The organism is Arthrobacter rhamnosi, assembly GCF_054510975.1.
In genome coordinates, this window is record NZ_JBTNDN010000002.1 from 621350 (window position 1) to 677090 (window position 55741).

At 69.8% G+C, this 55741-nt stretch carries 52 protein-coding genes (1 of these 52 only partly in view); 25 read left to right on the top strand and 27 right to left on the bottom strand.

From position 1 onward, the window contains the following. Positions 1-499, top strand: partial view of an HAD family hydrolase gene (locus ACX80J_RS07265; RefSeq protein ID WP_459347304.1) — the 3' portion only. 140 nt of this gene lie to the left of the window's left edge; the window shows 499 of its 639 coding nt (coding positions 141-639); its start codon lies beyond the left edge, outside the window; the stop codon is at positions 497-499. A 78-nt stretch (positions 500-577) separates the two neighbouring features. Here the strand turns inward: ACX80J_RS07265 and ACX80J_RS07270 are convergent, their stop codons facing one another. Next, complete coding sequence (locus tag ACX80J_RS07270) at positions 578-1492, bottom strand: LysR family transcriptional regulator (protein WP_459346109.1); 915 nt, start codon at positions 1490-1492, stop codon at positions 578-580. 71 nt (positions 1493-1563) lie between these two features. On the opposite strand from ACX80J_RS07270, the gene hisD reads away from it, so the two are divergent. From hisD to ACX80J_RS07300, 6 genes are all read left to right on the top strand, one after another. Beyond that, on the top strand, positions 1564-2910 hold the full coding sequence (gene hisD / locus ACX80J_RS07275; RefSeq protein ID WP_459347305.1) for a histidinol dehydrogenase: 1347 nt from the start codon (positions 1564-1566) through the stop codon (positions 2908-2910). After that, positions 2907-3716, top strand: a complete 810-nt coding sequence (locus tag ACX80J_RS07280; RefSeq protein ID WP_459346111.1) for an ABC transporter substrate-binding protein — start codon at positions 2907-2909, stop codon at positions 3714-3716. The genes hisD and ACX80J_RS07280 overlap by 4 nt, the downstream gene beginning before the upstream one ends. A gap of 86 nt (positions 3717-3802) precedes the next feature. Continuing rightward, positions 3803-4414 (top strand): amino acid ABC transporter permease, encoded by a 612-nt coding sequence (locus ACX80J_RS07285; RefSeq protein ID WP_459346169.1) that lies wholly within the window; start codon positions 3803-3805, stop codon positions 4412-4414. Continuing rightward, a complete protein-coding gene (locus ACX80J_RS07290; protein WP_459346112.1) occupies positions 4407-5258 on the top strand; it encodes an amino acid ABC transporter ATP-binding protein in 852 nt (283 codons plus the stop codon). The genes ACX80J_RS07285 and ACX80J_RS07290 overlap by 8 nt, the downstream gene beginning before the upstream one ends. 119 nt (positions 5259-5377) lie before the next feature. Next, a complete protein-coding gene (locus ACX80J_RS07295) occupies positions 5378-5566 on the top strand; it encodes a hypothetical protein (protein ID WP_301224153.1) in 189 nt (62 codons plus the stop codon). A gap of 63 nt (positions 5567-5629) precedes the next feature. After that, positions 5630-6325, top strand: a complete 696-nt coding sequence (locus ACX80J_RS07300) for a DsbA family oxidoreductase (RefSeq protein WP_459347306.1) — start codon at positions 5630-5632, stop codon at positions 6323-6325. 86 nt (positions 6326-6411) lie between these two features. On the opposite strand, the gene ACX80J_RS07305 is transcribed toward ACX80J_RS07300, so the two are convergent. The 3 genes from ACX80J_RS07305 to ACX80J_RS07315 all read right to left on the bottom strand — a co-directional run bounded on the left by ACX80J_RS07305 (position 6412) and on the right by ACX80J_RS07315 (position 8023). Next, positions 6412-6594, bottom strand: a complete 183-nt coding sequence (locus ACX80J_RS07305; RefSeq protein ID WP_459346115.1) for a hypothetical protein — start codon at positions 6592-6594, stop codon at positions 6412-6414. A 95-nt stretch (positions 6595-6689) separates the two neighbouring features. Continuing rightward, a complete protein-coding gene (locus ACX80J_RS07310) occupies positions 6690-7544 on the bottom strand; it encodes a metal-dependent hydrolase (RefSeq protein WP_459346116.1) in 855 nt (284 codons plus the stop codon). A gap of 149 nt (positions 7545-7693) precedes the next feature. Continuing rightward, positions 7694-8023, bottom strand: a complete 330-nt coding sequence (locus tag ACX80J_RS07315) for a hypothetical protein (RefSeq protein ID WP_459346117.1) — start codon at positions 8021-8023, stop codon at positions 7694-7696. 123 nt (positions 8024-8146) lie between these two features. On the opposite strand from ACX80J_RS07315, the gene ACX80J_RS07320 reads away from it, so the two are divergent. The 4 genes from ACX80J_RS07320 to ACX80J_RS07335 all read left to right on the top strand — a co-directional run bounded on the left by ACX80J_RS07320 (position 8147) and on the right by ACX80J_RS07335 (position 13720). Beyond that, positions 8147-9124, top strand: coding sequence for an MsnO8 family LLM class oxidoreductase (locus ACX80J_RS07320; RefSeq protein ID WP_459346118.1), 978 nt, complete (start codon positions 8147-8149; stop codon positions 9122-9124). A 200-nt stretch (positions 9125-9324) separates the two neighbouring features. After that, positions 9325-10380, top strand: a complete 1056-nt coding sequence (locus ACX80J_RS07325; protein WP_459347307.1) for a PRC and DUF2382 domain-containing protein — start codon at positions 9325-9327, stop codon at positions 10378-10380. A 40-nt stretch (positions 10381-10420) separates the two neighbouring features. Then, complete coding sequence (locus tag ACX80J_RS07330; protein WP_459347308.1) at positions 10421-11554, top strand: aminotransferase class V-fold PLP-dependent enzyme; 1134 nt, start codon at positions 10421-10423, stop codon at positions 11552-11554. A 348-nt stretch (positions 11555-11902) separates the two neighbouring features. Continuing rightward, positions 11903-13720 carry an immune inhibitor A domain-containing protein gene (locus ACX80J_RS07335; protein ID WP_459347309.1) on the top strand — a complete coding sequence of 606 codons (1818 nt, stop codon included), beginning with the start codon at positions 11903-11905 and terminating at the stop codon, positions 13718-13720. 102 nt (positions 13721-13822) lie between these two features. Here ACX80J_RS07335 and ACX80J_RS07340 read toward each other — a convergent pair whose 3' ends face one another. From ACX80J_RS07340 to ACX80J_RS07390, 11 genes are all read right to left on the bottom strand, one after another. Further along, a complete protein-coding gene (locus tag ACX80J_RS07340) occupies positions 13823-14548 on the bottom strand; it encodes a hypothetical protein (protein WP_459347310.1) in 726 nt (241 codons plus the stop codon). A 183-nt stretch (positions 14549-14731) separates the two neighbouring features. Continuing rightward, the gene (locus ACX80J_RS07345) at positions 14732-15169 is read right to left on the bottom strand and encodes a GtrA family protein (protein WP_459346123.1); all 438 of its coding nucleotides are present in this window, start codon (positions 15167-15169) and stop codon (positions 14732-14734) included. A 106-nt stretch (positions 15170-15275) separates the two neighbouring features. Beyond that, on the bottom strand, positions 15276-16316 hold the full coding sequence (locus ACX80J_RS07350) for a LacI family DNA-binding transcriptional regulator (protein ID WP_459346124.1): 1041 nt from the start codon (positions 16314-16316) through the stop codon (positions 15276-15278). Between the two features lie 76 nt (positions 16317-16392). Then, positions 16393-18978 carry a family 78 glycoside hydrolase catalytic domain gene (locus ACX80J_RS07355; RefSeq protein ID WP_459347311.1) on the bottom strand — a complete coding sequence of 862 codons (2586 nt, stop codon included), beginning with the start codon at positions 18976-18978 and terminating at the stop codon, positions 16393-16395. A 66-nt stretch (positions 18979-19044) separates the two neighbouring features. Continuing rightward, on the bottom strand, positions 19045-19953 hold the full coding sequence (locus tag ACX80J_RS07360; protein WP_301224138.1) for a carbohydrate ABC transporter permease: 909 nt from the start codon (positions 19951-19953) through the stop codon (positions 19045-19047). A 3-nt stretch (positions 19954-19956) separates the two neighbouring features. Further along, positions 19957-20841, bottom strand: a complete 885-nt coding sequence (locus ACX80J_RS07365; protein WP_459346127.1) for a carbohydrate ABC transporter permease — start codon at positions 20839-20841, stop codon at positions 19957-19959. A gap of 99 nt (positions 20842-20940) precedes the next feature. After that, entirely contained in the window at positions 20941-22242 is a 1302-nt protein-coding gene (locus ACX80J_RS07370) for an ABC transporter substrate-binding protein (RefSeq protein ID WP_459346170.1), read from the bottom strand. A 223-nt stretch (positions 22243-22465) separates the two neighbouring features. Continuing rightward, positions 22466-24709 carry a beta-glucosidase gene (locus ACX80J_RS07375; RefSeq protein WP_459347312.1) on the bottom strand — a complete coding sequence of 748 codons (2244 nt, stop codon included), beginning with the start codon at positions 24707-24709 and terminating at the stop codon, positions 22466-22468. A gap of 261 nt (positions 24710-24970) precedes the next feature. Continuing rightward, entirely contained in the window at positions 24971-25492 is a 522-nt protein-coding gene (locus ACX80J_RS07380) for a flavin reductase family protein (protein WP_459347313.1), read from the bottom strand. A gap of 46 nt (positions 25493-25538) precedes the next feature. Continuing rightward, a complete protein-coding gene (gene soxR, locus ACX80J_RS07385) occupies positions 25539-25979 on the bottom strand; it encodes a redox-sensitive transcriptional activator SoxR (RefSeq protein ID WP_459347314.1) in 441 nt (146 codons plus the stop codon). Positions 25980-26165: 186 nt separating this feature from the next. Further along, on the bottom strand, positions 26166-27023 hold the full coding sequence (locus ACX80J_RS07390; protein WP_459347315.1) for an SDR family oxidoreductase: 858 nt from the start codon (positions 27021-27023) through the stop codon (positions 26166-26168). Positions 27024-27302: 279 nt separating this feature from the next. On the opposite strand from ACX80J_RS07390, the gene ACX80J_RS07395 reads away from it, so the two are divergent. After that, positions 27303-28352, top strand: coding sequence for a Gfo/Idh/MocA family protein (locus tag ACX80J_RS07395; protein ID WP_459347316.1), 1050 nt, complete (start codon positions 27303-27305; stop codon positions 28350-28352). After that, a complete protein-coding gene (locus tag ACX80J_RS07400) occupies positions 28352-29164 on the top strand; it encodes a ThuA domain-containing protein (RefSeq protein ID WP_459347317.1) in 813 nt (270 codons plus the stop codon). Before ACX80J_RS07395 ends, ACX80J_RS07400 begins: the two co-directional genes overlap by 1 nt. 19 nt (positions 29165-29183) lie before the next feature. On the opposite strand, the gene ACX80J_RS07405 is transcribed toward ACX80J_RS07400, so the two are convergent. Beyond that, positions 29184-29831: a nucleoside/nucleotide kinase family protein gene (locus ACX80J_RS07405; RefSeq protein ID WP_459347318.1), complete on the bottom strand. Its 648-nt coding sequence runs from the start codon at positions 29829-29831 to the stop codon at positions 29184-29186. A gap of 145 nt (positions 29832-29976) precedes the next feature. On the opposite strand from ACX80J_RS07405, the gene ACX80J_RS07410 reads away from it, so the two are divergent. Further along, positions 29977-30606: an SGNH/GDSL hydrolase family protein gene (locus ACX80J_RS07410; protein ID WP_459347319.1), complete on the top strand. Its 630-nt coding sequence runs from the start codon at positions 29977-29979 to the stop codon at positions 30604-30606. Between the two features lie 66 nt (positions 30607-30672). On the opposite strand, the gene ACX80J_RS07415 is transcribed toward ACX80J_RS07410, so the two are convergent. After that, positions 30673-31491 carry a hypothetical protein gene (locus tag ACX80J_RS07415; RefSeq protein WP_459347320.1) on the bottom strand — a complete coding sequence of 273 codons (819 nt, stop codon included), beginning with the start codon at positions 31489-31491 and terminating at the stop codon, positions 30673-30675. A gap of 674 nt (positions 31492-32165) precedes the next feature. On the opposite strand from ACX80J_RS07415, the gene ACX80J_RS07420 reads away from it, so the two are divergent. The 4 genes from ACX80J_RS07420 to ACX80J_RS07435 all read left to right on the top strand — a co-directional run bounded on the left by ACX80J_RS07420 (position 32166) and on the right by ACX80J_RS07435 (position 38071). Then, on the top strand, positions 32166-33623 hold the full coding sequence (locus ACX80J_RS07420; RefSeq protein WP_459347321.1) for a hypothetical protein: 1458 nt from the start codon (positions 32166-32168) through the stop codon (positions 33621-33623). 54 nt (positions 33624-33677) lie between these two features. After that, positions 33678-35372, top strand: a complete 1695-nt coding sequence (pelF, locus tag ACX80J_RS07425; RefSeq protein ID WP_459346138.1) for a GT4 family glycosyltransferase PelF — start codon at positions 33678-33680, stop codon at positions 35370-35372. Then, positions 35369-36484: a putative glycoside hydrolase gene (locus ACX80J_RS07430; RefSeq protein ID WP_459347322.1), complete on the top strand. Its 1116-nt coding sequence runs from the start codon at positions 35369-35371 to the stop codon at positions 36482-36484. Before pelF ends, ACX80J_RS07430 begins: the two co-directional genes overlap by 4 nt. A gap of 132 nt (positions 36485-36616) precedes the next feature. Then, positions 36617-38071, top strand: coding sequence for a hypothetical protein (locus tag ACX80J_RS07435; RefSeq protein ID WP_459347323.1), 1455 nt, complete (start codon positions 36617-36619; stop codon positions 38069-38071). On the opposite strand, the gene ACX80J_RS07440 is transcribed toward ACX80J_RS07435, so the two are convergent. The 6 genes from ACX80J_RS07440 to ACX80J_RS07465 form a co-directional block, all read right to left on the bottom strand. After that, positions 38037-39071 carry an acyl-CoA thioesterase gene (locus ACX80J_RS07440; protein WP_459347324.1) on the bottom strand — a complete coding sequence of 345 codons (1035 nt, stop codon included), beginning with the start codon at positions 39069-39071 and terminating at the stop codon, positions 38037-38039. The two genes, ACX80J_RS07435 and ACX80J_RS07440, sit on opposite strands and share 35 nt — an antisense overlap. Positions 39072-39126: 55 nt before the next feature. Further along, positions 39127-40170 carry an alcohol dehydrogenase catalytic domain-containing protein gene (locus ACX80J_RS07445; RefSeq protein ID WP_459347325.1) on the bottom strand — a complete coding sequence of 348 codons (1044 nt, stop codon included), beginning with the start codon at positions 40168-40170 and terminating at the stop codon, positions 39127-39129. Between the two features lie 46 nt (positions 40171-40216). Beyond that, positions 40217-41962, bottom strand: a complete 1746-nt coding sequence (locus tag ACX80J_RS07450; protein WP_459347326.1) for a BCCT family transporter — start codon at positions 41960-41962, stop codon at positions 40217-40219. A 332-nt stretch (positions 41963-42294) separates the two neighbouring features. Beyond that, positions 42295-43503 carry an MFS transporter gene (locus tag ACX80J_RS07455; RefSeq protein ID WP_459347327.1) on the bottom strand — a complete coding sequence of 403 codons (1209 nt, stop codon included), beginning with the start codon at positions 43501-43503 and terminating at the stop codon, positions 42295-42297. Positions 43504-43680: 177 nt separating this feature from the next. Further along, positions 43681-44013: a hypothetical protein gene (locus tag ACX80J_RS07460; RefSeq protein ID WP_459347328.1), complete on the bottom strand. Its 333-nt coding sequence runs from the start codon at positions 44011-44013 to the stop codon at positions 43681-43683. 121 nt (positions 44014-44134) lie between these two features. Further along, complete coding sequence (locus ACX80J_RS07465; RefSeq protein ID WP_459347329.1) at positions 44135-45055, bottom strand: AEC family transporter; 921 nt, start codon at positions 45053-45055, stop codon at positions 44135-44137. 327 nt (positions 45056-45382) lie between these two features. Here ACX80J_RS07465 and ACX80J_RS07470 point away from each other — a divergent pair, with 327 nt between their 5' ends. From ACX80J_RS07470 to ACX80J_RS07485, 4 genes are all read left to right on the top strand, one after another. Next, positions 45383-45724 (top strand): thiamine-binding protein, encoded by a 342-nt coding sequence (locus ACX80J_RS07470; RefSeq protein ID WP_459346147.1) that lies wholly within the window; start codon positions 45383-45385, stop codon positions 45722-45724. 49 nt (positions 45725-45773) lie between these two features. After that, a complete protein-coding gene (locus tag ACX80J_RS07475) occupies positions 45774-46325 on the top strand; it encodes a GNAT family N-acetyltransferase (RefSeq protein WP_459347330.1) in 552 nt (183 codons plus the stop codon). A gap of 63 nt (positions 46326-46388) precedes the next feature. Beyond that, a complete protein-coding gene (locus tag ACX80J_RS07480; protein ID WP_459347331.1) occupies positions 46389-47201 on the top strand; it encodes a spermidine synthase in 813 nt (270 codons plus the stop codon). A gap of 98 nt (positions 47202-47299) precedes the next feature. Further along, positions 47300-49030 (top strand): cation:proton antiporter, encoded by a 1731-nt coding sequence (locus tag ACX80J_RS07485; RefSeq protein ID WP_459347332.1) that lies wholly within the window; start codon positions 47300-47302, stop codon positions 49028-49030. A gap of 54 nt (positions 49031-49084) precedes the next feature. Here ACX80J_RS07485 and ACX80J_RS07490 read toward each other — a convergent pair whose 3' ends face one another. Further along, a complete protein-coding gene (locus ACX80J_RS07490; protein ID WP_459346151.1) occupies positions 49085-50002 on the bottom strand; it encodes a LysR family transcriptional regulator in 918 nt (305 codons plus the stop codon). Between the two features lie 117 nt (positions 50003-50119). On the opposite strand from ACX80J_RS07490, the gene ACX80J_RS07495 reads away from it, so the two are divergent. Further along, the gene (locus ACX80J_RS07495; protein ID WP_459346152.1) at positions 50120-50941 is read left to right on the top strand and encodes a 3-hydroxybutyrate dehydrogenase; all 822 of its coding nucleotides are present in this window, start codon (positions 50120-50122) and stop codon (positions 50939-50941) included. Positions 50942-51108: 167 nt separating this feature from the next. Here ACX80J_RS07495 and ACX80J_RS07500 read toward each other — a convergent pair whose 3' ends face one another. After that, on the bottom strand, positions 51109-52560 hold the full coding sequence (locus ACX80J_RS07500) for an NCS2 family permease (protein ID WP_459347333.1): 1452 nt from the start codon (positions 52558-52560) through the stop codon (positions 51109-51111). A gap of 160 nt (positions 52561-52720) precedes the next feature. Between ACX80J_RS07500 and ACX80J_RS07505 the strand changes: the two genes are divergently transcribed. Beyond that, complete coding sequence (locus ACX80J_RS07505) at positions 52721-53347, top strand: copper resistance CopC family protein (RefSeq protein WP_459347334.1); 627 nt, start codon at positions 52721-52723, stop codon at positions 53345-53347. Between the two features lie 16 nt (positions 53348-53363). On the opposite strand, the gene ACX80J_RS07510 is transcribed toward ACX80J_RS07505, so the two are convergent. Then, positions 53364-54008 (bottom strand): FAD-dependent monooxygenase, encoded by a 645-nt coding sequence (locus tag ACX80J_RS07510; protein WP_459347335.1) that lies wholly within the window; start codon positions 54006-54008, stop codon positions 53364-53366. 266 nt (positions 54009-54274) lie between these two features. On the opposite strand from ACX80J_RS07510, the gene ACX80J_RS07515 reads away from it, so the two are divergent. After that, positions 54275-55288: a universal stress protein gene (locus ACX80J_RS07515; protein ID WP_459347336.1), complete on the top strand. Its 1014-nt coding sequence runs from the start codon at positions 54275-54277 to the stop codon at positions 55286-55288. Positions 55289-55334: 46 nt separating this feature from the next. On the opposite strand, the gene ACX80J_RS07520 is transcribed toward ACX80J_RS07515, so the two are convergent. Continuing rightward, entirely contained in the window at positions 55335-55706 is a 372-nt protein-coding gene (locus ACX80J_RS07520; RefSeq protein ID WP_459346157.1) for a metallopeptidase family protein, read from the bottom strand. Between the last annotated feature and the right edge of the window lie 35 nt (positions 55707-55741).

A 55741-nucleotide genomic window follows, 5' to 3' on the forward strand; every position in this document is an offset into this window, starting at 1 on the left:
ACGCCGGAGCTACCGTTTCGGCCCTGGTTTCTTCGGCGACCTCGTGGGGCACACCGAGCAGTGGATCTGGGAGCGTGTGATCTCCGAAGGATTCCCTGCCGCGGAGGAGGACATCGCCGCGCTCCACAGGGAACGCGGCGAAGTCGTCGCCGTCTCGGCCCTGGAGGGCCTCGCGCCGTCCTGGCTCGCCGCCCGCCTCATGCCGGCGCTGGCGGAGGTCGCCGCCGAGCAGGTGGTGGTCTCCAACGGCGACCCGGACCTCATCGCGGCGCTGCTCGGGAAGTGGGGCCTCGACCCGTTCGTGCGCGTGGCACGCCGCGACGCCGGCCGCGACAAGGAAGCTCTGTTCCGTGAGCTGTGCGTGCCCCCGTGCGTGGTGCTGGAGGACAGCGACGCCTACCTCGCGCTGGGCAGGGAGCTCGGCGCCTTCACGGTGGGGGTCCGGCACTCGCACAACCCCCGCGCCGCACTGGATGGAGACCTCACCACCCACCTCTGAACCGTCCGCTGCCGAGAACTGGCTCCGCTCCTGACCGGCGCGGACATCGCGGCCTCGTAACCGGACAGGGCGGGCTGATCACACCAGGCTGGTCAGCCCGCCCTGCGCGGCCACGGCACGCTCCGCGAAGGCGGAGAACCGGCGCGTCGCGGGCGAGAGATAGCCGTGCTTCCGCTGCACGAGGGCGATGGTGTCGTAGAGGGGCTCGGCGAACGGGAAACTCCTGACGTCGTCGTCGCGCCGCAGGGACTCGAGGATGCCGCTGGCCATGAAGGAATCGCCGGCTCCCGCAGCTACGAGGCTGTAGGCCGTCTCGGCGTGTTCCACCTCCATGTCCGCCTCGATGGACAGGCCCGCGAGGTTCGCCCGGTCCAGCAGCTGGCGGCGCGTGGGATCCTTCCAGCCGGCATGGGCGTCGTAAAGGACGAGTTTCGCGGCGGCCAGTTCCTGGATGCTCACCGGTCCCGCGTCCGCGGGGCGGGTGGACGAGATGAAGCACACCTCGTCCCGCGCGAGCTGCCGGACCTCGAGGTTCTCGCTGTCCACCGGCAGTACGACCAGGCCGCACTCGATCTCCCCGCTCGCCACCGACGCGGCGACGACGTGGGAGTTCAGCCCGATCATGCGCACCCGTACCTCCGGGTGCTGCTGGTGGAACTGCACCACGAGGTCCGCGAGGTCGTAGTTGGCGGCGTACCGGAGCACGCCGAAGGTCGACACCCCGCCGCTGAGCGTCTGCAGGGCCCGCACGGCCTCGACGCCGCGCCGGGCCGAGTTGACGCAGTCGAGGGCGTGGGCATGGAGCTCCTCCGCCGCGGGGGCGGGGGACAGGCCCCTGGACGTGCGGGTGAACAGGGGGGAGCCCAGTTCCTGCTCCAGCCGCGAGATCAGCTCGGACGCGGACGCCTGGCTGATGCCGAGCTCCTTCGCGGCAGCGCTCAGCGATCGGCAGCTGTAGGCGGCGAGGAAGGCCCGGAGCTGGTTCAGCGTCATAGGGCAAACCTATATCTTCTGTCGGGAAAGGGTGGGTTCCCCTATGCTGCGTCCGGTCCTAGGCTTCCCCCATGGAACTGAATGCCCAGTACGCCTCCTTCATCGGGGGGTCCTACGAATGCCTGAAGAGTGCCGAGATCGGCGGCGTGCCGGCGCAGCGGCTGCCGAAGGTCGTCGAGACGGTGTCGGAGATGCTGTCGACCATCGAGAAGGGCGGGCGCGACGCCGTCGCCGAGTACTCCCGGGTCCTCGACGGCTGGGCGGGCGGCGACGTCGAGCTGGACTCCGACTCCCTCCGGAGGACCGGCGACGCGCTGACGCCGGAACTGCGCGCGGCTCTCGAGGCCGGGGCGGAACGGACCCGGAAATTCGCCGGACTCCAGCTCCGGCACCTGCAGGACTTCGAGGCCGAAGTGATGCCCGGGGTGGTGGTGGGCCACCGGTACATCCCGGTCCAGCGAGTCGGGGCCTACCTGCCGGCCGGACGGTTCCCCATCCTCGCGAGCGCGTTCATGACCGTCGGTGTCGCGAAGACGGCGGGCGTGCCCACGGTGATCGCCTGCTCGCCACCCACCTCGCCGACCGCGGGCAACCCGGCGGTGTTCTACTCCGCCTACCTCTCCGGCGTCGACCGGGCGTTCGTCGTCGGAGGCGTCCAGGCCCTGGCCGCCATGGCCTTCGGGCTGCTGGGGGAACAACCGATGGACATGCTCGTGGGCGCCGGCAACGCCTACGTCACGGAGGCGAAGCGGCAGCTCTTCGGCCGGGTCGGCATGGATCTGCTTGCCGGGCCGTCGGAGGTCGCCGTGATCGCCGACGACACGGCCGACCCCGTTCTCGTCGCCGCGGACCTGCTCGGGCAGGCCGAGCACGGCCCGCAGTCGCCCGCCGCGCTCGTCACGACGTCGCGGGACCTCGCCGTCGCGGTGATCGCCGAGGTGGACCGCCAGCTCGTGGACCTCAGCACCCGCGACATCGCCGGCGCGGCCTGGCGGGACTACGGGACCGTGTACCTCGCGGAGGACAACGCGACCGCCGTCGAACTGATGGACGTGCTCGCGCCCGAGCACCTGGAGGTCATCACCGCCGACGACGACTACTTCCAGAAGAACCTCACCAACTACGGGTCGCTCTTCCTGGGGCCCTGGTCCACGGTCGCGTACTCCGACAAGGGCATCACCGGGACCAACCACGTGCTGCCCACCGGCGGCGGGGCGCGCTCGTCGGCCGGCCTGTCCGTCGCCCGGTTCCTGAAACCCCTCACCTTCCAGCGCATCGACCGCTCGGCGACCATGCAGCTGGCCCCCCTCGTGTCCGAGATCTCCGCCTACGAGGCGATGGAGGCGCACCAGCGGACGGCCGACCTCCGCATCACCCGATTCGAGAACCATTCAGCATCGACCAAGGAGCAACCATGAACAGCAGGCGCGCATTCACGTCCTTCGCAGCCGGTGCACTGGGGATCGCACTGACACTGACCGCGTGCGGCGGAGGGGACTCCGGCGGCAGCGAGGGCGGAGGGGGCGACGGTGAGGCGATCGAGAAGATCACCATCGCCACCTCCAACGATGCTCCCTTCTCCTTCACCGACGACGCCGGCGACCTGCAGGGTATCGACGGCGAGATGATCAACTGGATCGCGGACAAGAAGGGCTGGGAGGTGGAGGTCTTCGTGTCCGAATTCGCCACCCTGATCCCCGCCATCAAGGCGGGCAAGGCCGACGCCGTCGTGGACGCCATGTACATCACGGACGTCCGCAAGGAGGAGGTCAACTTCACGGACACCTGGTACCAGCAGGGTGAGGGCATGGTGGTCCCGGGAGACTCGACCATGACCAGCCGCGACGACGCGAAGGGCACCGTGATCGGCGTCCAGACCGGCACCACCTTCATCGAGCTGGCGGAGTCCCTGGAGCCCAAGGAGATCAAGTACTTCGATTCGCAGGCGGCACTGCTGAAGGCCGTGGAGAACAAGCAGGTCGACGTCGTCTTCACCGACGCGGCCGTCGTCGCGTACAGCCTCGTGCAGAACCCGAACGACGCCATCAAGATCGTGGACCCGTACGAGCCCTACTTCCCCGGCCTGATCGGTGCGGCAGTGCCGAAGGAGAACACGCAACTGCTCGACGAACTGAACTCCGGCCTCGCGGAGCTGAAGGCCTCTCCCGACTACATGGAGATCCTCACCAAGTACGGGCTGACCGAGAGCAACGCCGTCGACTGACCGTTCCTTCCCCGTTGTTCCTGCGCTGAAAGGAAGGTCCGGCCATCGATTTCATCACAAGCACGCTCAGCTACTTCCCCCGGCTGCTGGCGGCAGCGCCGATCGTCATCCAGCTCGCCCTGGGAGCGATGGCACTGGCCCTCGTCCTCGGCATGCTGCTGGCCCTCGCGAGGATCTCCAAGTCGAGGGTCCTGCGCGGGATAGCCCTGGTCTACGTCGAGGTCATGAGGGGGACACCCCTCCTCGTGCAGCTGGTCTACATCTTCTTCGTCCTGCCAGCCATCGGGGTGAACATCGATCCGGTGCCCGCGGGCATCCTGGGTCTGGGCCTGAACTACGCGGCCTACCTGTCGGAAGTGTTCCGCTCGGCCATCCTCGCGGTCGAGGCGGGCCAGACGGAAGCGGCACTGTCGCTCGGCTATACGCCGGGCAGGGCCCTCTGGAAGGTCGTCCTGCCGCAGTCCTTCATCGTGTCGCTGGGGCCGATCGGCAACTACTTCATCGCGATGGTGAAGGACACGGCCCTGACCTCGGTCATCGCCGTGACCGAGATCCTGAAGACGGCGAACGTCATCAACGCGCAGACGTTCGAGACGACGCAGGTCTACACGGCGGCCGCACTGCTGTACCTGCTGATCAGCCTCCCGTTGTCCCGCATCGTGAGTGCCCTGGAGAAGAGAGCGAGGGTCCATGTCTGACGAAGTGATCGTGAGTGCCCGGGACGTCCATAAGACGTTCGTGGTGACCAAGACCCCGAGCCTGCTGCAGCGACTCCGCGGACAGCGGCGGGAGGTCAACCGGATCGAGGTCCTCAAGGGCGTCGACCTGGATGTCCACAAGGGGGAGACGGTCGTCATCCTCGGCTCCAGCGGATCCGGCAAGAGCACCCTGCTGCGCTGCATGAACAAGCTCGAGACGATCGACGACGGCCGGATCCTGGTCAACGGGCACCTCGTGGGCTACGAGGAGCGCGGCGGGAAGCTCGTGGACGAGAAGGCCTCCATCACGGCGAAGAAGCGGACCGACCTCGGCATGGTCTTCCAGCAGTTCAACCTCTTCCTGAACAAGACCGCCCTGGGCAACGTCATGGCGCCCCTGCAGGACGTCAAGAAGATGTCCCGGGAGGAGGCGCAGCAGCACGCCCTCGAGAACCTGAAGAGGGTCGGGCTGCTGGACCGGAAGGACAACTATCCGTCGAGGCTGTCCGGCGGGCAGAAGCAGCGTGTCGCGATTGCCCGGGCCCTCGCCATGGATCCGAGCGTCATGCTGTTCGACGAGCCCACGTCGGCGCTGGATCCGGAGCTGGTGGAGGAAGTCCTCGCGGTGATCAAGTCCATTGCCGCCCAGGGCACCACCATGGTGATCGTCACGCACGAGATGCAGTTCGCCCGCGACATCGCGGACATCATCGTGGTCATGGACCAGGGCGTCATCGTCGAGAAGGGGACGCCGGACGAGGTCTTCTTCCGGCCCAAGCACCCGAAGACGTACGCGCTGCTTCGGCGGTCGGGCCTGACCGTCGAGCCTCCGGGCACGGTGTAGCCCGACCCCGACCCCGCCCCCGGGCGCCTCGGCGCGCTCTGGTCGGCATAGGTCGGCCAGAGTAAAGTAATAAGCCACCTGATGTTTCGGGTGCAGAGGCGAGATCGAAGGAGATCATCATGGGCATCAGCAACATGGTCAAGAACGCGGCGGGCCGCTACCTCGGCAGGTCCGGGACCGGCACCACGTCGGCAACCGGACGCACCAGGGCCGGCGGCATGAACACACGGGGGCGGACCACCGGAACGCCGGCATCAGGCTCGGGCGGCGTCGGCAAGATGCTGCGCGGCCTCCTCAACCGGCGGTGACGGCGCGGCCCGGGTCCTGCCTTTCGGGGAATAGGACCCGGGCCCGACACGGTTGCATCAGGCATGCAGATTGAGATTTGGTCCGATGTGAAGTGCCCGTGGTGCTTCGTGGGCAAGCGCCGTTTCGAGAAGGCCCTCGCGGACTTCCCCCACCGGGACAGTGTCGAGGTGACCTGGAAGAGCTACCAGCTCGACCCGGGTCTGCCCGACCACTACGACGGCACCGAGCAGCAGTACCTCGCCGAGCGCAAGGGCATCGCCCCCGAGCAGGTCCGGGAGATGTGGCAGCACCTCGGCCAGCAGGCCGCAGGCGAGGGCCTGAACTTCGACTTCGACCGCATCGTCGTGGGCAACAGCTTCACGGCACACCGCTTCCTGCACCTCGCGAAATCCCACGGCCGGGGCTACGCCGCCAAGGAAGCCGTCATGTCCGCCCACTTCGAGCAGGGACTGGACACGTCCGACGTCGACGTCCTGGTCTCCCTCGGAGCGGGCATCGGTCTGGACGAGGACGAGGTCCGCGAGACCGTGGGCGGTGACCGCTTCGCCGACGACGTCCGGCGCGACATCGACGAGGCACGGACCCTCGGCGTGCAGGGCGTCCCGTTCTTCGTGGTCGACCGCAAGTACGGGATCTCCGGCGCCCAGCCGACCGAGCTGTTCCGGCAGGCCCTCGACCAGGCATGGCAGGAGTCCCACCCCTTGGTGTCGCTCACCCCCTCCGCCGACGGTCCGGCCTGCGGTCCCGAGGGCTGCTAGGCCTCGGCCCGTGAACGGCACCCCTGGGCAGTAGGCCCTGAGCGCTAGGTCCTGGACGACGACGGCGGGCTCGAGTCCCGCCGTCGTCAGCGGCGTCCGGACCCCCGGGCCATCCGCTTCAGTTCGTCCTGGACGCGCGCGAGCTCGCGTTGACGCTGGACCTGCAGTTCCTCGGCGCTCGGCCGGCGGTGCCGCGCAGGCTCGGGTGCTGCGGGCGGGACGTCCGCCTCGTCCTGCAGGGGATCGAAGAACAAACCGTCGCGATGCATAGAAACTCCTCCAGCTTCCGGGGTCAGCTCCGACACTAGCGCGGCTGTGTTTCCGGCTTCTTTCGTATCTCCCTCGGCTCGCCTCCCACTCTCCCTCACCCCAGTCCGGGCAGGTGTGCGACCGCCGCCCCGCCGTCGTCGATCCGGAGAACGGCCCAGCCGATGCCGCCGAGCGCGTAGAGCGAGACCGGCACGAGCAGGCACCACTCGCGGAGGGAACCGGCATTGCCGAGGACGGGCACCGCGATGTTGCCGTTCGGCCGCCACACCTGCGCGACCACCGGCAGTTTCGCCAGGCTGCGCGGACGCCGGAGCCGGAACGGGTAGACGGGGTTGCACCCGCCGGTCGTGAGCATGTCGCCGAGGATGTGGACCACGACGCCGACGCCGACGGCGAGGGGGAACCAGAACTGCTCCTCCGGCGCGAACGCGGTGACGAACGCCCCGGCGGTCAGACCGACCGCCCACGGGGACCTGCGCATGCTGTCCGGGATGATCTTCAGGGCTTTGGCGGCGAAGGAGACGAGGAGAACCGTCAGCAGGCCCGCACCCGGGTAGATGGTGCCGAAAGCGGCGGTCTCGACCGTCCAGAGCCCCGCGACGAACGCGACGGCGACGAACGCGGCGACGCCGAGCAGCGAATGGGTGCCGCGCCGGTGGCCGCCGGAGATGGCGCCCACGCCGGCGCATAACAGGTTGGACAGCGGCGGCAGCGAATGGGCGATGGTGGCGCTGTGATGGTCGGCGTCGGGCAGGAGCGCGGCGCCCGCCGTGACCAGGGCTCCCGTGACGACGCCCACGGGGCTGACATCGAGGAGACCGAATCCGAGGGTGACGGACTCCGGCAGGGCCGGCAGTACGGCGGCCAGGGGGCCGGTCCCCAGTTCGATCCGGGTGGTGGCAGCGACCCAGGCGGCAGCGCCGCAGGCAGCATGGTGGGCGCCCATCATGACGGGAAGTCCTTTCGGTGAGACCACGCCGGCTGCGGGTGTCCAACCGGCGGCAGAGCCTCATCCTGACGCGCGCCACTGTCATTATTCGAATGCCATCATCCGAAGTGCATTATTCGGAAGCCGGCAGCCCGCCCCTCGCAGGACTGCTAGTGCGAGTCCTTCTGCCGGGTGCCCAGGCCGGAAGGGTCGGTGACGGAGCGCAACCAGGCCTCGGCGTCGTCGCCCGTGCCGACGGGCAGCGCGACCTTCTCGAGGCGCTTCTGGAAACTGGCGGTCATCTGTCGCTGGATGCGCAGCCGGCTCTCGTCGCCGGGCTGGGCGCGGCCGTCGGCAACACGATCGGCGATCATGAGCAGGCGTGCCTGGGAATCGGCGATGCTGGCGGCGAGGGTGTCGAGCTCGCTCACGGGCACGCGGCCAGGAGCGGGTGCGGACGGTTGCTGCCTGCGACGGCGGATTCCGGTGAAGATCCTCATGATGCTCCGGTGGTGTTCTCGGCCCGCCGGACCCCGTTGTTCGGCAGACTCGGACGGCGACGCCGCCGTCCGTCCCGCAAGAGTACCCGGAATGTCGCCCGCCCCCTAGGAGTTCCACGGAGTATGTCCCTTCCTTTCGATGGCCTGTCCATCCTCGACCGCGCACAGTCCCGGCTCGGCTCCTCCGAGGCGGACACGCTGCAGCGCGTCGGGGAGCGCGCGCAGCGGGCCGAGCGGCTCGGGTACCGGAGGTTCTGGGTCGCCGAGCACCACGGCGTACCCGGCATCGCGGGGTCGGTACCCGCCGTGCTGGCGGCCGCGGTCGCCGCACGCACGAGCACGATCCGCGTCGGCACGGGCGGGATCATGCTGCCGAACCACCAGCCCCTGGTCGTCGCCGAGCAGGCCGCCACGCTCGGTGCCCTGTTCGATGGCCGCTTCGACCTGGGAATCGGCCGCTCGCTCGGTTTCACGCAGGCCGTGCGGTCCGCGCTGCGGACCGGGAAGGAGGACGCCGGCCGGTTCGAGCAGGACATCGCCGAGTTGCTCGCCTTCCTCGGTGGTACCGCTCCCGTGACAGCTCGTCCCCAGGACGGTGGGCGGACGCCCGTCTTCGTCCTCGCCACCGGCCAGGGTGTGGACATCGCGGCCCGCTCCGGTCTCGCCGTCGTGCTCGGCGGGCCCGTGCTGTTCCGGGACCGGATCCCCGTGCTCGAGCGCTACCGGGAGCAGTTCCGTCCGTCCCCGTGGTGGGACGGGCCGAAGGTGCTGGTGTCGGTGAACATCGCAGTCGCAGGGACGACGTCCGAGGCACGCCACCTGCTGCTGCCCGAAGCCCGCGCGCTCGCCGTCTCGCGGACCAGAGGACACTTCCCGCCGCTGGAGGCCGTGGGAGACGAACCCCTCTCGGCCCGGGAAGAGGGATTCGTCCAGGACTCGCTCGCCAGCGCCGTCCACGGGACTCCGGCGGACGTGGCGCGGCAGCTCACGGAGCTCCAGGCGCGCACGGGTGCCGACGAGCTGCTGGTCAGCGGCGGGGCATTCGATCTCGAGGGGCAGGCCGCGTCCGATGAGCTGCTCGCGGAACTCGCGGCCGCCTAGCTCTCCCCGGCCCCCAGAACGACGGCGCCGCCCGGAGTCGAGGTGTTGCGCTGCTCCGTTCCGGAGGCGCCGTGGCGCGTCCGCCCGCGGGAGGTGTCCACCGCCACGCCGATTAGTAAGCATGCTTGCTATACGGGTGCGCCGGTCCTACCCTGAGGTTCACCCGCTCCTCGCGGCCGATACCGACGACAGGACTCCGCATGCTCACGATGAACGACCTCGACCCGTTGCTCAGGCGCCGCAGCACGGTGGTCACCGGTGAGGGGGACAAGGTGGGCACGGTGGGCGTGGTGTACCTCGACGATGCCGATGACCGGCCGTCGTGGGTGACCGTCCACACGGGCCTCTTCGGGACCCGGGAGTCATTCGTGCCCCTCGAGGGGGCATCGGTGCAGGGGCACGACCTCGTGGTGGCCTATCCGCGTGACCTCATCAGGCACGCGCCGTCCGTCGACCGTGACGGCCACCTGAGCCCCGAGGACGAGGCTGCGCTGTACCGGCACTACGGGCTGCGCGGAGGGGCTCCGGTCCCTCGGCCCGCCACCGCCGAGCCGGCAACCGAACACGCCACCGCGCGCACGACGCCGCCTGCTCCGGAGGTCGCTCCGTCGCCTGCTCCGTCGGTTGCTCTGTCGGCTGCTCCGGAGGCGGCGACGGGGGAGGCCGCAGCACGCGGGATGCAGCCGGCAGGATCGTCCGACGCGACGCCGGTGCCCGCGACCGCCCCGACGCAGGGCGGAACGCACTCGCAGGACGAGGGCGGCACCCCCTGGGTGGTCCGCTCGGAGGAGCGACTGCGCGTCGGGACCGAGCAGTACGAGGCCGCACGCGTGCGTCTCCGGAAGTACGTCGTGACCGAGGAGGCCACGATGACCGTCCCGCTGAAGCGGGAGGAGCTCCGGATCGAGGTCGAGCCCATCTCGTCGCCCGTGCGCCTGGAGGCCGAAGACGTGCCGTTCCAGGAGCAGTCCGTGGAGCTCGTGGCACGCGAGGAACTCGCCGTCCTGAGCAAGGAGACGGTGCCCGTCGAGCGCGTGAGCATGAAGACGGTCGAGGTGACCGGCAGGACCACCGTGCGGGAGGAAGTGCGCAAGGAGCGCATCGCCAGCAGTGCCGACGGGGCCGCGTCGGTCGGTGGTCGGGGGCTCGGTTCCTCCAACCGTGGAACCACCGCCGGTACGGATGCCGACGCGTCGACGAGGATCGCGACGAACAGCACGAACGCGCTCCTCAAGGGCAGGAAGAAGCGACGCTGACGCGCGCCTTCCGGTCGTCGCGGACCGTAGGGTGAGCTGCATGGGAGCCACCGAGAATGACGCCGCACTCTTCACCGCCTACCAGTCGTCCTTCTCGGAGGCTCCCGGGTACCTGAACTTCGCGAGCTTCGGCCCGCCGTCGAGCGCGGTTCGTGACCATGTGACGCACCTCCTGGAGACGGCCGGCGAGGCGGCCGTCGGCGCGAGCAGCACGCTCGAGGGCGAGGACAACCGGGCGCGGGAGGCCTTCTCCCGGCTCAGCGGTTTTCCGCTCGAACAGGTGGGACTGACCGGTTGTACCTCTCTCGGCCTGTTCCAGGTGGCCTTCGGCCTGTCCGGTGGAACAGTGCTCGTCGGCGCCGGCGAGTTCCCGTCCAACACCTACCCCTGGCTGCGCACCGGGGCAGTGGGCCGTGCGCGCGTCGACCTGATCGGGGCGCCCGGCACCCCGGTGACGCCCGACCTCGTCGCCCGCCACCTGACGGACGACACGGTTGCCGTGAGCGTCAGCGCCGTCGACTTCCGTACCGGCTACCGGGCCGATCCTGCAGGAATCCGTGAGGTGATCGGCGCCGATCGCCTCCTCGTGGTCGACGGCATCCAGGGCTTCGGTGTCGCCGACCTGGAATGGACACTCGCCGACGTGCTCATCGCCGGCGCCCAGAAGTGGGTCCGCGGCGGCTGGGGCGTGGCCGGGATCGCCATGTCGCCGCAGGGAATCGAGCGCATCGAGCCCCTGCTCACCGGCTGGACGGGGGTCACCGATGCGCGCCGGTACGACGGCGAGGAGCACCCGCCGCTGCCGGGGGCGGGGCGTTTCTCCATCTCGAACCTGTCCCCGTACGCGAGCGGGGCGTTCGCGGAGGCCCTCGAACTGATCGAGTCGGTGGGTGTGCCGGCCATCGAGGGCATCATCGCGACCCACGCGAAGGCACTGATCGACCACCTCGACACCGCGCGGGTGCCGGTCCTCTCGCCCCGGGAGCGCGAGGACCGGGCGGGGATCGTGGTCGCGGGCCTTCCGGGGCGGGCGGCCGAAGCGCATGCGGCGCTCGCCGCCGCCGGGATCTCCGTGACGCTGCACGGACAGGACCGCATCCGGCTCTCCGTGCACGCGACCACCCGCTCCGAGGTCCTCGGCGAGGCGGCGGAAGTGCTGGCGGCCTTCGCCTGAAGGCGCGGCCCCGTGCCCTCGGGCCGACCTCTTCCGATGCGTGCCGCCGTCCTCCCTGGCTTTCGCGCGGCGGAGGAGTGAAGCGCGGCGTGTCCCGGTGCGACACGCGCCGTGGGGCCGAAAGGCGGGAACGACGGCGGCTCCCGTGGTGCGCTACTTGGTCGAGGGCAGCCTCATGCCGACACGCCGGACATAGTTGACCATATGCAACCAAATCCTCGGAAGTGTCCGGGCGCGGTGCTAGCGTGCCAGCCAGAACGTGTGACTCGGGCAACATGTTCGTAACCTCAGGCACCTAACCTGAGCGTGCTTTGCATTTTCGCTGGGACATTTCACTAAGGAGAACCCTTGAATTCCACTCCACGTATCCGGGGGCTGCGGTGCGCGATGACGCTCGCCGTGACCAGCGCCGTCGTGCTTGCTCCCATGAGCGCGCAGGCCACCACCGGACCGACGGCTCCGACGTCGTCGTCCACCTTCTCGCCCAGCGCGGACGGCGCTGCGGAGAGGCTCGATGACCGCTCGGACCCCGCGGCCGACGAGCGCCGCGAAATCAACCAGCGGGCCGTGGAGCAGGTGATCTCGGGCGAAGCGAAGGTTGAGGACCGCAACGGTTCCAAGGCCGTGAAGGTCGCCCCCGGCCAGTGGGCGCAGTACGGACTGCAGGACAGCGACCAGATCCTGTCCTTCCTCGTCGATTTCGGCGACAAGGTGGACCCGCGCTTCCCCACCTCCACGGCCGGTCCCACGCACAACACCATTCGGGAACCGAACCGTGCGGTGGACAACTCCACCTACTGGTCCGACACCTTCGACCGCGAGCACTACCTCGACATGTTCTTCGGCGAGGAGGGCGAGTCGCTGAAGGGCGTCTACGGAGAGATGTCGAGCGGCCGGTACACGGTCGACGGCGACGTCAGCGACTGGGTCACCGTGCCCTACAACTCGGCCAGCTACGGCGAGACCGAGAGCCAGGCGGACATGACCCGCTTCGTCCAGGACACGGCGAACGCCTGGTACGACTCCCAGGTCGCGGCGGGCAAGACGCCCGCCGAGATCGACGCCTACCTCGCGACCTTCGACCAGTGGGACCGCTACGACTTCGACAAGGACGGCGACTTCGACGAGGCCGACGGCTACATCGACCACTTCCAGGCGATCCACGCGGGCGAGGGCGAGGAGGCCGGCGCCGCGTCGTCGGCCATCTGGTCGCACCGCTGGGCAGTAGGTCAGGCGGGCCGCGGCACGGCCGGCCCTGCAGCCAACCCCTACGGCGGCATCAAGATCGGCAACTCGAACCTCTGGATCCGTGACTACACCACGGAGCCGGAGAACGGCGGCCTCGGCGTCTTCGCGCACGAGTACGGCCACGACCTCGGCCTGCCCGACCTGTACGACACGAGCGGCGGCGAGAACGGTACCGGCTTCTGGACCCTCATGAGCTCCGGGTCGTGGCTCGGCCACGGGAAGGGCTCCATCGGCACCACCCCGAACAACATGGGCGCCTGGGAGAAGCTGCAGCTCGGCTGGCTGGATTACGACGTCGCCACCGCCGGCGTGAAGTCGATCCACAACATCGGCCCCTCGTTCCACGCCACGAAGGCCCCGCAGGCCGTCGTCGTCACCCTCCCCAAGGACGCCGCGGGCAACAACCGCTTCTACATCGCGGAGAACCGCGTGTACGGAGGGTATGACGCCACGCTCGCGACCGGCCCGTACAACTTCGGCTGGGGCGTCACCGCGCCCGACACCGTGGAGCACTACGCGTACCAGGACGGCCTGAGCATCACCTACTGGAACACCGCGCAGCGCAACAACAACACGCGCCAGCACCCCGGTGCCGGTCTGGCCCTGCCCGTGGACGCACACCCGAAGGCCCTCACCTGGTCCGACGGCACCATTGTGCGCAACCGCATCCAGAGCTTCGACGCCACCTTCGGCAAGCAGGCCACCGATGCGCTGAGCCTCCACCGGGAGACTGCGGCGGGCGTGGCTACGCTCACCGCGCCGTCCCGGCCGGGCGTCGCCGTGTTCGACGATACTGATCCGAACGCCTACTATGACGCCGCGAACCCGCAGGGCTCCGTCGTCGTGGCCGGCGCCGGGACGAAGATCGAGGTCGTCCAGTCCAACTCGACCGGAGTCCTGACCCTGCAGGTCCGCTAGGGCCGCCAGCTGGAGACAGCTGGAGGCAGAAGGAGCCGGGAGGTCGCTCCCGGCTCCTTCTGCGTTCCCGTCCTTCTGCTGTCCGTCCTACTGCTTTCCGTCCTAATGGGTGCGCCGGCTCCTGCGGGGCTGCGCGACGACGGCGATCGCGATCGCCAGCCCGAGGGCGACGAGGCTCAGGACGCCGGCGGCCACGTAGCGCAGGGGCGGTCCACCGGCGGTCCGGGTCGGTGTCTGCGCGAGGACCTCCTCGGCCTGCGGCTGGGCGGTGCCGGTGTCCGTCGGCCCTGCCGGGACGGACGCGGAGAACGGATCGGTCGATGCGGGCGCAGGCGCCGGCGCCTCCACGCCGACCACGCCGAGGGCTGCGTTGCCGGTCGACGGCTCCGCGGGGGCGGGGGCCGCCGGCGCCGGGCTGCTCTCCGTGGCACTCGGTGACGGCGTGGCCGAGGGCGACGCGTCGGGCGCCGGACCGGTCGCGGAGGGCGCCGGTTCCGGCTCGTCGCCGGGTGACTCCTCGATGGGCGGCTCGGAGGGTGCCGGGTCCGCCGGTGACGGGGCTGGCGGCGGCTCCACGGGCGGCGGAGGGTCGGACGGCACCGGAGGCTGCACGGGCGCGTCGGATGCGGGCGGGGGCTCGGGAGAAGGGGCGGGCGGTGCCGTCTCGGCAGGTGGCGGGACGACCACCACCGGGTCGGGGACGACCGGGACTACCTCCCCTGCGGTCCGCAGCGACGGCAGGGGCGGCAGCGCGGCGGCTGCTCCCGGGCCGGCAAGCAGGAGTCCGCTGCTGAGGGCCAGGGCTGGAAGGGCAGTGCGGACACGCATGGAGGAGTCTTTTCGGAAGGCGGGGATCGGCGGCATCGGTGACGGGGAGTCGTCGGAAGCATGCTGACTATCGCTCCCCATCCTACGATGGGGCGCTGCCCGTTCCCAGTCCCGCGTGACGTGCCGACACCCCCTTGCCGGCCGCCCGGGATATCAGGGGGCGGGAAACCCCGGCCCGCGCGGTCAGGCGGCAAACGAGGGCTCGGCGGCTTCCTGCAGCACGGGGCGGAAGACGAAGAACCGGTAGGCGATATAACGGAAGACGTTGCCGAGGAGGACGCCGACGACGTTCGCCGAGATGTTGTTCGCCAGGGGGCTCGTGAGCCCCAGGAGGTAGTGCGAGACGACGAGGCACGCCGCGGCGATGCCGAGCCCCACGAGGTTCGTGAGGCCGAAAAGCAGGGCCTCCTCGTGCTTCGGGCGTCCGGCGAACTGACGGAATGTCACGTAGTGGCTGCCGAGCCAGGAGACGCCGGTGGCCAGCGTGACGGACACGACCTTCGAGGTGATGGGGCCGATGCCGAACCCCGAGGCGAGGATGTTGTAGACGGAGATGTCCACGATGAAGGCAACCGTACCGACGACCGTGAAGGATCCGAGCCGCTGCAGGGCTTCGCGCACCGCTGTACTTCCTTTCCTGGTGACGGACCAGTTTACTCCTTAGGTCGCCTAAGCAACTAATCCGCGTCACGGACGAACGGCAGCAGTCCTTCGGTTAGGACCGTGGCTATCGGGAGACGGTGCTCCTGCGCACGATGAGCGAGGGGTCGAGGGTGATGCGGCGGTGTTCGTGGTTCCGGGGATTGTCGATCTCGTCGAGGAGGAGGCGCAGGGCTTCCTCTCCCATCTCGTGGCCCGGCTGGCTGACCGTGGACATGGGGATGGCGGCCTCGGAGGCGAACTGGTTGTTGTCGTACCCGATGACGGCGACGTCGCCGGGCACGGAGACGCCGGCGTCCGTCAGTTCGTGGATGAGCCCCGCTGCAAGCTGGTCGGCCGGGGCGAGGATGCCGTCGGGGAGCGCACCGTCGTCGAGCAGTTGCCGGGCGATGGAGCGGCCGCTGGCACTTTTCAGGTTGCGGCTCGGGATGACCTCCAAGCTGACGCCGTTTCCACGTTCCCGCACGGCGCGCCGCGCACCCTCGCGGCGGGCGTTGACGGCGTGGAGGTCCTCCGGGCCCCCTGCGAACAGCAACCGGGTGCGGCCGATGTCCATGAGGTGCGTCGCGGCGAGGTAGCCGCCGTGCTCCTCGTCGACCACCACGCTGCAGCAGTCCGTGCGGTCACCGGCATAGTTGACGAGCACGATGTTCCGGCCGTGCCGCCGTACCCGGTCCACCCCGTCGAGTCCGGCGTCCAGCGGAGCGAGGATGATCCCCGCGACGCGGGCCTCGTCGAAGATGTCGAGGTAGGACTCCTGCTTCTGGAACGTCACATCGCTGTTGGCCAGGAGCAGCGAGCGACCGGCGGTACTGGCGGCACCCTCGGCGCCGCGTGCGATGTCCACGAACAGCGAGTTGCCGACGTCGGTCAGGATCAGGCCGACCGTGTTGCTCCTGCCCGCTGCCAGCGAGCGTGCGGCGTCGTTGCGGACGAATCCCAGTTCGTCGATGGCGGCCGCGACGCGGGCGATCGTCTTCGCCGACACGATCTCCGGCTTGTTGAGGACGTGCGAGACCGTGCCGAGCGAGACACCTGCGCGGCGCGCGACGTCGTTCATGCTGGGAGCAACGGCGGGGTCATCGCTCGCTGGCTGGGCGGCTGTCACGGCACCTCGATCAGGGTTTCGGTGTGGGGGACCACCCCGGCTGGGGCGGCACGTTTTCCCTTATGGTAGGCGACCTCTACAAAGCGGCAGCCACGTGCGTGAACGTGTGCGTGCCGGAGCCCACCGACACGGGGGCCTGGTTCGGGAGGTCGACGACGGCGGTGGAACCGGTGGGAACGGTGACCTCCACGGACAGGTTGCCGGCATCGAGCGACCAGGAGATCGACGCCGTTCCGTACGGCGTCTCGTGCCGGGCGCTCGCCGAGGTGAGGCCGCCCCCGGGCCGCGGGCGGAACAGGATGGAGCGGTACCCGGGAGCCGCAGGGGCGAGACCGGCGACCACGCGGTGCAGCCAGTCGGCCACGGCGCCGAGCGCATAGTGGTTGAACGAGGTCATGTTGCCGGGATTGATGGAACCGTCGGGCAGCATGCTGTCCCACCGTTCCCAGATCGTCGTGGCTCCCTGTCCCACGGCGTAGAGCCAGGAGGGGCACTCCTCCTCGAGCAGCAGGGCGTAGGCGGTCTCGACGTCGCCCACGCTCGTGAGGGCGTCGGTGACGAGCGGTGTCCCGGCGAACCCGGTGGCGATCCGGTTCCCGGCGTGGCCCACGAGTTCCGCCAGCCGCTCGCCGCCGCGGCGCCGCTGTTCCTCGGTGGGTGCGAGCCCGAAGGCCAGGACGAGTGCGTACGCCGTCTGGGCGTCGCTGACGACGCGGCCGGACGGGGAGATGAACTCGCGGGCGAAGGCGTCGCGGACCTTGCGGGCCAGCTCGCGGTAGTGGAGCTCGTCGGTGGTGTTCCCGAGGACGCTCGCCATCTCGGCGAGGTGCTGGGTGGACCACGCGAAGTACGCGGTCGAGACGAGGTAGCGGTCCGTGGTGGCGTCGGCCGGATCGTGGGGTGGCGCGGCAGGATCAAGCCAGTCCCCGAGTTGCATCCCGGTGTTCCAGAGGTAGGACGTCCCGGCGCGCTCGGCCATCAGGTCCACCCACGCCTTGGCGCTGGCGTACTGGGTGGCGAGGATGCCGGTGTCGCCGAAGCGCTCGTACAGTTTCCACGGAGTCAGGACGGCGACGTCGCCCCAGACCGCGCCCGGCTGGATGGGCGTCCACTCGTCCCCGCCGGGGATCACGGGGACGTACCAGGGCACGGTGCCGTCCTCGAGCTGTTCGGCCGCGACGTCCTTGAGCCACGAACCGAGCATGCCGGAGCAGTCGTAGAGGAAGGTGGCGGTCGGAGCGAAGACCTGCAGGTCGCCCGTCCAGCCCAGCCGCTCGTCGCGCTGCGGGCAGTCCGTGGGGATGTCCACGAAGTTGCCGCGCATGCTCCAGCGCACGTTCTCGTGCAGGCGGTTGACCCCGTCGTGCGAGCTCTCGAACCAGCCCGTCCGCTCCATGTCCGTGTGGTAGACGCGGGCGGTGATGGCTGCCATCGGATTCTCGCCGGTCCAGCCCGTGAGCTCCGCGTAGCGGAAGCCGTGGATGGTGAAGCGGGGCTCCCACTCGACGTCGTCACCCGATGCGGTGTAGACGTCGGTCGCCGCAGCACCGCGCAGCGGACGCGTGCCCAGCTCGCCGTTCTCCAGGACCTCGGCATGGCGCAGGCGGATCTCCTGCCCGTGGGCGAGACCGGACACTCGGAGCCGGAGCCGGCCCACGAGGTTCTGCCCGAAGTCGAGGAGCGTCCTGCCCGACGGCGAGGTGGTCACCGCGATCGGCGACAGTTCCTCGGTGCAGCGCACGGGCGGACCATCGGGTGCCACGAGTGTCGCGGGGTCGCGGGGGACGATCCGCACGGGAGACCAGGCGGAGTCGTCGAACCCGGGCGAGGACCAGCCCGCCGGCTCCTGCCGGGCGTCGTAGTGCTCGCCCTCGTACAGCCCGGTGCTGAGGATCGGTCCGAAGCCGGCACGCCAGGTTTCGTCCGTGCCGAGCACGGTGGTGGAACCGTCGTCGTGCGTGATGTGCAGCTGGGCCAGAAGGGCGACGTCGCTGCCGTACAGGTTCGCGTAGCCGCCGTGGAATCCGAGGCGGCCGCGGTACCAGCCGTCGGCGAGCCATGCGCCGATCGCGTTACTGCCGGGGACCAGCGCGTCGGTCACGTCATAGGTGGAGTACCGCAGGCGCTGGCCGTACACGGTCCAGCCGGGTGCGAGCGCCTCGTGGCCGATCCGCTGCCCGTTGATCTCGACCTCGTAGAGCCCGTGTGCCGTGACATACAGGCGCGCCTCGCGGACGGTCTTCTCCACCGGGAAGTCGCGGCGGACGAGGGGCGGTCGGCGCAGCGCCTCCGGGTCCTCGTCCCACGCCGGTGCCACGGCACGGGCCGTCCAGTCGGTCGGCTCGAGCAGCCCGGTCTCCGCGGTGGAGGCAGGGCTCCACGCGCTCGGTGCAACGTCGTCCGCCCCCCACACCCGGACGCGCACCGTGACCGCCGTGCGCGAGGGGAGGTCGGCTGCCGGCCAGGGCACCAGGACCGAGTCGGGGGAGGTGACCACCAGCGAGGACCAGGTGTCGCTGCCGTGGACCACCTCGATCTCATAGCGCTGCTGCACCCAGCCGGGCTCCGCCGCGGTCTTCCAGCTCAGGCGGGGCCGTCGCTCTCCGATCCCCAGGGGCTCGCGGTGGTGCTCGAACGAGACGGGGCTGACGGTGATCGGCATGGAGATTTCCTTCTGGTGTGGGCCGCCGGGCAGGCGGAGATGGTGCGGTGTCACGGGGGCGGGCACTCAGCCCTTGACGGAGCCGGCGGCCAGGCCCTTCATCACGCGCTGGTTGAGGAAGAGGTAGATGGCCAGGGTCCCGAAGACGTTGATGCAGATGGCCGCGAACAGCGGGCCGTACTGCACCGCCCCGAACTGTCCGGTGAAGTTGAGCAGGCCGACCTGGATGGTGCTGAGGTCGCTGTTGTTCGCGAACGTCAGGGCGATCAGGAGGTCGTTCCAGATGAAGAAGAACTGGACGAGCGCCACGGTGAACACCGCGTTGCGGACCATCGGGAATCCGATCGAGAGGAAGGACCGGATGATGCTCGCGCCGTCCAGCGTCGACGCCTCGAACACCTCACGCGGCACGGCGCGGAAGTACGTGGCCATCATGAACACCGTGAGCGGGAGGCCGGTGGCGGTGTAGGTGATGATGAGCGGCCACAGCGTCCCGGTCAGCCCGGTCTTGAAGTAGGCCGAGAAGAGGGGGAGCAGGATCATCTGGCCCGGCACCATGATGCCGGTCAGGAAGATCAGCAGGACGCCATTGCGTCCCTTCCACACCATGACCTCGAGCGCGAACCCGGCGGCCACGCCGAGGACGATGATCAGGGCCAGCGACGGCAGGGTGGCCATGAGCGAGTTGGCCACGAAGACCGCGATGTTGCCGGTGGTCCAGGCCTCGATGTAGTTGTCGAAGTTCAGGGACCCGGGCAGGGCCCAGACGGGGTCGTTGAGGAACTCCTGCTGCGTCTTGAACGAACCGAGCACCAGCCACAGCAGCGGGTAGAGCTCGACGACGAGCAGGAGGGCGATCAGCAGGTGGACGGGAAGCCTGGCGAGGCGCTTGCCGGCGCGGGAGCGGGAGCGGCGGGGCTCCTGGCGCTGCATCGCCTGGAGCGGGGCCTTGCGGGCGGGTACCTGGGTGCTCATGGCTCAGTCCTTGGTGAGGTCGCGGCGCGAGGACCGGAAAATGAAGATGGTGACGATGAGGCACAGCAGCGTCAGCAGCAGGGCGATCGAGCTGCCGTACCCGTAGTCGCCGAAGGCGAAGGATGTGCGGAACATGTACAGCGTCAGGGGGGTGGTCGAGGAACCCGGGCCGCCGTTGGTCAGGGCCACGATGGAATCGAAGACCTTGAGGGTGCCGTTGATGCTGAAGATGATCGAGGACAGCAGGACGGGCATGGACAGCGGCAGCACGATGCTCCGAATGAGCCGCCAGCCGGTGGCGCCGTCGAGCCGGGCCGATTCGAGCATGTCCTCCGGGATGTCAACGAGGCCCGCGTAGAGCAGGACGGCGTAGAAGCCCATGGAGCGCCAGATGTCCATGAGGACGATAACCCAGAAGGCGCTGGAGGCGTTGCCGAACCAGTCGACGGATTCGACGCCCACCCCGTTGAGCAGGCTGTTCACGAGCCCGTTCTGCGGGGCGATCTCGAACATCTTCTGGAAGAGGAGTGCGACGGCGACGGTCGGCAGGACCACGGGGAAGAACACGAGGGTGCGGATGATGTTCGAGGACTTCTTCAGGATGAACACGTACATCAGCGAGAGCAGGTAGCCCATGACGATCTGGCCGACCGTGATGACGATGGCGTACCGGACCGTGAAGGAGAGGGCCGTGCGGACCTCGGGGTCGGTGAACAGCCGGGTGAGGTTGTCCGTGCCGGCGAAGGTGAAGCCGGAGATCGCGTTGCCGCTGAAGAACGTGTAGCCCATCGACCAGATGATGGGGACGAGCATCACCAGGGAATACACCAGCAGTGCTGGGCCCAGGAGGATGGCGAGGGCTTTCTTGTCGCCCAGTACTGACTGCATGGTGGTCCTTTGTCTACGTCTTGTGACCCGCGTCGCGGGGGACGCGGTGAGGGGTGCGCCGGGGAGGAGTCCGTCTCCTCCTCCCCGGCGCGGGCGGCCCTACTTGAGGGCGGACTGCACGGTCTCCATGAACTGCTCGGGGCTCATGCTCCCCGTCACCAGCGGCGCGGCGTTGGTCTGGCTCGCCGTCGTCGCCTGGGTGCCGAAGAGGGCCTCGAACCAGAGGACGCTCTCGTCGGTCGAGGAGATGGTCTCCTGGACGGTCTGCGTGAGCGGGTCGACGTCGACCTCCTCGTTGACCTTGAAGCCCGAGATCGAGCCCTGGTTCTCGAGGGCCGAGCTGCCGTAGTTCTCGGTGATGCACTTCAGCCACTCGCCGGTCTGCTCGTTGTAGGCCTTCTGCGAGATGGCCATGGGCAGGCCCACGTTGGCCGCGTACTGGTTGTCGATCCCGGCGCCGCCCTCGACCTTGGGGAACGGCATGAAGCCGATGTTCTCCGTGCCGATCTGGTTGGCTGCCTCGTCGTTGAAGTTGGCGAGCACCCAGCTGCCCATGTAGAGCATGCCGGCCTTGCCGTTGAGGAACTGGTTGATGGCGGTGTCGTAGTCGATCGAACCGACACCCTCGCCGAAGTAGCCCTTCTGGCCGAGGTCCGCGACGGCAGCCGCGGCTTCGACGTACTCGGGGTCGGTGAGCTTGGCTTCGCCGTCGGCGACCTTCTGCAGCGCGTCCTTGCCGAGGTTGCTGAAGAGGTAGCCGCTGATGAGGCGGGTGAGCGGCCAGCCCTGCTCTCCCGATGCGGAGAGAGGCGTGACGCCGGCGGTGTTGAGCGTCTCGGCGGCCGCAGTGAAGTCGTCCCAGGTCTGCGGGACCTCGATGCCGTTGTCCGCGAAGAGCTGCTTGTTGTACCAGATGCCCTCGACGTTGTACTGGTAGGGCAGCACGTTGAAGCCTCCGTACAGGGCCTTGATCGTGTCGATCGCCGCGGGCTCCACCTGGTCGAGGACGTCCAGGTCGGTCAGGGTTGCCTCAAGGTCGAGGACGTTCCCCGATGCCGCCAGTTCCTTCGTCAGTGCGGGGGCGTTGCCGGCCGCGAACTGTACCGGCAGGGCATCCTGTCCGGCGAGCAGCTGGAGCTGCTGGTCCAGGTTGGTCTGGGGGACGGTGTCCACCTTGAGTGGCATGGCATCGGCGGCGGTCTTGCACTGGTCGCCGGCCAGGGTCTCCAGCTCGGTGGAAATCGTGGTGTTCTCGACGTTCGTGAGGAAGGAGAACTCTCCGGCCGTTGCCTCACCGCCGCCCCCGCCGTTGTCCGAGCTGCCTGCGCCGCAAGCGGTCAGCAGGAGCGATGCGGTGCTGAGTCCTACGCCCAGAAGCAGCATCCGGTTCTTGGTCCGCATGGTGGCCACGTTTTCCTCCTTGAAAGTGTGCGCCCCGTTTTTGAAGCGTTTCAATATTCGAGAGTAGGGCCGTCGGTGGAGTGTGTCAACTGTCACACCCCACTCCGGAGGGAGCACTCCTGACGGGCGATCAGCGGCGGGGAGGGGGCCGGCCGCGCACGCAGCAAGGCCCCGCCCGTCACGGGTGACGGGCGGGGCCTTGCTCGGGGTGGTCAGCCGGGGTTCAGCGAAGGGTCAGCGCGGAGTGCAGCGGCAGCTCCTGCGAGGAGCCGCCCACCTCGACGCCGAACGTCCCGCCGGGCACGGTCCACGTGTCCCGGGTGGCGTCCCACACCGACAGGGGATGGTCAGGACCTGCGGCATCCACGACGACGTGCACCTGCGTCGTCTGATGAGGCTTCAACGTCACCTTCTCGAATCCCACCAGGCGCTTGCCGGGCTCGCCGGAGGCTTCCGGCAGCGTCAGGTAGACCTGGCCCACCTCGGCCCCCGCCACGGATCCGGTGTTCGTGATCTGGAACGTGATGTCCAGCGACGTGGTCCCGGTCTTCCTGTCCACCACTGGCCTGACCCGCAGGTTCCGGTAGTCGAAGTCCGTGTAGGACAGGCCGTGACCGAAGGCGAAGAGCGGATCGATGCCCTGCGCGTCGTACCACTTGTGCCCGATGGCCAGGCCCTCGGTGTAGTTCACCTGGCGGATCTCCCGCGAGCCGGCGGGCGCCGTCGTGGTGCCGTTCGAGTAGACGCCAGGGTACTGCTCGGCGGTGCGCGTGGGGGTGTCGGCGAGCGACGCCGGGAACGTCATCGGCAGTTTCCCGGACGGGTTGACGTCCCCCCAGAGGAGGTTGGCGAGTGCGGGTCCCTGCTGTTCGCCCGCGTACCAGGTCTCCAGGACGGCTTCCGCGTCGTCCAGCCACGGCATCTCCACCGCGCTGCCCGTCTGGAGGACGGCGACCGTGGCGGGGCTGGCTGCCGCAACGACCTGGACGAGCGCGTCGCCGTTGCCGTCGAGCCGGAGATCCGCCAGGTCGTTGAACTCGCCGGAGGTGTAGTACCCGACGACGACGGTGACATCCACCTGCGCGGCCACCGCTGCGGCTGCCGCCGGGTCCGACCCGTCGTTGAAGACGACGGTCGACCCTTCGGTCGCCGCCCGCTCGCGGAGCGCGTCCTCGATCGAAACGACCTGCGAGCAGTCGAGCGTGTTCGGCGAGCCGAAGGGCCACTTCATGCTGCAGGTCGTCTGGGCGCTGACGCCGTTGGTCGTGGTGCGGGAGGCGGTGGGGCCGATGACGGCGATGCTCTTCGGCTCCGAGGACAGCGGCAGGACGCCGTCGTTCTTGAGGAGCACCGTGCCCTCCTCGACGGCCCGGCGGGCGATGTCCTTGTGCTCGGCCGAGGAGACCGACGCGGTCGCGGGGGTCGGCAACGGGGTGTCGAACAGGCCTCCCCGGATGTAGGACCGGACGACGTTGAACGCGGCGCCGTCGACCTGCTCCTCCGTGATCTCGCCGCTCGCCAGCGCCTGGTCGAGCAGCTTCGGGGTGAAGTAGATGGGTCGGTTCAGCTCCTGGTCCAGCCCGGCGTCGATGGACGCCCCGGTGGAGTGCACTGCCCCGAAATCCGACATGACGTACCCGTCGAAGCCGAGCTTCGAGCGCAGGGTGTCCTTCAGAAGCGGGTTCTCGCATCCGTACACGCCGTTGATCTGGTTGTAGGAGCACATGATGCTCTCCGGGCCGCCCTCGGCGATCGCGATCTCGAAGGGCAGGTCGTAGGCCTCGCGCAGCGTCCTTTCGTCGATGTTCGAGGAGCTCGCGTTCCTCGACAGCTCCTGCTCGTTCGCCACGAAGTGCTTCACGTTGGACAGTACGGGCTTGCCGGGATTGCCCTCCTCGATGCCGCGGATGGCAGCACCGGCGAGCGATCCGCTGAGGAGCGAGTCCTCCCCGAAGTACTCGGCGGTCCGGCCGGACAGCGGCGTCCGCCCGCTGGCGATCCCGGGGCCGAGGACCACGTTCTTGCCCTTGTCGAAGGCCTCGGACCCCTGCGCCGCGCTCTTCTCGTACACGAGGTCCCGGTTCCAGCTGGCACCGAGGGCGATGGGTGCAGGGAAGGCCGTGACCCCCTGCGTGAACCGCACGCCGTCCGGGCCGTCGGTGTAGACGACCCGCGGGGTGCAGGGCAACTGCGGTTCGTAGGCCACGCCGCTGAACGAGGTGGTGGCGGGGTCATTAGCGGGCTGCTCGACGAGCCACCGGTACTTTTGGCCCAGGGTGCTCGCATCCAGCAGGATCCGGGCCCGCTCGTCCGGGGAGCGGGAGGTGTCCATCCACGGACAGTCGGCGGGATAGGGCGCGCCGGGCGTGGCGTCCGCTGCAGGCACGGCTGCCGCAAGCGGGGCTGACGCGAGCAGGCTCGCGACGGCGATGACCGCGAGCGGCCTCCGTCGGGTGGGGTTCTTCATGTGTCCTCCTTGACACTTCTGATTTGAAGCGCTTCAATTTTCAGGACGCCGCAGGTTCTCCCGGGTGGAACGAGAAGGAGTGGCGCCGGTGGGTGCGGAGTGTGATCTACGCCTCACGTCCTGCCCAACCTAGGGCGGGACGCCGACCGGGTCAAGTGCCGGAGGACCAGCGGCCTTCGCCCTCGCGGTCGGGTGGGGGCGAGGCCCGGCCATGCCCGAAAACCCTTCCGCGAGGAGCGTCCGCAGCCCCGTCCTGGCGGGTCAGCGCAGCAGCGACCGGTCGTCCAGCCGGTGGTAGGAGCGGTTGTGGTAGACCAGTGGCGCGACGTCGTCCTGTGTGCCCTGCTCGACGGTCAGGACCTCGGCTGCGAGGATCATCGATCCGCCGACGGGCAGGCGGTGCAGGATGCGGCAGCGCAGGGCCCAGGGTGCGTCGGTCAGGAGAGGCTCGCCGGAGGGGAGCGGGTTCCAGTCCACGGCACCCCCGAAACGGTCGGTGCCCCGCGTGGCGAAGAGGCGGGCGATGGCGAGCTGGTCCGCGCCGAGCAGGTGCACCACGAGAGTGTCCGCCCGGACCAGGGCGGCGGCCGACGACGAGGCCGTCGACACGGAGAAGGCGAGGACGGGCGGCTCTGCCGAGACCGACGACACGGAGGATGCCGTCAGTCCCACCGGGCCGTCCGTACCCTGGGTGGTGATGACGGCGATGCCGGCCGGATGGGCGCGGAAGGCATCCTTGAAGAGTTCCGCGGGAGGGGCGGCGTGGCCGGTGGGGGCTGTCATGCAGTCAACGCTAGAACCTCAACAAAGGTTCAGGTCAAATCGGCTCTCACGGGTCGAGGAGGGTCGATGGGATGCCCCTGGAGCCTGCGGTGTCGTTCGGATTGACGAAGCCGCAGGCCGCCAGCGACAGGCAGCCGCAGCCGATGCACCCGCCCAGCCTGTCCCGCAGGTGTTCCAGCTGGGCGATGCGCGCCTGGATCTCCTGCCGCCACGCGGCCGACAGCCGCTGCCAGTCCTCCTGGTCGGGCACGCCGTCACTGGGGAGTTCCGCGAAGGCCCGTGCGACGGTGGCGAGCGGGATGCCGGCGCGCTGGGCCGCTCCGATGACGGCGACCCTGCGCAGGACCGACCGGTCGTACCGGCGCTGGTTGCCCGAGGTCCTGCGGCTACGGATCAGGCCCTGGCGCTCGTAGAAATGCAGGGCGGAGACGCTCATGCCGCTGCGGGCTGCCAGTTGTCCCACGGAGAGGTCCTGGTCGCCGGCCATCGTGCCCCTTCCTGCTGCAGTCCGCGTTCTCGCCCGCCGTCGTAGCCGCGACGCCGGCGGCGGCCTGCGGCGTCGTGCACGGCTTGTTCGGACCGGTGGCCCGATCCCTCGGCGTGTTGCCCTGCAACACGCACTTCACACCCGAAACGCGTGCACGATGCCGCAGGTGCGGGCCGCGCCGACGCGCTACGTGCCGAGGAGCTCGCGGACGTGCTGCCGCAGCGGAGTCGTGGGCCGGCCGATGATGCGCGACAGAGTGCCGTCGCTCTCGGCGAGCAGCCCGGCGGCGATGTTCGCATCGAGCGCCGCGACGAAGCCTGCTGTGCCCTCGTCCAGCCCGAGATCCTTCAGGGCGGCGATGTGCTCGTCGGTGGACACCTGGTTCACCGTGACGGAGGTGCCGGCGACCTCGGAGACGGTGGCGGCGAGCTCGTCGAAGGTCCAGGGCTCGTCCCCTCCGAGTTCGAGGATCTCGCCCGCGTACTCGTCGGACAGCAACACGACGGCGGCGGCCTCGGCGTAGTCCCGGCGGGTCGCGCTCGCGATCCTGCCGCTGCCGGTGCTGGTGAGGATGCTGCCGGTCGAGGCCGCCTGGCGGATCGTGTCGTCGTAGTTCTCGGTGTACCAGTTGTTGCGCAGCACGGTGTAGGTGAGGCCGGAACCCTCGAGGAGCCCCTCGGTCGCCTTGTGCTCGGGTGCCAGGACGAGGTCCGACGTCGTGGCCTTCGGCGCGCTCGTGTACACCAGTTCCGCGCCCACCTTGCGGGCGGCGTCGACGACGGCCTTGTGCTGCACGGAGCGCTGTCCCACCTCGTTGCCGGAGATGAGGAGGATCTTCCCGGCACCCGCGAAGGCGGCATCGAGGGTCGACGGGTCCGCGTAGTCGATCCGTGCCGTGCGGACGCCGGATGCGGCCAGCTTGCCCAGCGCAACCTGGTTGCGGCCGCCCGCCACGACGGTCGACGGGTCGACGCCGCGCGCCAGCAGCTGCTCGACGACCTGGCGGCCGAGGTGTCCGGTGGCTCCGGTGATGACGATGGTCATGGGTGTCCTCCTGTTCGGCACCCGTTCGGTGCGTGTACAGGCGGTAACGAGGCGGGGGCCGAAACCCTTCCCGGGACGCACTTCCGGGCATGTCCCCTCCTGGGCGTCGGCATGGCCGGCCGCCTCCTGCCACTGCCCGACGGTTCCAGGGGCTCGTGGACAGCACCCGCGGTCGGACGGTAGGACTACTGGAGGGGCTCACGCCGTAGCCGCCGGACCCGAGAGCGAAGGACCGCATCCGTGGACGAGCATGTACCGCACGGGCAACGCCGCCTCAGGGTGGGGGTGGTGGGCATCGGCTGGGCCGGACGCCAGCACCTCGCGGCCTATGGGAACCGGAAGGACGTCGAGCTCGTCGGGGTGGCCGGTATGGAGCCTGCACTCCTCGCCGAGCTCCGCGACGAGTACGGCATCCCGCATGCGGTCGTGCGGTGGGAGGACCTCATCGCGCTCGAAGGGCTCGACGCCGTGAGTGTCGCCGTTCCCACGTTCCTCCACGCACCGATCACGGTCGCCGCGCTCGACCGCGGCCTCCACGTGCTCAGCGAGAAGCCGCTCGCACGCAACGGAGACGAGGGCCGGCTCATGGTGGACGCGGCACGCAGAGCCGGTCGCGTGCTCGACGTCGCGTTCAACCACCGCCGGCGGGGCGGCATCACTGCCCTCAAGCGCATCATCGACGACGGCGGACTCGGTCGTCCCTACTACGCCAAGGCGTCCTGGCTCCGCCGCTCCGGCATCCCATCGCTGGGGAGCTGGTTCACCAATCGGGAGATGGCGGGCGGCGGGCCCCTCGTGGACATCGGCGTCCATGTGCTCGACTACGCGCTGTACCTGCTCGGCGAGCCGACGGTCCTCTCCGTCTCGGCGTCGACCTACGCCGAACTGGGCACCCGGGGCCGGGGCGGGGGAACCTACGGGGCCCAGGCTGCGGGCTCGGCGTTCGAGGTGGAGGATTTCGCCTCGGCCTTCCTCCGGCTCGAAGGCGGCGCAACCCTCCTCGTCGAGGCCGGCTGGGCCGCCTACCGCGATGTGGACGACCTCATGGATTTCCGGGTCTACGGGACCGACGGCGGCGCCGAGATGACCCGGACCGGTGCGGCGGGCGACGCCATGGAGACCCTGCACGTGTTCACGGAGGACGGCGACTACGTCCCGGAGATCGGTCCGCCCCTGGGCCACCGGGGAGTGGTCGACGATTTCCTCGCCGCCATCCGCGCGGGCGAGTCCGAGTGGGGCAGGCACGACGGCTCACTCGCGCTCGCCCGGGCCCGCATCATCGACGCCTGCTACGCATCCGCAGCCCAGCACCGGGAGGTCCAGCTCTGATGGCACACGAAGAGGCACACGACAGGGAGAACGACACGAAGAGCGACAGGGAGAACGGCAGGGTGTTCGACAGCACGCCCGCCATCGTCGTCTGGAACGAAGGCGTCCACGAGGCCCGCAATGAACCCGCGACCATCGGCGCCATGTACCCGCGGGGCATCCACGGAGCCATCGCGGAATCCCTCAACCGCTACTTCCCGGGCTCGGACATCACCACGGCGACCCTGGCGGACCCGGAGCACGGACTCACCGAGGACCGGCTCGCCGGCACCGATGTGCTGCTCTGGTGGGGGCACATCGCCCACGGAGAGGTGTCGGACGACGTCGTCGACCACGTGCACCGGCACGTCCTCGGTGGCATGGGCCTCGTGGTGCTGCATTCCGGCCATTTCTCGAAGATCCTCACGCGCCTCCTCGGCACCACGTGCTCCCTGAAGTGGCGGAACGACGGCGAACGCGAGCTCGTGTGGACGGTCAAGCCGTCCCACCCCATCGCCGCGGGAATTCCGAGTCCTATCGTCATCCCGGAGCAGGAGATGTACGGGGAGCTCTTCGACATCCCGGAACCCGACGATCTGATCTTCATCAGCTCCTTCGAGGGCGGGGAGGTGTTCCGGTCCGGCGTGACCTTCTCGCGCGGCAAGGGCCGGATCTTCTACTTCAGCCCCGGCGACCAGGAGTACCCGGTCTACCACCATCCCCAGGTCCAGCGCGTGATCGCCAACGGCGTCGACTGGGTGGCACAGCCCGGCGGCGACCGCGCCGCACCCGGCGTCGGGAACCCTGCGCGCGACTGGTTCCTGGCGGGCTAGCTGTCCCTGGGCAGTACAGCTAGCCGATCCGCCAGCCCGAGACGTCGAGGATGCGGTCGGCAGCGCCCCTGGTAGCATCGACGAGGCCGGCGTTCGGTTCGTCCACGCGCTGCACCCAATCCTCGGCGTTGCCCGGCGACTTCCCGAAGCGGACGTGCCGGTCGATCAGCCGGCGACGGCGGACGTCGGCGTCGAGGTCCACGAACCACACCTCGTCGAGCTGCCGGCGCGCCTCGCGCCAGCCCGGCCGGTCCAGCAGCAGGTAGTTCCCTTCGGTCACCACGAGCGACACCGAGGGAGCCACCGCGAGTGCGTTGGCCAGGGGTTGCTCGAGGGTGCGCTCGAAGGCCGGCGCATAGACCGGGTGGTCCGGGCGGCTGCGCAGCCTGGCGAGCAGGGTGGCGTAGCCGTGGGCGTCGAAGGTCTCCGGGGCGCCCTTGCGGTCCAGCAGTCCCTGCCGTGCGAGCTCGGCATCCGCCAGGTGGAAGCCGTCCATGGGGACGTGCGCCCGGGTGCCCGGATCGAGCGCGGTGAGGGCACCGGCCACCGTCGACTTCCCTGCCCCTGGCGGACCGACGATCCCGATCAGCACACGCCTTCCGTCCGTCGGAACAGGGGTGAGTGGCACGAGGTCCTGCGGTCCGGTGACGACGAGGGCTGGACCCACGTGTCCTCCTCTCGGATCGGTCCCGACGCCGAAGGTGCCGGCGGAGGCTTCTACTCCATCTTGCCCTCCTCGGCCACCGCGGCAAGCGGTGGTGGCCGAGCCGCGCTGCAGCGACGATGGAGGGACCGACCAACCAGGAGGCCGCATGGGACACGTGGTGCTGCTCGGGGATTCCATCTTCGACAACGGGCGGTACGTCGATGGCGGGCCCGACGTCGTCGAGCAGGTCCGCGATGCCCTGCCGCAGGGTTGGAAGGCGACGCTCCTGGCGGTGGACGGGGACGTCACCTTCGGCGTCGCACGCCAGTTGCGCGCACTGCCGCCGGACGCCACGCACCTCGTGGTCAGCGTCGGCGGGAACGATGCGCTCGGCTACCAGCACCTGCTGCAGCGGCCCGTGCGCGGCGTCTCCGAGGCGCTGCTCGCCTTCTCCTCCGCCCAGCAGGACTTCGCAGGGGACTACGACACCATGGTCGATGCCGTCACGACGGTGGGCCTGCCCACGGCGGTCTGCACGATCTACGACACACCGTCCTCGGAACCGGGCTACGCCGTGATCCGTACGGCGCTCGCGTTCTTCAACGACTGCATCACGCGGGCGGCGTTCTCACGCGGCGTATCCGTCGTTGACCTCCGCCTGGTGTGCGACGACGACGGCGACTACGCGAATCCCATCGAGCCCTCTGTCCAGGGCGGCAGGAAGATCGCCGCGGCCATCTCCGCATTCCTCCTGCCGGAGCCGGCGGCACGACGTTCGGCCGTGATCGCCCGGTGACCACCCCGTTCCCCGGCTGAATCGTCGGCATGACGGTCAGGGCGAGGATTCAGCAGGGTCGAACAGCTAACCGGCCGGCCGCAGCGACGTGATCATCGCCCTGATGTCCTGGTACTCCTCCGTCTCCATGTAGGCCTGCGGGGTGTCGATGTGCTGGGGCTTCCCCGGGTAGATCTCGAAGGGGTCATAGGTCCCTCCGAAGGCAGCCCCCGACGGCGGCCACGTGAAGAAGTGGGCGATGGGGCACGCTGTCGGGCCCGTGGGCTCGGGCCCGGAGGTGATCCCGTACGCGAGCGTGGAGGCGGCCACCGGATCGGCCACGGAGGGATCCGTCCGTCCCTCGAACACGAAGCGCGGTGTTCCGGAGTCCTGGGTGAGGGCGGGGAGCACCTCCGAGTCGAGGAGCGAGTAGGGGAGTTCCTCGGGGCAGACGGCACCGGTCACGAGGTGCGTGCGCAGCGTTGCGAGTCGTCGGCCGGAGGCATCGTCGACGACGACCAGCACCCCCTTAGGGGGTGCTTCCGGCGCGTCGGAGACGTCCCAGTCCGCAGGGTGGTCGAAGGACAGGCTCCCGTCCGACGTCGTGTAGGTCGCCCAGTTCCCGTCCGCGGCGGGGTCCGACGGCTTCCCGGACGGTACAGGTCCCGCGGGTGACGGGGTCGGAGCTGCGGACCCGCCGGGCTGCCCGGTCGGCTGCTCCGAGGGCTGGTCGGACGACTGCCCGGACGGCACCGGTTCCCCGGAGGAGGTGGCCGTGACGGGCTGGGCTTCGTCCGAGGCCTCGGGAGTGCCGGCGCCGGCCTCGGGGGAGCCGCAGCCGGAGATGATCAAGGCGAGGCACAGTGCCCCTGATGACAGCAGTGCTGGTGTTGCTGGGCGACCCATGGTTACTCCTTCGTATCGTGAATGGATCGCTCCATGGTGAGCCCGAACGGGTGCAGGCGACAGAGCCGCAATGGAACCGTTGCCGGCGTCGTCGAACCGTTGCGTGTTCGTTGATGGTTCGTGATGCTGCGCCGGTGGTTCCTGCTGCCCGACCAGGTCCTCCGGCCGCTCGGACTCACCGATCCGACGAGCCTGCAGAACCCACCCGGCGAGCCCCGAAGGGTATCGGCTGCTCTGCCGTTCCGGGGGTGGTCTTTGTCACGGTTGGGACGCTTGTGCAATATGTCACCTCCAGTGCCTCCCTGACATCTCCCGGAAACCGCGCCGATAAGCGGACCCAAGTAGTCAGGGCCCTGCCGAGCGAGTAGCACGAGGCCCTCCTTCACGTAGGCAGGTCGGCTCAAGGCAGTGGAACGGTGGACGGGTAGGTAGGACCTACTCGTGTCCGTGCCCGGCTTCGGCCGATACCTTGATCGAGGTGCTCGCTGGTAGAGCCGGCGATGACGCACCCATGCCCTTCGGGCGGGACAACGACCGGACCTGCCACCTGCTGGCATCCCAGGTGCGCGGCTACAGCTCAGCTGGAAGATCCCGTCCCACACTGTCTCACTCACGCCTCACACGAGGCCGCCGACCGGCTCATCCCGCCGCGCCGGCGGGCCCAAGGAAAACCCATGACATCTCTGCAGTCCCTCCTTCAGGACTCCATTGCCCGACGCCGGGCACTGGTCATCGTCGTCGCGCTCATCCTGACGGCCCTCGTGCCGCTTGCCGACACGATCCTTCCCACCGGCTGGTCCTACGCCCTGCTAGCCGGCGGGGTCCTGCTGGTCATGGTCACCCTGCTCATGCTCGCGCGTCCCGCCGCCTCCAGCGGCGAGCGGGTGGAACCCGACGGCGGTGCGCGTCCCGGTGCCGGGCTCCTGCTGTATCTCTCGCCCGTGATCCTCCTGAACCTCGTGTACCCGCTGGTCAGCCCGGCCATGGCCGCCGTCAACGTCGGGGGCGTGCAGCTCACCCTCGTGGTGCTCGCCTCCTCGATCACGGTGCCGTGGCTCGCGCAGGCCGCCTGCCTCCCGGCCTACCGGGCCATCGGGGACCTCATGGCGGAACGGGACATGGGCGCCATCACCCGCCGGTTCTGCACCACCTGGCCGGCGATGTTCGTGCAGGCGCTGCCGCTCGTCGTCGTCTTCGCCCTCCCGCTCTGGCTTGCCACCCGCTGGTCCTTCACGGCCCTCGCCACCTACGCGGCCCTCTGCGCACTCCACCTGCTCTTCGTCCAGTCCCTCGTCCTCGCGAACGTCGGCGACCGCCGCGGCCTCTGGGCCATCGCCTGGATCGCCTACGCAGCCGCCCTCTTCGTCGCCCCCACCATCTGGTGGCTTCCGCCGCTGCTCGGGGCGCTCACGCAGATCGCCGCCATGGGTCGCGGGCTGGCATCCGTCCGCCTCAGCCGGCGCCTCGGCGCGCGGGACTTCTCCTCGGACCTCGTCCGCGGGCTCCTGCTCGGGGCCGTGCTCTGGGCCGACAAGTTCGTGCTGTTCCTCGTCACGGACGGTGACTTCCAGGTGGTGATCGTGTTCCTCGCGATGCTGCCCGCCGTCGTCGCCTACAACTACTACTTCGTGAACCTCGCCCCGCGGGTGGACAAGGCCGTCGCCACCCTGCACCGGACGATCGCCGAGGAGCCGCTCACCGTCCTCGCCACGAGGTCGAGGCGACTGAGCCGGACCGTGGACCGCGCCGTCCTCAGCACCGGCGCCGTCGGCATGGTGCTCACGCTCGTCATCTCCCTGCTCCTCGAGGGAATCCAGCCCACCAACGTGCTGCTCGCGGTCTCCGTCGGCGTCGCATCCTGGGCGTTCATGATCCTCACGCTCCTCAGCTACGAACTGGATTACATCGGCGAGAAGATCGTGCCGCAGGTGCTCGGTGGTATCCACCTGACGCTCTGTGCCGGCGCCTTCCTGCTGATCGGTGCCACGCAGACCTCCACAGGCGCGGCGCTCGCGTACGGAGCCCTCGTGGTGGCGGACCTCGTGCTCGTCGTCGTCGCGTGGGTGCTGTACAAGCGCCACTGGTCGCAGCCCGAGTACACGCTGTTCTGGCGCCACGCCACGTCCTGGTAGCACCGCCGCACACCCGCCAGTCTCCACCCGCTTTCAGCCCACGAAGGAAGAACGATGTACGTGTTCAAGACCCCGAAGGCCCGCCGCGCAGCACTCGAGCAACCCGCCGCCGTCGTCCCTCCGGCCCAGGCCGCACGGCAGCGCCACTACGAGGACGTCGACGTCGCGATCGTCATGGAGTCCACCTACCCCTACCTCAAGGGCGGCGTCTCCGCCGTGGTGCACGACATCGTCACCCACAACCCGGACCTGACCTACGGGATCATCCACATCACCTGGGACTCCGACGCTCCCCATGAGGACCTCTACGGCATGCCCGACAATGTGGTCTGGGTGCGCCCCGTCTACCTGAGCATGCAGGAGCACCGGCACGACTTCATGGCGGTGTCCGCGAAGGACCTCGGTATGACCCCGGGGGAGCGCGCGGCGCTCGCCGACCGGCTCTTCGATGCGCTCTACGCACTGTCCGAGCGGCGCGAGGTGGAGCCGCTCTGGGAACTCGTCGACGAGGGGTTCAACGAACGCACGCGGACCTATCCGCTCTGGGCCCTGCTGGGGACGCGCGAGTTCATGGAGGCGCTCTCCGTGCGCATGCCCCAGCTCGACCTGTCCCTGGCGGACTCCTTCTGGACATTGCGCAACTTCCTCTCGCTCGCCTACGCCGTCCTCGGGGACACGATGCCGAGGGCGCGCGTCTACCACGCACACACCACGGGCTATGCCTCGCTGCTCGGTGCCGCCGCCGCGCGGGACCACGGGACCTCGTTCCTGCTGACCGAGCACAACCTCTATGTGCGCGACACCGTGAATACGCTGCTGGACCGCAACATGGCGCTGTCGATCACCTCCGAGGACTACCGGACGTTCGACGTCACCCCCGAGCAGCGGGCCTGGATGGCGTGGTGGACCGAGATGGGGCACTTCTGCTACCCCAGCGCCGCCCTGATCACCTACCTGTACCCGACGGCGATCACCGAGGCCGCCCGCCTCGGCACCGACATCGACAAGGCCGTCGTCGTGCCCAACGCCATGGTCATCGAGGAATTCGATGACAAGTACCGCGCACGGCTCGCCGCGCAGGAACACCTGGAGCAGCACGGGGACGACCACACGTGGAGCCTCGTCTACATCGCCCGCGTCGTGCCGATCAAGGGACTGCTCGACCTCCTGTCGAGCATGGACCTGCTGCGTCGCCACGGCTTCCCGAACCTCCACCTCGAGGTCCTCGGCCCCACCGAGCACGTGCCCGAGTACTACGAGGCGTGCCTGGCCAAGATTGAGAGCCTGGGGCTGCATGACCACGTGACGATCCACGGGACGGTCAACGTCCGGGACATGCTCGACCAGTTCGACCTCCTGGTGCTGCCGAGCTACAACGAGGGCCAGCCCATCGTGGTCCTCGAAGCCATGGCCGCAGGCATCCCCACGGTCGGGACCGACGTCGGCGGCATGCGCCAGCTGATCGGCGACGAGCTGTACACCTCCGACGGCCGGACCGTGGGCTCCTGCGGCGAGCTGGTGGTCGCCGGCGACGTGGAGCAGATGGCGGAGAACATCCGTGCCGTGATCGGCAACCGGGCACTCTACGCGGAGTACGCGGCCAACGCCCGGACCCGCGTGCAGGAGTTCTTCCAGATGCACGAGATCATGTCCTCCTACAACGAGATCTACCGGACCGTCGGTGACATCACCGACCTCCGCGACCTGGACACGGCCCGGTTCGAGGACGTCAGCCGGATCGACTCATGACCGGGGTCGGCGCGTGGATCCGGTACGGAGACCCGCTGCTGCCGGGGCAGCTCGAGTTCGCCGCGGAGCACTACCGCGTGGCGATCCTGCAGCCCTGGGAGACCGCCGCCGCGGAGGAGCTCAAGCGCCGCCGTCCCGACATGACGGTGCTCTGTTACAAGTGCCTGTCCTCGACGCGGAGCTATGAGCCCGGGCCGGTCTACACCTCCGGTGTCTCCTATGCCGAGGCGGAGAAGCAGGCCGGCGCCCCTGCAGGCAGCGGGACGGACACCGGGACGGACGGCGGCTGGTTCGCCACCCGGCTGGACGGCAGCCGCATCGAGTGGGATCGCTATGCGGGCCACTGGCAGATGCGCGTCTGGGACCCCGCGTATCAGCGCCGCTGGGTGGACAACGTGGTCGCCGAACTGCGGGATTCACCGTTCGACGGCGTCATGGCGGACAACGACGTCTTCGAGGACTACTACGGGCTGCAGCTGCCCATTTCCGGCGCCGCGGACATGGCCGCGCTCCGCTCCGCGCTCGGCGACCTCGTGGCCGCCGCGGGTGCGGCGCTGAACGGCGTCGGGAAGATCCTCGTGCCGAACATCGCCGAGTCGCGCCGTGAGCCGGGCAGGTGGCAGGCCCACGCCGCCTACGGTGGGGGCTTCGAGGAGGTCTGGCTCGGCTACAGTCCGGTGGACCTCTTCGATCCGATGACCGCCGAGGCGCAGCTCGCACAGGCGGCAGGGCCGGGACTCTCCATCCTCCGCGTGCCCACCGACGGCGACGACCGCCACCCCAACTTCGCGTACGGGCTGTCGGCGTTCTGGATCTTCGGCGAGGGCCGGGGCGCCTATTCCGCCACGGCCCACGACGACTACAGCCGCACCCAGTACGCCCCGGAGCTCGACTGGCAGCTCGGCGCCCCGCGCACGGAGCCGAAGGGCAGGAACCACGCCTGGTGGCGGGAGTTCGACGGCGGCTTCGCGGCGGTGAACTTCAACCGGGACGGCAGGCGGCGCCGCAAGGTGCGGATTCCTGCAGGCCTCGTGGACGCCGACGGCCGACCTGCTCCATCGTCGGTGGTGCTCCCGCCGCAGCGCGGGGTCCTCTACCGACGCCCCGACTGAGCAGCGGTCAGCCGCAGGCTTGCGGCGGCCATCCGCAAGCTGGAACTGCCCTTTTGTCAGGTTCTCCGCAGGATTCGACCAGATCAGGACCGCGGCGAGTGACCGTCCCCGGGAGTGCCCCACTATGTGGGTATGAAACTGAATGCCGCTGGGGCAACTTTCGTTTCCGCGGCACTCGCTGTCGCCTTCGCCGTCTGCTCACTCGCCACGCCCGCGAGTGCCGGCAGCCTGACCACGAGCACGGGGCAGCAACTGCCCGCCTATCTGCAGGGCTACCGGCAGGGCCAGCTGCTCTGCCCGGGAGCGGCACTCACGGGCAAGGTCTCCGTGGCCATCGTCGATCCGATGATGGCCACCACGGATGCCCCCGGGGACTGCACGCTCTCCGACATGAAGGCCGCCAACCCGGGGACCACCTTTCTCGCCTACCTGAACATCGGTGCGATGAGGGACTTCGAGTCCTGGAACGGCGTCTTCCAGAACTCCTGCGCCGACACCGCGACCGACGCCGGGAAGCAGTTCGGGGTCACCACGTCGAACTCCAGGGTGGCCCGTAACGAGGACGGCCTGGCGAGCTACCCTGGGTTCTCCTACCTGACGGTCGCCGACCTCTCCCCGGCGTACGCCGACGCCTGCGCGGCCACGGCACACACGCTCCTGAGCACCGATGCGCAGCGTGGGACCACCGACGCAGCCCCCGCCCGGTTCGACGGCATCTTCCTCGACGACGCGTCCATGTCCCCCTCCCACGGCCAGGACATGGTCGACGTCGGGCAGTGGGGGCCCTGGCCCGACGACGACGCCTACGGCCGCGCCCTGATCGCCGCCGTGCAGCGCTTCGACGCCACGCTCACGCGCACCATGGGCCGGGACGTTCCCGTCGCCGTGAACCTCGGCGTCTACCCGGCGTGGAGCAACCAGGTGAACCTCGCCAAAACGCTGGCGGCCACGGGCTCCGTCGATTTCGCGCTCCGCGAGCACGTCGTCGCGACCGGCACGGGCCGGCCGCTGCCGGCGATCGACCTGGACCAGGCGAGCGCGGCGTACCAGGCCATCACCGCAGCGGGGATGCCCGTGGTGGAGCACGACTACTCGGTGCCGCTGCGCGAACTGCCGACGACCGCCTACCGCCAGGGCAACGACATCGGGACCTCCGCCCTGTGCCTGGGCGACGGGTTCGGCACCCGGTCATCCGTGGTCGCCGCGGCGAAGACCCGACGTACCCTGGACCACCGCATGACGCTGGGACACCTGCTGCAGACCCGCACGGGTAGCGCCCTCCGGATGACGGCGACCCTCTCTCAGGCCGAGCCCACCTGCCAGGACAACGCCTGGGACGACGACGCGAACTTCGAGACGGTCACCACGGCGTCGGTCAGCACCACCGATGCCCAGGTCACCGCGCTCACCACGGCGGTGACATCGGGTGCCTACGCCACGGCGGCGCCGCTTCGGTTCGCCGGAGTCAATGTGGTGCGGCTGTCCAACGGGAAGGTCGTGGCGGTCAACACCACGACCATCACGCGCTCCGTCACCGCGTACGGCAGGACGCTTAGCGTCCCGGCGCGGTCGGCGACGATCGGCTGACACTCCCCGCGGCGCCGGAAGCCTCCGGCCGCAGGTGGGTGGGCAGGATGCTGCCGGGCGCCCGGCTGCGGATGAGCAGCAGGTTCCGCGCGTGCTCGTGGAGGCGCCGGTCCTCGTCCGAGCGCGGCACCCAGGGCGGGACCGGGACAGCCGTGCCCTCGTCGTCGCGCGCCACCATGACCGTGAGGCACGTGGTGGTCAGTGCCATCTCCCGCGACCGCGGGCTGCCGGAGCGGACGTGGACCGCCACGTGCATGCCTTTGTGCCCGGTGTAGACCAGGCGGGCTTCCACCTCGACGACATCGCCGATGTGCAGCGGCTTCAGGAACCGCACGCCGCCGGAGAAGACCGCGACGGTGTCCAGCCCGCAGTAGCGCGTGGAGCAAACGTAGGCGGCCTCGTCGATCCAGTCCATGACCGTGCCGCCGTGGACCTTTCCGCCCCAGTTGATGTCGGTCGGTGCGGCGAGGAACCGGAGGACGGTACGTTCGGCGGTGCCGGCGTCCGTGTACTCCTGGCGGCTCATCTCCTCCACGATCTCCCTGCGCACGTCGATGCGGGCCACGGCGTGGTCGCTGTCCAGGCGTTCGGCGTCGGTCCGGGGCTCGAATGCGGGAACGGGCACGGGTTTCCCATCGGGCCCCACCGCCACGAAGATCACCAGGCATTCGCTGCGCCGTCCGCCATCGTTCCCCGAGACGGACCCTGACGAGACGACGGTCCGGATGTGCATGGAGGACGTGCCGGTGTGGACGATGGTGGCCTCGACCTCCACGAGGTCGCCCACCACCACGGGGTCCGCGAAGTGGATGTTGCCCACGTAGGCGGTGACGCAGTAGGTCTTCGCCCAGCCGACGGCGGCGGCGTAGGCGGCCTTGTCCACCCACTCGAGCACCGTGCCGGCGTCGACCGATCCGCTGTGGCCGAGGTCGGTGGGGGAGGCGAGGAACCGCAGGGTGACGGAGTGCGCTGCCTCCGCGGTGGGCGAGAAAGCATTCATGCCCCAGTATCCCCACCCGGGAGACTCAAGCGGTAATGCAGCCCCCGCGCGGCTGTCACAACCGGAGGTCGACGACGGTGACACCGCCCGCCGATCGGTCGCCCGCCATGGCCACGAGGGCATCCGGCACGTCCGCGAGGGAGATGGTCCGTTCGATGAGGTCCTGCGGACGCAGGCGGTCCGCCGCCAACAGGTCGAGCAGCCCGGGGTAGTCCCGCGCCGGCATGCCGTGGCTGCCCAGGACGGAGAGCTCCTTGCCGATGACCGCGCCCATGGGGAGAACGGGGTCCGAGGGGAAGAGGCCGATCTGGACGTGGCGGCCGCGCGGGCGCAGCGAGAGGATCCCGACGGCGGCCGTCTCCTCGCGGCCGAGGGCGTCCACGGAGACGTCGAAGCCCGACGGCGCCGTCCCACGCAGGGCCCCGAGCACGGCGTCACGCGGCAGTCCGGAGGAATTCACGGTCCTGGCGGCGCCGAACCTCCTGGCCCGCTCCAGCGCGGCGGCGTCGATGTCGACGGCGACCACCTCCGCGCCCAGGGCCGCACCGATCATCACGGCGCTGAGGCCCACGCCGCCGCAGCCGACCACCACGAGGGTCTCCCCGGCTCCGAGGCGCGCCTGGTGCACGAGGCCGCGGTAGGACGTCGCGAACCGGCAGCCGAGCAGCGCGGCGGCCCCGCTGTCGAGGGAAGCGGGCACGGCGATCAGGTTGATGTCGGCGTCATGCAGGGCCACGAGGTCGGCGAAGGAGCCCCAGTGCGTGAAACCCGGCTGCGTCTGGTTGCGGCACACCTGCCCATTGCCGGACAGGCACTCCGGGCAGCGCCCGCAGGCGCAGACGAACGGCGTGGTGACGCGGTCGCCCACGGCGAAGAGCCGGACGTCGTCGCCGACCGCGGTGATGGTGCCCACCAGCTCGTGGCCGGGGACATGCGGGAGGGTGATGCCGTCGTCGTGTCCCAGCCACCCGTGCACGTCGCTGCGGCACAGGCCCGTGGCCTCGACGCGGACGACGACGCCCCCCGGCGACGGAAGGGGCTCGGGGACGTCCCGGAGGACAGGGCGGGCGGAGAACTCATCGAAGCAGACAGCGCGCATCACACCATTCTGCCCCGCGGATCCGCCGCACCGACCCTCGGGGGCGTCAGGACTTCGCCTGGGGAGCCCTCCGGGCAGTGCGCGATCCGGTGCGCGCTCCGGTGCGCAACCCGATCTGCAGTCCGGTGCGGGATCCGGTGCGGGATCCGGTACGGGAGCCGGTGCGCAAACGGGTGCGCACTCCGGTCTGCACTCCGGCGCGGGATCCGGTGCGGCGTGCACCGGTGATGAGCGGGTCCTTCGAGAGGTCCATCATCAGCGCCACGCACAGTCCGATCATCACGAGCAGGAACGGGGCTGCGGCGATGATGGTCAGCGTCTGCAGCGCCTCGAGGCTTCCCACCGAGAGCAGGACGGCGGCCACCCCGCCCGTCAGGGCGCCCCAGAGGATGGTGAGCCATTTGCGCGGAACGGCAGCACCGAAGGAGGACAGTGAGCCCAGCACGATCGAGGACGCATCGGCGCCCGAGATGAAGAAGACCGCTACGAGGACGACCACCAGGATCGAGGTGACGGACGCCAGCGGGTACTGCGACAGGAGGGCGAACATCGCCGATTCCTGGCTCTCCGCGTTCGCGGCCGCGATGTCGACCCCGTTGTCCTGCAGGGTCAGGGCCGAACCGCCCCAGACACTGAACCAGATGAGGCTGATGACGCTGGGCACGGCCACGACGCCGATGACGAACTCGCGGATGGTGCGTCCGCGGGAGATCTTCGCGAGGAACGAGCCCACGAAGGGCGTCCAGGAGACCCACCAGGCCCAGTAGAAGATGGTCCAGGCCGCGAGCCATTCGTGGCCGCCGAAGGCGCCCGTGCGTGAGGCCATCTGGGGGAGACCGATGAGGTAGCTGCCCGCCGAGGCCGGGATGAGCTCGAGGATGAAGACCGTGGGCCCCACGACGAACAGGAAGAACAGCAGGGCGAGGGCGAGGATCATGTTGCCGTTGGAGAGCCACTTGATCCCGCGGCTGACGCCACTGACGGCCGACAGGACGAAGCAGACGGTGAGGACGGCGATCAGCGTGATCTGCAGTCCCAGGCTGCTGCCCACGCCGAAGACCTTCGAGAGTCCGCCGTTGATCTGCAGGACGCCGAGGCCGAGGGACGTGGCGGAGCCGAAGAGGGTCGCGAAGATCGCGAAGACGTCGATGGCGCGCAGGCCCTTCGGCGCGGGACGGCCGCGGAACAGGGCGGTGAAGGCACCGCTGAAGCCCGCACCACGGCCCTTGCGGAAGGCCGAATAGGCGAGCGCCAGGCCGACGACGGCGTAGATGGCCCAGGGGTGGATGGCCCAGTGGAACAGCGTGTAGTTCATGGCCTGGCGGGCCGCCTCCGGCGTCGCGGGCTGAATCCCGTCGAGGGGCGGGGTGAGGTAGTGGGAGATGGGCTCGGTGACGCCGTAGAACATGAGCCCGATGCCCATGCCGGCACTGAACATCATGGCGATCCAGGAGACCCTCGAGTACTCGGGCTTCTCGCCGTCCTTGCCGAGGGGGATACGGCCGTACTTGCTGAACGCGAGGAAGAGGGCGAAGACCACGAATCCGGTGGCCGTGGCGACGAAGGCCCAGCCGAAGGTGGCCACGAGGCCCTTCAGCATCGACGAGGTCACGTCCGAGAACGCCCCGGGGAAGAGGACCGCGGCCAGCATCAGGAGGATGACGATGGAGAGCGAGACGAAGAGGACCGGCCGGTCCAGCACGGCCTTCGCGGCCGCCTCCCCGGGAGGGGCCTCGAACGGCGTCTCCTCGCCGGGTGGTGATCCTTCAATGGGCTCGGTGGAGTTAGACATAGGGCTTAGGGTACGCGCGGCCCGCCGCCGGGTCCGGGCGGATTCCAGCCCGAAATCCCGCTTGCCCGGGCCTTCCCCGGCGGGACCGGCCCTCCGTGGCGGGACAACGGCCAGGGCTGCGGGCGGACACCCCCGATGCGCCTGCTTCCCTGCAACGGCGGCGATCTCCCACGGTTGCGGACAGTCCCGACGCCGAGGCCGGTGACGCTCCCTGACACCGGAGGTTCGGCGCCCGCACGTCCCACCGGTGCCGGCGGCCGGATGTGACGAAGTTCCCACCCGGGCGGGGTGGACGACGTGCTGAATCCGGATCCCCGGCGGCGCGCGGCAGGTCAGCCGGCGCGGAGGCGGTGCCGCTCCCTGCGGTCCTTGGCGGTGTCGGTGGCGAGGCTGAGGGTAAGGCCGACGGCGACGAGCAGGATCATGACGAACGGGAGCACCTCGAGGCCGATGCCGTCCAGCAGGAGACCGCCGAGGAGGGCGCCCCCGCCGATGCCGACGTTGAACGCCGTCGTCTGCAGGGCCGCGGAGAGGTCGCGGGTCCGGAAGGACGCCGTCCGGAGCATGCGGGTCTGCAGCAGGGCGGGGATGCCGCCGAACGCGGCGCCCCAGACGATGACCGCGATGAGGACCACCACCGTGTTGGCGGTGGCCAGCGCGAGGGTGAGGACTGCTGCCATGACCACCAGGACGACGCCCGCGAACGCCTTGCGGGGGAAGCGGTCGGCCGCGTAACCGGCCCCCACGAGACCGATGATGCCTGCGCCGCCGTAGAGGAACAGGACGAGGGCGACCGACCCGGGCTCGAAGGTGGAGACGTCCGTCAGCCAGGGGGCGATGTACGTGTAGAAGGTGTTCTGCCCGGTCAACAGGATCAGGATGACGGTGCACAGCAGGATCACGGCCCTGAAGCTGGGGTCCCGGCGCAGCGGGACATGCTCCTCGCCGGCCTTCCGCTCTCCGTGGTGGTTGACCGGGGGCAGGAACTTCACGATGACGAGGGCCAGGGCGGCGACGGCCACCCCGATGATGGTGAAGGCCGTACGCCAGCCGAGGGCGTTGCCGATCGCGGTCCCGACCGGGACGCCGAGGACGAACGCCGCCGTGCCACCGCCGGCGGTGATGGCGATGGCCTTGCCGAGCTGGTGGGCCGGGACGAGGTGCGCGGCGTAGGCTGCGACGACGGCCCAGAAGAGCCCGTGCGCCAGCCCGCCGAGGATACGCGCTGCGACCAGGACGCCGTAGGTCGGGGCGATCGCCGCGATGATGTTCGCCACGGCGATCACGAGGAGCACGACGACGATCAGTGACTTGCGTGAGTACCGCTGGGTCAGGGCGGCCAGGGGCGTGGTGGCGACGACGACGGTCCCCGCGAAGATCGTCACGAGGTAGCCGGCCGTCGAGAGGCCCACGTTCAGGTCGCGGGCCATCGCCGGCAGGAGGCCGGTGGGCAGGAACTCGCTGGTCACGGAGACGAAGATCGCCCCCGCGAGGGACAGCAGCCCGATGTAGGGGAAGGGCACGGCGGTCTTCACCGGCACGGAGGAAACAGACAAGGGACACCAATCAGAGGTCTTACGGCGGTCAGGGCCCCGGCTGCTCCGTTGAAAACCGAAGGGCATACTCCAGTCAAGCCGAGAGACGGCTTCGACTCCTGCAACAACACCGCGGGGACGCAGGGCATTCCTGCTGCCCCGGGGGAGGCTCCCGGTCCTGACCTACGCCCCGCCGGCGGCGCCCGTCCCGCCGCGGGCGGGGTTCGGGCTCCCGGCGAGGGCTGCCGTCGCGCGTCCGCCGCCCTCGTCCTCGCCGTAGCCCTCGGCGTCGTCCTGCCGGGGCACGAGTGTCAGGCGCGGCCCCGCATCGCGGTCGTCGAGCTCATCAGTGATCTCGTCCTTGCGGGACGCCGTCTCGGGATCGACGTCGCCGTCCTCCGCCCACTCGTGCTCGATCTCCCGGTGGACCTTGCTGTTCAGGACCTCGACCTCCTGGTCCCGCAGCCGGCCGAGGTCGGCGGGGAACGGTTCGTCCGGGGAGATCCTGCTGCTCATGCCTGTCCAATCTACTGGCCGTGGGTGCACGGCGACCGGGAAAAGAGTAGATGCTGTCGGCGACCGCGACAAGCGGGCCCATTGGTTCTTTCGCCCCGACCCGGGGAACCGGGGTGTCCGCTCAGGCGAGGAGTGCGGCGACGACGATGAGCGCCGGGATCGCGAGCACGGAGGACAGCAGCACCGTGTCCCGGGCCAGCGGGATGCCGCGGTCGTACCGGCTGGCGAACATGAAGACGTTCTGTGCGGTGGGCAGCGCCGATACGACGACGGCGGCGAGCAGCTTGTGGCCGTCGAGGCCGAAGAGGTGGTGCGCGGTCAGGTAGGCGGCCACCGGCATGAGGGCGCTCTTGAGTGCCGTGGCCGTGAGGACCTGCAGTCGGTCCGGGCTGCGCCGAAGGGGCCGGCTCCCCGGCAGGGACATCCCGAAGGACAGGAGGACCATGGGCACGGCGGCGCCGCCGAGGAGCACCAGGGAATCCCAGACCGGGCCCGGCGTGCGGAATCCCGTGGTGGCGACCGCGACGCCCAGCAGGGACGCGATGATCATCGGATTCCGGAAGGGCTGGGTCAGGAAGGCCCGGAACGAGGGTTTCCGGCTCGAGGTGAGGTCGAGGACCGTCAGGTAGAGGGGAGCGAGCAGCAGGAGCTGCACGAGCAGCACGGGGGCGACCGGCGTGACATCGCCGAGGGCGTAGAGCGCGATGGGGATGCCGATGTTGTTGGCATTCACGTAGGAACTCGCCATCGCGCCGATGGCCGTCTCGGCCGCCGGCCTGCGGAACAGGAACCTGCTGATGAGGACGTAGAGGACGGCGATGGCCAGGGAGGAGATGAGCGCGATCGGCATGTACTCGGAGAACACCGAACCGAGGTCCGCGTCGGCCAGGACGGTGAAGAGCAGCGCCGGGTTGGTCACGAAGAACGCCATCTGGTTCAGTGCGAACCCGGCCTGCGGTCCACCGATGACGAGGCGTCCAGCGATGTAGCCGATGACGATCACCGCGCCGACGACGGCGAATCCCCCCAGTACTCCCAGCATGATCTCTCCCTACGCATCGGGCGGTCCCGCCCGGGTGCCCCTTAAGAACCTAGTGCGTCCACCGACGGGCGGGGGACGCACCAGGTCCTGCGGACCGCAGAGTTACGGCGTGCGACGCGGATCGGGGTCCGGGGCGTACTCGGCGAGGGCAGGCGGCATCCGACGCAGGTACCCGGCGTCCGGCCGCGGCGCTGCCCGGCGGCCTTCGTGGGGCGCATGCCCCTTCGGGGCGGGCCGCCGCCGCGGGTCTGCGGCAACCGAACCTCCGCCGCGGGTCTGCGGCAACCTGCCCTCCCGCGGCGGACCCCCGCGTGCCAGACTGGGAGCATGCTCGTAGCCTTCAGTGTCGCCCCGTCCGGATCCTCCGACCTCTCCCGCGAGAACCCCGACGGGTCGGTGCACGACGCCGTCGCCGCCGCGGTCGCGATCGTGCGCGAATCCGGCCTGCCGAACTCCACCGACTCCATGTTCACCACCATCGAGGGGGAGTGGGACGAGGTGATGGCCGTGATCAAGAACGCCACCGAGGCCGTGGGCCGGTACGGCAGCCGCGTCTCCCTGGTGCTCAAGGCCGACATCCGGCCCGGGCGGACCGGCGAGCTGACCGGCAAGGTGGAGCGGCTCGAGGCGGCGCTCGCGGATCAGCAGCAGTTCGAGGGCCATTCCTGACCTCCGGATCTCCCGCCACTCGGTGGCCCCAGGACACTAAACTAGAGCCGTGACACAGCCCCTGCTGACGCTGCCCTACCTGATCCGGCCGGCCACGGTCGACGACGCCGAGGCCTACGCGCGCACGCACGTCGCCGCGCTCCACGAGACGTACGAGCACATCATGCCGCGGGAGTACCACGAGTTCTACGACGCCGGGCTGCCGGCGATGATCGAGCGCCGGCGGGCGGCGTTCGAGGACGCGGAACGGACGCCCGGCAGCGCGCGGAGCTGGCTGGCGTTCGACGAGCACGGCGAGCCGGTGGCGGTCGCGACGTCGGGGCCGGGACGCGACGAGGACCGGCCGGACTTCGAACTGCACCACATCTACACGCTGAGGCCGACGCACGGCACGGGCCTCGGGCAGCGCCTGCTCGACACCGCCATCGGCAGGCGGGGGGCCTACCTCTGGATCCTCGACGGCAACCCGCGGGCCGAGCGATTCTACGTCCGGAACGGGTTCGCCCCGGACGGCACCTCCATGCTCTGCGGGCCGACCTGGCACCACAAGCCCATGTTCCGCATGCACCGGCCCGACCGGCCGGTTCCCCCACGCGGCTAGCATGGAACCCATGCCTTCCGTCCGTCCCGCCCAGCACCGTCACCCGCCGGCGGCCCGGTCCTGATGGTGAAGACCGCAGGCCCGCGGCCCGAGATCGGGGAGTTCCCCATCGACACCGGGACGTGCGAACTCGAACCCGATCCGTACAATCCGAACGGCTGGGTGCTGCGCATCAACGGTGTCCCCAGTTCGCACATCGACCTGGCCGATCCGCTGCAGCTCGACTTCGAATACATGCGGTGGATCGCCTCGCTCGTCGATTCCCGGTGGGCGGCGTCGGACCGGCTCCGCGCGCTCCATCTCGGGGGAGGAGCATGCTCGCTCGCCCGCCGCTTCGCCGCTTCCCACCCCCAGGCGCGGCAGGTCGTCGTCGAACTCGACGGGCGGCTGGCCGACCTGGTGCGGGAGTGGTTCGACCTCCCGCGGGCACCGCTCGTGCGTATCCGCGTCGGCGAGGCCCGCTCCGTGACGGAGTCCCTGAGCGAGGGCAGCCGCGACCTCATCATCCGTGACGTCTTCGCCGGAGCCATGACGCCCGTCCCGCTCACGACCCGCGAGTTCACCCGCGCCGCCAAGCGCGTGCTCGGGGCCGACGGTGTCTACGTGGTCAACTGCGGCGACAGCCCCAACCTGGCGATGGCGAGGCGGGAAGCCGCGACCATCGGTGCCGAGTTCGCGTGCACCGCGATCATCGCCGACCCGGCGATGCTCAAGGGCAGACGCTACGGCAACGTGATCATCGCAGGCAGTGACACCCCCCTCGGCGAGGACCCGGGGCTGGTCCGCGCACTGCTGGGCGGGGGAGTGCCCGCGCAGATCTGGCAGGACGCGAGGGTGCGGGCGTTCGCCGCGGGCGCGCAGGTCCTCGAGGACTGACAGCGAGGAGTCCCTAGCGCCCTGACGGTCACCCCGGAAGGGCTGCCCCCGCAGCCGCGCGGGGTTTCGCGAGGGTCGACGACCACTAGGCTTGCACGGTGGAACTGGGACTGCTGGGCATCATCGGAATCGCCGTCCTCGTGGCGGTCGCCGTCCTGTCGAAGCGCGTCGGCGTGGCGGCCCCGCTCATCCTCGTCGTCGTCGGCATCGTCCTCTCCTTCGTCCCGGGGGTGCCGAGCTTCCGCATCCCGGACGAGTGGATCCTGGCCGGCGTCCTGCCGCCCCTGCTCTACGCCGCGGCGATCAAGACGCCCGTCACGGACTTCCGCCGCAACCTCACGCCGATCGCGAGCCTGTCCGTGGCGCTCGTCGTCGTCTCGGCCCTGGCCACGGGGTTGCTCCTCCATGCCCTGCTGCCAGACCTCGGCCTCGCCGCGGCGATCGCCCTCGGTGCCGTCATCAGCCCGCCCGACGCCGTCGCCGCCACGTCGATCGGGCGGCGGCTCGGACTGCCGCCCCGCCTGCTGACCGTGCTGGAGGGCGAAGGGCTGGTCAACGACGCCACGGCGCTCGTCCTGCTGCGCAGTGCCATCGCCGCCTCGGCAGGAGCCCTGACCGGCTTCGGTTCCGCGGTGGGCGACTTCGCCTACGCCGTCACCGTGGCAGCCGTGGTGGGCTACGCCGTCGGGGTGGTGACGGTGTTCGTCCGCTCGAAGCTCGACGACCCCGTCCTGGACACCGCGCTGTCCCTCGCCGTGCCGTTCATCGCGTTCCTCCCCGCCGAGGAGCTCGGCGCCTCGGGTGTGCTGGCCGTCGTGGTGGCCGGGATCTACACGGGCCACCGCAGTGCGAGCCACTTCGACGCACGCGCACGCATCAGCGAGAACGTGAACTGGCGGACCGTCCAGTTCCTGCTGGAGAACGGCGTGTTCCTGCTGATCGGCCTGGAGCTCCGGGGCCTGCTGCAGGACATCGACGAGTCCCTGCTGACGGTGCAGCAGACGGTGGTGATCGGCCTCGTCGCGACCCTCGCCCTGATCGTCCTGCGGTTCCTCTGGGTGTTCCCCCTCGTGCTGCTGATGCGGCGGCTGCCGAGCAGGGCGGAGCGCCGGACGCTGCAGCTGCGCCGCGGCCTCGGCCGGCTGAAGAAGCAGCGGACCCTCGATGCGCGGCAGGAGCGCCGCAAACGGGCCCTGACGAGGATGTACCACCGCCGTCAGGCGGACCTCGAACTCGAACGGCGCGAAGGGTTCGGCTGGAAGGGGGCCACGGTGCTCGGCTGGTCGGGCATGCGCGGGGTGGTGACGCTCGCCGCGGCGCAATCCCTGCCGTCGTCGTTCGCCTACCGGGAGCAACTCGTGCTGATCGCCTTCACCGTCGCCGTCACCACGCTCCTGGTGCAGGGCAGCACGCTGCCGGCGCTCATCCGGGTGCTCAGGATCGAGGGCATCGACGTCGACACCGACCGCGAGGAGGCGGCGACGCTGTTCGACGAGCTGCGCACCGAGGGGCTGCGCGTGCTGGAGGATCCGCAGGCCGTCATGGGGGAGGACGTCCAGGTGGACGACGACGTGCTGGACCGCGTGCGGACGGACACGGGCATGCGCAGCGAATTCGAGTGGGAGAAGGCCCGGCTGCCGGAGCAGAAGCTCGTGCGCTCGCCGCACCGCCAGTACCGGGATCTGCGGCTCGCCGTGCTCGCGGCAGAGCGTGAGGCACTGCTCGCGGCGCGGTCACGCGGGACCTATTCGTCGCGGGTGCTGGCGAAGGCCCAGCGCATCCTGGACGTCGAGGAGACGCGCCTCCGCCCCCGGGGCGGTTCGTCCTAGTCGTCCGCGCGGTCCGTCGTCCCGCGATTCGCGGAGCGGGACGGGTCGGGGACGTCAGTGGTGCGGCGCGCCGGTGGAAGCGGACCGGCCCAGGAGCTGCGGTTCCAGCGACCGCGTCCGCTCCCGCAGCGCCTCGACGACGGCGGCGACAGCGGGCTGGCGCAGCGAGTCGGGCCGGACCACGAGCCAGTAGTCGAGCTGCTCTGCGACCAGGTCCGGGAGGAGGCGCACGAGGTCCGGATGACGGTTCGCCATGAAGCACGGGAGGAGGCCGAGCCCCGCGCCGGCCCGCGTTGCCTCGACGTGGACGAACACGTTGGTGGAGCTCAGGGCATCACGCATGGAGGGCAGCAGGCGCCGCGGCGCGTCCAGGCTGTCGACCTGCAGCATCGAGTCGATGAAGTAGACGAGCGGATGGGTGACCGCCTCGGCCAGGTCGGACGGCGAGCCGTGCGCCTCGAGGTAGTCCCGTGACGCGTAGAGCCCGAGCACGTAGGCGCCGAGCCGCGTCGCCTCGGCACGGTGCACCTGCGGTTCCCCGACCACCACCTCGAAGTCGAGTCCCGTGCGCGTCTGCGAGGCCCTGCGCGTGGCGGCGACGATCTCGATGCTGAGCCGGGGATTGGCGGCCCGCAGGCGGGCGAAGGCCGGGGCGGCGATGAAGGCACTGAAACCGTCCGTGGCACTCATGCGCACGACGCCGGTCAACGTCCCGGCGTCGTCGCCGGACAGTTCGGCGACGGCCGCAGCCACGCCCGCCGCCGCATCGGCAGCGCGCCGGCCCAGGTCCGTCAGTTCCCACCCACCCGCGCTGCGGGAGAGGACATGGCCTCCCAGCGCCTTCTCGAGGGCCGCGATCCTGCGGGAGACGGTCGTGTGGTTCAGGCCCAGGGAATCGGCCGCGGTGGTGAACCGCCCGCTCTGGGCGACGGCCCGCAGGACGAGGAGATCCTGGGCATTGGGGGCAACCATCTGTGCAGTATCGCAGACGAGGGGTGCCGAAGTGGTCATTGGTCGGTCCCCGCCCTGCAGGAATACTCAGGAGGAGTGCGGGGAGCGCCCCCGCCACCACGTACGGGAAGGAGAGCCATGAGCCTCGACGAAGCGGCTGCGGCGCGCCCCGGTCCTGCAGCGCACAACCGTTCCGAGACCCTCGGGCAGCAGGCGGGCGGCCTTGCCGGCCGGCGGGCGGTGATCACCGGAGGGGCGAGCGGCATCGGCGCGGCCTGCGCGCGGGCCCTCGCCGCCCGGGGGGCCGAGGTGGTCGTCGCCGACCGCGATGCACGGGGCGCGTCGGCCCTCGCGGAGGAGCTGGAGGGGGAGTCCTGGGCGGTCGACCTGCTCGACACTCGAGCCCTCGAGGACCTCACGCTCGACGCGGACATCCTCGTGAACAACGCCGGCATCCAGACGGTCAGTCCCATCCAGGACTTCCGCCCGGAGGACTTCCGCCGGATCCAGAAGCTCATGGTCGAGGTGCCGTTCCTGCTGATCCGTGCCGCGCTGCCGGGGATGTACGCGCGGGGCTTCGGGCGGATCATCAACATCTCCTCCGTCCACGGCCTGCGAGCCTCGCCCTTCAAGTCGGCCTACGTCACGGCGAAGCACGCACTGGAAGGGCTCTCGAAGGTCACCGCCCTCGAAGGCGGGGAGCACGGCGTCACGAGCAACTGCGTGAATCCGGGCTACGTGCGCACGCCCCTGGTCGAGAACCAGCTCTCGGACCAGGCGCGCCTGCACGGCATCAGTGAGGACGAGGTGCTGTCGAAGATTATGCTCACCGAGTCCGCGATCAAACGCCTCGTGGAGCCCGAGGAGGTCGCCTCCCTGGTCGCGTGGCTCGCGGGCGACGACGCCGGCATGGTCACGGGCTCGTCCTACGTCATGGACGGCGGCTGGTCGGCCCGCTGACCTGCACCGGTCCCGACGGTGCCGCCGACGGTGACGGTGCCGCCGAAGGACAGGCGCACTGAAATGCAGCGCGCCAAGGTCAGGCGCCCCGAAGGGCAGGCGCCCCATCAACGGGCGACGACGGCGGTCCCCCAGCCGCCGTCGTCGCTCCTGCCGGGGCGTAGCGATCAGATGCCGAGGAGTTCCTCGATGGGCCCGATGCCGAAGAAGACCACGAAGGCCGCGGCCACGGCCCACATCAGCGGGTGCACCTCGCGCGCACGGCCCTGGATGGCGCGGATCAGCACGAAGGCGATGAAGCCGGCACCGAGGCCGTTCGCGATCGAGTAGGTGAACGGCATGAGCGTGAAGGTGAGGAAGGCCGGCAGGGCGACACCCCAGTCCTCGAAGTCGATGCGGCCGACCTGCGACACCATCATGAAACCGACGACCACGAGGGCGGGCGCGACGGCCTCGAACGGCACGAGGCTGATGAGCGGGGTGAAGAACATCGCGAGGAGGAACAGCAGGCCGGTGACCACGTTCGCGAGGCCCGTCCGGGCACCCTCTCCGATGCCCGCGCCGGACTCGACGTAGATCTGGTTGGACGACACCGAACCGGCACCACCGGCGACCGCGCCCAGGGCGTCGACCACGAGGACCCGGTTGACGCCCGGGATGTTCCCCCTGGCGTCGACGAGCTTCGCCTCGTTGGCGAGACCGACCATCGTGCCCATCGCGTCGAAGAAGATGCTGAGGAGGATCGTGAAGGTCAGCAGGATCGCAGCGGTCCCGCCGAGGTGCCCGAAGGCGCCGAACGGGCTCACGTTGCCGATCAGGCTCAGGTCCGGTACACCGACCCATGAACCGGTGGGCAGCTCGGGAACCACGAGGGACCAGCCTGCGGGGTTGGGCTCCTGGCCAGGCGCGACGCTCGGGCCGACGTTGACGACGGCTTCGATGACGACGGCGAGTACCGTCGCGGCCAGGACGCCGATGAGGATCGCCCCACGCACCTTCCGGACCACGAGTGCGATGGTCAGGATGAGGCCGAAGACGAAGACCAGGGTCGGCCAGCCGAGGAGGACCCCACCGAACCCGAGGCCGACGGGGACGGTGGTGTTGGCGACGTCGGGCACACGGCGCACGAAGCCCGCGTTGACCAGGCCGATCAGGGCGATGAACAGGCCGATGCCTACGACGATCGCCGTCTTGAGGCTCTCGGGGACGGCATTGAAGACCGCCGTCCGGAACCCGGTCAGCACCAGGACGAGCATGGTGACGCCGGCGAGCATGACGAGGCCCATGATGTCCGGCCAGGTCAGGCCGGGGTTGGTCGCGACCGTGATGGCCACGAACGCGTTGACGCCGAGTCCCGTGGCGAGCGCGAACGGGTATTTGGCCCACGCGCCCATGACGATGGTCAGGATGCCGGCCACCAGCGCGGTCACGGCGGCGACCCGTTCGAAGCCGAGTTCAGCGCCCGAGGAATCGGCGCCGGCGAGGATGAGCGGGTTGAGCACCACGATGTAGCTCATGGCGAAGAAGGTGGCGAGGCCGCCGCGGATCTCGCGTGAGAACGTCGACCCCCGCTGCGTGATGTCGAAGTAGCGATCCAGCGCGGAACCAGTTTTGAGCATGGGGGATCCTAGGGCGGAAGGGTCGGGGAGCAATCGCGATGAATTCTATCCCGAGCATGCAGCCGGGAGATGTCCCGTGACGGCCGTCACGGGACATCTCCCCCCCGGCCTCCTGTAGGAGGTCCAGCACCTCATCAGGGTCTCCGCGTAGGGTTGGCTCATGGCTGCCTTTCCTCTTCTGCCCGTCCAGTACCCGGTGACCGCGCACGGCGGACGGGGTCGTCCTGCCCTGTCGGGCGGAGCCCTCGTCGGGGCCGTCCTGCTGGCACTCGCCCTCCTCCTCGGAGGCGGGGCCGCCGCGAACGCCCACGACGAACTGGCGGGCAGCAATCCGGCGTCGGGCGCCACCATCGAGGTGCTGCCGCCCAGCCTGGAACTCAGCTTCTCGAACGTGCCGTCCGGGATCGGCGCCCAGGTGCAGGTCCTCGACGCGTCCGGCACGGACTGGGCCGACGGGCCCGTGCAGATCGTCGACCGGACGGCCACCCAGCCCCTGCGCTCAGGTGCACAGGCCGGGGAGTACACCGTCAACTGGCGCGTCGTGTCCTCGGATTCGCACCCCATCGAGGGCACCTTCGTCTTCACCACCCAGCAGGGCTCGACGACGGTTCCGGACGCCGCGACCACCCAGGGCCCGGTGGATGTGGAGGACGCTCCGGCCGCAGAGACGCAGACGGCCGGAGTCAGCGACTTCCCCTGGAGCATCCTGCTGATGATCGTGGCGCTGGTGGCGATCACCGTCGCGCTCGCCGTGACGGCCCGGAAGCGGCTCGGCGCCGGCAAGTAGGAGCCGGCAAGGAGGACTAGGCGCTGAGCGGCGAGAGGGTCACGCGCGGCGGGGTGATGCGGTTGAGGGCGGCCGGCCCCTGCTCGACGATGGCGTCACTCACGAGCTTCGCCTGGCGCACGATCTCCCGGGTTGTCGGCGTCAGCAGTTCGCCGACGCCGACGAGGTGCAGTCCGATCGCGCGGAGGGCCGTCTTGAAGTCGCGGCCGATCGCGATGCCCATGGAGCGCAGGAACTTCCGCAGCTCGTTCTGGGGGTACTTGGTGAGCACGACGTGGTCGGCGAGGAGGACGCCGTCGGCCGTCTGCACCGCCCACTTCTTGCGGCCCACAGGGCCCGTGATCAGCTTCGGGTGTCCGATGATGCTGAGGTGTTCCGCGACCGTGGTCTGCCGGACATCGAGATGGTGCGCGGCGGCATAGCCGCGGAGGAGCCGCATGAGTTCTGTGCGCTCCGAGAGGGAGACGGAATCCGTCATGACCGTGCGCATGGCACCGGAGTCGAAGCATTCGAGGCTTTCCACGACGATCGAGTCGATGCCGCGGCGGCTGAGCTCGCTCGCGACGGCGAGACCGGACAGGCCGGAACCGATGACGACGGTGCTCGTGTGCTCCGTGGCCGCGGACATCGCGGAGGCAGAGCGGACAGCGTCAAGCGGCAAGGAATCCACCGAGTTACCTCCACACGAAGCAGAATCCCGTACGGCCCGGCGCCTCTTCCGGGCCGTACGGACTCTTGGCTGCGAACGGGTCAGTCAAGAGCACTACGCACAGGGGTGTCCCGGCTCTTGAGGGCCGGCCCCCGCTACGGGTCCCTGAAGCCTATATAACTTTTCAGACCGTGGATAGACCGGCGAACCCCAGTGCGCTACAAATGGGGGACCGGCCGCTTCGGGCGGCTGGGGCACGCGACCGAGGGAGGCCTGCCGTGGGCAGAGGGCACGCAGAAGAATCGTCGCAGGGGCTGGCGCAGCACGGGATCGTGGTCGGCGTGGACGGCTCCGACCAGAGCACCTGCGCCCTGCTGTGGGCCGCGCGGGAGGCCGAGAGGCGCAAGGCTCCGCTGTACGTCGTGACCGCCTACACCGTGCCGGTGTTCGCGGCGTCGAGCATGGATGCGGGCTACGCGACAGTGGACGACGAGGTCATCCGTGAGAGCGCGCAGAGCGTGCTGAACGAGGCGGTCGCCCACCTCGAGGGCATCGCCGTGGACGTGCACCCGCGGATCGAGACCGGTGACGCCGCCGGGGTGCTGCTGGATCTCTCCGAGGAGGCCGAACTGATGGTCGTGGGCTCCCGCGGCCGCGGCGGTTTCGTGGGCCGCCTGCTGGGTTCGGTCAGCAGCGCCCTGCCCGCGCATGCCAAGTGCCCGACGGCGGTCATCCCGGTGTGCACGGGAGCACGCCTGGGGCATCCGGAGCTCGGCCGGAAACCGGGGAAGGACAAGCCGGCCGCCGCCGTGGAACCCGTCGTGGTGGTGGGCGTGGACGGTTCGGAGCAGGCCCGCATGGCATCGCTCGCCGCCGCGGAGGAGGCGCGGTCCAGGGGTCTGTCCCTGCGCGTGATCTGCTCGGTCGCACCCTTCAACGGATCGCTCGCCTGGGTACCGGCACCCGTAGACCGGGAGGCGCTTCATGCGGACCTCGCGGTGCAGCTCGCAGCCGGCCGCGACTGGCTCAAGAGCCATTACCCCGACGTGGACATCCGGGTGGACCTGATGGACGGGCCCCCCGCCGAGGTGCTCATCGAGGCGTCGGCGACCTCGGAGCTGCTGGTAGTGGGCACGCGGGGCCGCGGCGGCTTCGCGGGCATGCTCATGGGGTCGACGAGCCAGGGAGTGCTGCATCACGCGCGTGGACCCGTGCTGGTGGTTCCTGACAGGCCGGACCCGCGGCTCGAGGACCGGAGCTCGTTCGGTCCGATGATCGCACCGGTCCGCTGATCGGGCCGGGCGACGCCCGGCCGCCCGCTCCGTGGAGCGGGCCGGGTCAGCTCCACCCCAGTTCGTGGAGCCGGTCGTCGTCGATCCCGAAGTGGTGGGCGACCTCGTGCACCACGGTCACGAGGATCTCCTCCACCAATTCCTCCCGCGTGGAGCACAGCCGCATGAGGGGCCCGCGGAAGATGCTGATGCGGTCCGGCAGGGACCCCGCGTCCCACCACGAGTCCCGCTCCGTGAGGGGCGTCCCTTCGTACAGTCCCAGCAGCTCCGTATCGGCGGGCTCCCCCGGCCTGGGCTCGTACTCCTCGACGACGAAGATGGCCACGTTGTCCATCGCACGGGCGAGGTCGTCGGGGATCCTGTCGATGGCGTCGTCGACGGCGTCGTCGAACTCTTCCCGTGGGATCTCGAATGGCACGAGAAGATCGTACAGACCGCCCGACCTGCTGACCT

What these genes read in the sequence shown, in the direction of transcription:
- ACX80J_RS07315 (WP_459346117.1), bottom strand. Translation starts at nt 8,023, where the DNA reads ATGAGGATCTTCACCGGAATCCGCCGTCGCAGGCAGCAACCGTCCGCA.
- ACX80J_RS07305 (WP_459346115.1), bottom strand. Translation starts at nt 6,594, where the DNA reads ATGCATCGCGACGGTTTGTTCTTCGATCCCCTGCAGGACGAGGCGGAC.
- ACX80J_RS07430 (WP_459347322.1), top strand. Translation starts at nt 35,369, where the DNA reads ATGACCGGGGTCGGCGCGTGGATCCGGTACGGAGACCCGCTGCTGCCG.
- ACX80J_RS07340 (WP_459347310.1), bottom strand. Translation starts at nt 14,548, where the DNA reads ATGCGTGTCCGCACTGCCCTTCCAGCCCTGGCCCTCAGCAGCGGACTC.
- ACX80J_RS07290 (WP_459346112.1), top strand. Translation starts at nt 4,407, where the DNA reads ATGTCTGACGAAGTGATCGTGAGTGCCCGGGACGTCCATAAGACGTTC.
- ACX80J_RS07365 (WP_459346127.1), bottom strand. Translation starts at nt 20,841, where the DNA reads ATGCAGTCAGTACTGGGCGACAAGAAAGCCCTCGCCATCCTCCTGGGC.
- ACX80J_RS07470 (WP_459346147.1), top strand. Translation starts at nt 45,383, where the DNA reads ATGCTCGTAGCCTTCAGTGTCGCCCCGTCCGGATCCTCCGACCTCTCC.
- ACX80J_RS07390 (WP_459347315.1), bottom strand. Translation starts at nt 27,023, where the DNA reads ATGACCATCGTCATCACCGGAGCCACCGGACACCTCGGCCGCCAGGTC.
- ACX80J_RS07495 (WP_459346152.1), top strand. Translation starts at nt 50,120, where the DNA reads ATGAGCCTCGACGAAGCGGCTGCGGCGCGCCCCGGTCCTGCAGCGCAC.
- ACX80J_RS07380 (WP_459347313.1), bottom strand. Translation starts at nt 25,492, where the DNA reads ATGACAGCCCCCACCGGCCACGCCGCCCCTCCCGCGGAACTCTTCAAG.
- ACX80J_RS07415 (WP_459347320.1), bottom strand. Translation starts at nt 31,491, where the DNA reads ATGGGTCGCCCAGCAACACCAGCACTGCTGTCATCAGGGGCACTGTGC.
- ACX80J_RS07490 (WP_459346151.1), bottom strand. Translation starts at nt 50,002, where the DNA reads ATGGTTGCCCCCAATGCCCAGGATCTCCTCGTCCTGCGGGCCGTCGCC.
- ACX80J_RS07465 (WP_459347329.1), bottom strand. Translation starts at nt 45,055, where the DNA reads ATGCTGGGAGTACTGGGGGGATTCGCCGTCGTCGGCGCGGTGATCGTC.
- ACX80J_RS07420 (WP_459347321.1), top strand. Translation starts at nt 32,166, where the DNA reads ATGACATCTCTGCAGTCCCTCCTTCAGGACTCCATTGCCCGACGCCGG.
- ACX80J_RS07500 (WP_459347333.1), bottom strand. Translation starts at nt 52,560, where the DNA reads ATGCTCAAAACTGGTTCCGCGCTGGATCGCTACTTCGACATCACGCAG.
- ACX80J_RS07410 (WP_459347319.1), top strand. Translation starts at nt 29,977, where the DNA reads ATGGGACACGTGGTGCTGCTCGGGGATTCCATCTTCGACAACGGGCGG.
- ACX80J_RS07360 (WP_301224138.1), bottom strand. Translation starts at nt 19,953, where the DNA reads ATGAGCACCCAGGTACCCGCCCGCAAGGCCCCGCTCCAGGCGATGCAG.
- ACX80J_RS07440 (WP_459347324.1), bottom strand. Translation starts at nt 39,071, where the DNA reads ATGAATGCTTTCTCGCCCACCGCGGAGGCAGCGCACTCCGTCACCCTG.
- ACX80J_RS07450 (WP_459347326.1), bottom strand. Translation starts at nt 41,962, where the DNA reads ATGTCTAACTCCACCGAGCCCATTGAAGGATCACCACCCGGCGAGGAG.
- ACX80J_RS07300 (WP_459347306.1), top strand. Translation starts at nt 5,630, where the DNA reads ATGCAGATTGAGATTTGGTCCGATGTGAAGTGCCCGTGGTGCTTCGTG.
- ACX80J_RS07280 (WP_459346111.1), top strand. Translation starts at nt 2,907, where the DNA reads ATGAACAGCAGGCGCGCATTCACGTCCTTCGCAGCCGGTGCACTGGGG.
- ACX80J_RS07310 (WP_459346116.1), bottom strand. Translation starts at nt 7,544, where the DNA reads ATGATGGGCGCCCACCATGCTGCCTGCGGCGCTGCCGCCTGGGTCGCT.
- ACX80J_RS07355 (WP_459347311.1), bottom strand. Translation starts at nt 18,978, where the DNA reads ATGCCGATCACCGTCAGCCCCGTCTCGTTCGAGCACCACCGCGAGCCC.
- hisD (WP_459347305.1), top strand. Translation starts at nt 1,564, where the DNA reads ATGGAACTGAATGCCCAGTACGCCTCCTTCATCGGGGGGTCCTACGAA.
- ACX80J_RS07505 (WP_459347334.1), top strand. Translation starts at nt 52,721, where the DNA reads ATGGCTGCCTTTCCTCTTCTGCCCGTCCAGTACCCGGTGACCGCGCAC.
- ACX80J_RS07370 (WP_459346170.1), bottom strand. Translation starts at nt 22,242, where the DNA reads ATGCGGACCAAGAACCGGATGCTGCTTCTGGGCGTAGGACTCAGCACC.
- ACX80J_RS07270 (WP_459346109.1), bottom strand. Translation starts at nt 1,492, where the DNA reads ATGACGCTGAACCAGCTCCGGGCCTTCCTCGCCGCCTACAGCTGCCGA.
- ACX80J_RS07330 (WP_459347308.1), top strand. Translation starts at nt 10,421, where the DNA reads ATGGGAGCCACCGAGAATGACGCCGCACTCTTCACCGCCTACCAGTCG.
- pelF (WP_459346138.1), top strand. Translation starts at nt 33,678, where the DNA reads ATGTACGTGTTCAAGACCCCGAAGGCCCGCCGCGCAGCACTCGAGCAA.
- ACX80J_RS07375 (WP_459347312.1), bottom strand. Translation starts at nt 24,709, where the DNA reads ATGAAGAACCCCACCCGACGGAGGCCGCTCGCGGTCATCGCCGTCGCG.
- ACX80J_RS07400 (WP_459347317.1), top strand. Translation starts at nt 28,352, where the DNA reads ATGGCACACGAAGAGGCACACGACAGGGAGAACGACACGAAGAGCGAC.
- ACX80J_RS07435 (WP_459347323.1), top strand. Translation starts at nt 36,617, where the DNA reads ATGAAACTGAATGCCGCTGGGGCAACTTTCGTTTCCGCGGCACTCGCT.
- ACX80J_RS07295 (WP_301224153.1), top strand. Translation starts at nt 5,378, where the DNA reads ATGGGCATCAGCAACATGGTCAAGAACGCGGCGGGCCGCTACCTCGGC.
- ACX80J_RS07325 (WP_459347307.1), top strand. Translation starts at nt 9,325, where the DNA reads ATGCTCACGATGAACGACCTCGACCCGTTGCTCAGGCGCCGCAGCACG.
- ACX80J_RS07445 (WP_459347325.1), bottom strand. Translation starts at nt 40,170, where the DNA reads ATGCGCGCTGTCTGCTTCGATGAGTTCTCCGCCCGCCCTGTCCTCCGG.
- ACX80J_RS07320 (WP_459346118.1), top strand. Translation starts at nt 8,147, where the DNA reads ATGTCCCTTCCTTTCGATGGCCTGTCCATCCTCGACCGCGCACAGTCC.
- ACX80J_RS07460 (WP_459347328.1), bottom strand. Translation starts at nt 44,013, where the DNA reads ATGAGCAGCAGGATCTCCCCGGACGAACCGTTCCCCGCCGACCTCGGC.
- ACX80J_RS07480 (WP_459347331.1), top strand. Translation starts at nt 46,389, where the DNA reads ATGGTGAAGACCGCAGGCCCGCGGCCCGAGATCGGGGAGTTCCCCATC.
- soxR (WP_459347314.1), bottom strand. Translation starts at nt 25,979, where the DNA reads ATGGCCGGCGACCAGGACCTCTCCGTGGGACAACTGGCAGCCCGCAGC.